62 protein-coding genes, 2 tRNA genes and 1 pseudogene (2 of these 65 cut by a window edge) are annotated in these 53,205 nt (G+C 62.7%); 18 read left to right on the top strand and 47 right to left on the bottom strand.

Annotated elements, in window-relative coordinates; translation table 11 throughout:
* The 4 genes from FJ434_RS15740 to FJ434_RS15725 form a co-directional block, all read right to left on the bottom strand.
* A protein-coding gene (locus FJ434_RS15740) for a glycosyltransferase family 4 protein (protein WP_140507444.1) crosses the window boundary here: on the bottom strand, positions 1–866 show its 5' portion. It extends 97 nt beyond the left edge of the window; 866 of the gene's 963 nt are visible here — the first part of the coding sequence; the start codon lies at positions 864–866; its stop codon lies beyond the left edge, outside the window.
* A 211-nt stretch (positions 867–1,077) separates the two neighbouring features.
* Positions 1,078–1,866, bottom strand: a complete 789-nt coding sequence (locus tag FJ434_RS15735) for a GGDEF domain-containing protein (protein ID WP_140507446.1) — start codon at positions 1,864–1,866, stop codon at positions 1,078–1,080.
* A 200-nt stretch (positions 1,867–2,066) separates the two neighbouring features.
* Positions 2,067–2,288: a hypothetical protein gene (locus FJ434_RS15730; protein ID WP_140507507.1), complete on the bottom strand. Its 222-nt coding sequence runs from the start codon at positions 2,286–2,288 to the stop codon at positions 2,067–2,069.
* 594 nt (positions 2,289–2,882) lie between these two features.
* The gene (locus tag FJ434_RS15725; protein ID WP_140507448.1) at positions 2,883–3,755 is read right to left on the bottom strand and encodes a ferritin-like domain-containing protein; all 873 of its coding nucleotides are present in this window, start codon (positions 3,753–3,755) and stop codon (positions 2,883–2,885) included.
* Between the two features lie 80 nt (positions 3,756–3,835).
* On the opposite strand from FJ434_RS15725, the gene FJ434_RS15720 reads away from it, so the two are divergent.
* Positions 3,836–4,144 (top strand): hypothetical protein, encoded by a 309-nt coding sequence (locus FJ434_RS15720; RefSeq protein ID WP_140749251.1) that lies wholly within the window; start codon positions 3,836–3,838, stop codon positions 4,142–4,144.
* Positions 4,145–4,154: 10 nt separating this feature from the next.
* Here FJ434_RS15720 and FJ434_RS15715 read toward each other — a convergent pair.
* Both FJ434_RS15715 and FJ434_RS15710 read right to left on the bottom strand, forming a co-directional pair.
* Positions 4,155–4,231, bottom strand: a tRNA-Arg gene (locus FJ434_RS15715).
* A 47-nt stretch (positions 4,232–4,278) separates the two neighbouring features.
* The gene (locus FJ434_RS15710; protein WP_015318428.1) at positions 4,279–4,584 is read right to left on the bottom strand and encodes an ETC complex I subunit; all 306 of its coding nucleotides are present in this window, start codon (positions 4,582–4,584) and stop codon (positions 4,279–4,281) included.
* Between the two features lie 124 nt (positions 4,585–4,708).
* On the opposite strand from FJ434_RS15710, the gene FJ434_RS15705 reads away from it, so the two are divergent.
* Positions 4,709–4,785 (top strand) — tRNA-Pro (locus FJ434_RS15705).
* Positions 4,786–4,906: 121 nt separating this feature from the next.
* Complete coding sequence (locus FJ434_RS15700) at positions 4,907–5,188, top strand: hypothetical protein (RefSeq protein WP_140507452.1); 282 nt, start codon at positions 4,907–4,909, stop codon at positions 5,186–5,188.
* Positions 5,189–5,218: 30 nt separating this feature from the next.
* On the opposite strand, the gene FJ434_RS15695 is transcribed toward FJ434_RS15700, so the two are convergent.
* From FJ434_RS15695 to FJ434_RS15675, 5 genes are all read right to left on the bottom strand, one after another.
* Complete coding sequence (locus FJ434_RS15695; protein WP_140749254.1) at positions 5,219–5,602, bottom strand: type II toxin-antitoxin system VapC family toxin; 384 nt, start codon at positions 5,600–5,602, stop codon at positions 5,219–5,221.
* The gene (locus FJ434_RS15690) at positions 5,599–5,856 is read right to left on the bottom strand and encodes a type II toxin-antitoxin system prevent-host-death family antitoxin (protein WP_140507456.1); all 258 of its coding nucleotides are present in this window, start codon (positions 5,854–5,856) and stop codon (positions 5,599–5,601) included. Before FJ434_RS15690 ends, FJ434_RS15695 begins: the two co-directional genes overlap by 4 nt.
* Positions 5,857–6,184: 328 nt before the next feature.
* Positions 6,185–6,889: a DnaA regulatory inactivator HdaA gene (gene hdaA / locus FJ434_RS15685; protein WP_140749429.1), complete on the bottom strand. Its 705-nt coding sequence runs from the start codon at positions 6,887–6,889 to the stop codon at positions 6,185–6,187.
* 1 nt (position 6,890) lies between these two features.
* Entirely contained in the window at positions 6,891–8,171 is a 1,281-nt protein-coding gene (locus tag FJ434_RS15680; protein WP_246672735.1) for an AI-2E family transporter, read from the bottom strand.
* Complete coding sequence (locus FJ434_RS15675) at positions 8,146–8,700, bottom strand: CDP-alcohol phosphatidyltransferase family protein (protein WP_140714092.1); 555 nt, start codon at positions 8,698–8,700, stop codon at positions 8,146–8,148. Before FJ434_RS15675 ends, FJ434_RS15680 begins: the two co-directional genes overlap by 26 nt.
* A 209-nt stretch (positions 8,701–8,909) precedes the next feature.
* Between FJ434_RS15675 and purM the strand changes: the two genes are divergently transcribed.
* From purM to FJ434_RS15660, 3 genes are read left to right on the top strand one after another with little or no spacing between them, the layout of a single operon-like run.
* Positions 8,910–10,019: a phosphoribosylformylglycinamidine cyclo-ligase gene (purM, locus tag FJ434_RS15670; RefSeq protein WP_140749257.1), complete on the top strand. Its 1,110-nt coding sequence runs from the start codon at positions 8,910–8,912 to the stop codon at positions 10,017–10,019.
* A complete protein-coding gene (purN, locus tag FJ434_RS15665) occupies positions 10,016–10,729 on the top strand; it encodes a phosphoribosylglycinamide formyltransferase (RefSeq protein ID WP_140749260.1) in 714 nt (237 codons plus the stop codon). The genes purM and purN overlap by 4 nt, the downstream gene beginning before the upstream one ends.
* 15 nt (positions 10,730–10,744) lie before the next feature.
* Positions 10,745–11,254 carry a histidine phosphatase family protein gene (locus FJ434_RS15660; protein WP_140714088.1) on the top strand — a complete coding sequence of 170 codons (510 nt, stop codon included), beginning with the start codon at positions 10,745–10,747 and terminating at the stop codon, positions 11,252–11,254.
* A gap of 37 nt (positions 11,255–11,291) precedes the next feature.
* Here the strand turns inward: FJ434_RS15660 and FJ434_RS15655 are convergent, their stop codons facing one another.
* Positions 11,292–11,534: a DUF680 domain-containing protein gene (locus FJ434_RS15655; protein WP_140714086.1), complete on the bottom strand. Its 243-nt coding sequence runs from the start codon at positions 11,532–11,534 to the stop codon at positions 11,292–11,294.
* Positions 11,535–11,755: 221 nt separating this feature from the next.
* On the bottom strand, positions 11,756–11,989 hold the full coding sequence (locus FJ434_RS15650) for a DUF680 domain-containing protein (protein ID WP_140749263.1): 234 nt from the start codon (positions 11,987–11,989) through the stop codon (positions 11,756–11,758).
* 622 nt (positions 11,990–12,611) lie between these two features.
* Between FJ434_RS15650 and FJ434_RS15645 the strand changes: the two genes are divergently transcribed.
* Positions 12,612–13,289: a response regulator gene (locus FJ434_RS15645; RefSeq protein ID WP_140749266.1), complete on the top strand. Its 678-nt coding sequence runs from the start codon at positions 12,612–12,614 to the stop codon at positions 13,287–13,289.
* 12 nt (positions 13,290–13,301) lie between these two features.
* Positions 13,302–14,654, top strand: a complete 1,353-nt coding sequence (locus FJ434_RS15640; protein WP_140507470.1) for a sensor histidine kinase — start codon at positions 13,302–13,304, stop codon at positions 14,652–14,654.
* Positions 14,655–14,699: 45 nt separating this feature from the next.
* Here the strand turns inward: FJ434_RS15640 and FJ434_RS15635 are convergent, their stop codons facing one another.
* The 6 genes from FJ434_RS15635 to FJ434_RS29800 all read right to left on the bottom strand — a co-directional run bounded on the left by FJ434_RS15635 (position 14,700) and on the right by FJ434_RS29800 (position 20,925).
* Positions 14,700–15,578 (bottom strand): ABC transporter permease, encoded by an 879-nt coding sequence (locus FJ434_RS15635; RefSeq protein WP_015318444.1) that lies wholly within the window; start codon positions 15,576–15,578, stop codon positions 14,700–14,702.
* A gap of 14 nt (positions 15,579–15,592) precedes the next feature.
* On the bottom strand, positions 15,593–16,447 hold the full coding sequence (locus FJ434_RS15630; RefSeq protein WP_140749269.1) for an ABC transporter ATP-binding protein: 855 nt from the start codon (positions 16,445–16,447) through the stop codon (positions 15,593–15,595).
* Between the two features lie 160 nt (positions 16,448–16,607).
* Positions 16,608–17,621, bottom strand: coding sequence for an ABC transporter substrate-binding protein (locus FJ434_RS15625; protein WP_140714077.1), 1,014 nt, complete (start codon positions 17,619–17,621; stop codon positions 16,608–16,610).
* 175 nt (positions 17,622–17,796) lie between these two features.
* Positions 17,797–18,576 (bottom strand): 4-hydroxy-tetrahydrodipicolinate reductase, encoded by a 780-nt coding sequence (gene dapB / locus FJ434_RS15620; protein WP_140749273.1) that lies wholly within the window; start codon positions 18,574–18,576, stop codon positions 17,797–17,799.
* A gap of 9 nt (positions 18,577–18,585) precedes the next feature.
* A complete protein-coding gene (locus FJ434_RS15615) occupies positions 18,586–20,679 on the bottom strand; it encodes an ATP-dependent helicase (protein WP_140749276.1) in 2,094 nt (697 codons plus the stop codon).
* 72 nt (positions 20,680–20,751) lie between these two features.
* Positions 20,752–20,925, bottom strand: a complete 174-nt coding sequence (locus FJ434_RS29800) for a hypothetical protein (RefSeq protein ID WP_015318449.1) — start codon at positions 20,923–20,925, stop codon at positions 20,752–20,754.
* A gap of 109 nt (positions 20,926–21,034) precedes the next feature.
* Here FJ434_RS29800 and FJ434_RS29795 point away from each other — a divergent pair, with 109 nt between their 5' ends.
* Entirely contained in the window at positions 21,035–21,175 is a 141-nt protein-coding gene (locus FJ434_RS29795) for a hypothetical protein (protein ID WP_181165965.1), read from the top strand.
* Between the two features lie 35 nt (positions 21,176–21,210).
* Here the strand turns inward: FJ434_RS29795 and FJ434_RS15610 are convergent, their stop codons facing one another.
* The 4 genes from FJ434_RS15610 to FJ434_RS15595 form a co-directional block, all read right to left on the bottom strand.
* Positions 21,211–21,411, bottom strand: coding sequence for a hypothetical protein (locus tag FJ434_RS15610; protein WP_246679067.1), 201 nt, complete (start codon positions 21,409–21,411; stop codon positions 21,211–21,213).
* A gap of 262 nt (positions 21,412–21,673) precedes the next feature.
* Entirely contained in the window at positions 21,674–22,834 is a 1,161-nt protein-coding gene (locus FJ434_RS15605; RefSeq protein ID WP_140749279.1) for a M20 aminoacylase family protein, read from the bottom strand.
* Positions 22,827–24,074: a Zn-dependent hydrolase gene (locus tag FJ434_RS15600; protein ID WP_140749432.1), complete on the bottom strand. Its 1,248-nt coding sequence runs from the start codon at positions 24,072–24,074 to the stop codon at positions 22,827–22,829. Before FJ434_RS15600 ends, FJ434_RS15605 begins: the two co-directional genes overlap by 8 nt.
* Before the next feature lie 14 nt (positions 24,075–24,088).
* Entirely contained in the window at positions 24,089–25,297 is a 1,209-nt protein-coding gene (locus tag FJ434_RS15595) for a diaminopropionate ammonia-lyase (RefSeq protein WP_140749282.1), read from the bottom strand.
* A 105-nt stretch (positions 25,298–25,402) separates the two neighbouring features.
* Here FJ434_RS15595 and FJ434_RS15590 point away from each other — a divergent pair, with 105 nt between their 5' ends.
* The gene (locus tag FJ434_RS15590) at positions 25,403–25,882 is read left to right on the top strand and encodes an Lrp/AsnC family transcriptional regulator (protein ID WP_140714067.1); all 480 of its coding nucleotides are present in this window, start codon (positions 25,403–25,405) and stop codon (positions 25,880–25,882) included.
* 62 nt (positions 25,883–25,944) lie between these two features.
* A complete protein-coding gene (locus FJ434_RS15585; protein ID WP_140749285.1) occupies positions 25,945–27,087 on the top strand; it encodes an NAD(P)/FAD-dependent oxidoreductase in 1,143 nt (380 codons plus the stop codon).
* Positions 27,088–27,102: 15 nt separating this feature from the next.
* Here the strand turns inward: FJ434_RS15585 and speB are convergent, their stop codons facing one another.
* The 7 genes from speB to FJ434_RS29790 form a co-directional block, all read right to left on the bottom strand.
* A complete protein-coding gene (gene speB / locus FJ434_RS15580) occupies positions 27,103–27,912 on the bottom strand; it encodes an agmatinase (protein ID WP_140749288.1) in 810 nt (269 codons plus the stop codon).
* Positions 27,913–28,023: 111 nt separating this feature from the next.
* Positions 28,024–30,144 carry a molybdopterin oxidoreductase family protein gene (locus FJ434_RS15575; protein ID WP_140749291.1) on the bottom strand — a complete coding sequence of 707 codons (2,121 nt, stop codon included), beginning with the start codon at positions 30,142–30,144 and terminating at the stop codon, positions 28,024–28,026.
* Positions 30,145–30,357: 213 nt separating this feature from the next.
* On the bottom strand, positions 30,358–32,235 hold the full coding sequence (locus tag FJ434_RS15570) for an ABC-F family ATP-binding cassette domain-containing protein (protein ID WP_140714061.1): 1,878 nt from the start codon (positions 32,233–32,235) through the stop codon (positions 30,358–30,360).
* Positions 32,236–32,371: 136 nt separating this feature from the next.
* Positions 32,372–32,824, bottom strand: a complete 453-nt coding sequence (locus tag FJ434_RS15565; RefSeq protein WP_140509900.1) for a MucR family transcriptional regulator — start codon at positions 32,822–32,824, stop codon at positions 32,372–32,374.
* Positions 32,825–32,984: 160 nt separating this feature from the next.
* Positions 32,985–33,188, bottom strand: a complete 204-nt coding sequence (locus tag FJ434_RS15560; protein WP_027144508.1) for a hypothetical protein — start codon at positions 33,186–33,188, stop codon at positions 32,985–32,987.
* The gene (locus FJ434_RS15555) at positions 33,181–34,104 is read right to left on the bottom strand and encodes a DMT family transporter (RefSeq protein WP_140749294.1); all 924 of its coding nucleotides are present in this window, start codon (positions 34,102–34,104) and stop codon (positions 33,181–33,183) included. Before FJ434_RS15555 ends, FJ434_RS15560 begins: the two co-directional genes overlap by 8 nt.
* A gap of 45 nt (positions 34,105–34,149) precedes the next feature.
* Positions 34,150–34,983, bottom strand: coding sequence for a hypothetical protein (locus tag FJ434_RS29790; protein WP_181165966.1), 834 nt, complete (start codon positions 34,981–34,983; stop codon positions 34,150–34,152).
* A 110-nt stretch (positions 34,984–35,093) separates the two neighbouring features.
* Here FJ434_RS29790 and FJ434_RS15540 point away from each other — a divergent pair, with 110 nt between their 5' ends.
* Both FJ434_RS15540 and FJ434_RS15535 read left to right on the top strand, forming a co-directional pair.
* A complete protein-coding gene (locus FJ434_RS15540) occupies positions 35,094–36,053 on the top strand; it encodes a LysR substrate-binding domain-containing protein (RefSeq protein WP_140714059.1) in 960 nt (319 codons plus the stop codon).
* A 63-nt stretch (positions 36,054–36,116) separates the two neighbouring features.
* The gene (locus FJ434_RS15535; protein ID WP_140749297.1) at positions 36,117–36,707 is read left to right on the top strand and encodes a GNAT family N-acetyltransferase; all 591 of its coding nucleotides are present in this window, start codon (positions 36,117–36,119) and stop codon (positions 36,705–36,707) included.
* A gap of 45 nt (positions 36,708–36,752) precedes the next feature.
* Here the strand turns inward: FJ434_RS15535 and FJ434_RS15530 are convergent, their stop codons facing one another.
* Positions 36,753–37,265, bottom strand: coding sequence for a DinB family protein (locus tag FJ434_RS15530; protein ID WP_140749300.1), 513 nt, complete (start codon positions 37,263–37,265; stop codon positions 36,753–36,755).
* Positions 37,266–37,331: 66 nt separating this feature from the next.
* Between FJ434_RS15530 and FJ434_RS15525 the strand changes: the two genes are divergently transcribed.
* Positions 37,332–38,024 carry a glutathione S-transferase family protein gene (locus FJ434_RS15525; RefSeq protein ID WP_140749303.1) on the top strand — a complete coding sequence of 231 codons (693 nt, stop codon included), beginning with the start codon at positions 37,332–37,334 and terminating at the stop codon, positions 38,022–38,024.
* An 81-nt stretch (positions 38,025–38,105) separates the two neighbouring features.
* Here FJ434_RS15525 and FJ434_RS15520 read toward each other — a convergent pair whose 3' ends face one another.
* A complete protein-coding gene (locus FJ434_RS15520) occupies positions 38,106–38,378 on the bottom strand; it encodes a DUF2934 domain-containing protein (RefSeq protein ID WP_140509890.1) in 273 nt (90 codons plus the stop codon).
* Between the two features lie 291 nt (positions 38,379–38,669).
* Here FJ434_RS15520 and ndk point away from each other — a divergent pair, with 291 nt between their 5' ends.
* Positions 38,670–39,092, top strand: coding sequence for a nucleoside-diphosphate kinase (gene ndk / locus FJ434_RS15515; RefSeq protein ID WP_027144516.1), 423 nt, complete (start codon positions 38,670–38,672; stop codon positions 39,090–39,092).
* Positions 39,093–39,155: 63 nt separating this feature from the next.
* Here ndk and FJ434_RS15510 read toward each other — a convergent pair whose 3' ends face one another.
* The 6 genes from FJ434_RS15510 to FJ434_RS15485 form a co-directional block, all read right to left on the bottom strand.
* A complete protein-coding gene (locus FJ434_RS15510) occupies positions 39,156–39,920 on the bottom strand; it encodes a YbaY family lipoprotein (protein WP_140749306.1) in 765 nt (254 codons plus the stop codon).
* 80 nt (positions 39,921–40,000) lie between these two features.
* The gene (locus FJ434_RS15505; RefSeq protein WP_140749309.1) at positions 40,001–40,483 is read right to left on the bottom strand and encodes a molybdenum cofactor biosynthesis protein MoaE; all 483 of its coding nucleotides are present in this window, start codon (positions 40,481–40,483) and stop codon (positions 40,001–40,003) included.
* Between the two features lie 5 nt (positions 40,484–40,488).
* Entirely contained in the window at positions 40,489–40,746 is a 258-nt protein-coding gene (gene moaD, locus FJ434_RS15500; RefSeq protein WP_027144520.1) for a molybdopterin converting factor subunit 1, read from the bottom strand.
* A 1-nt stretch (position 40,747) separates the two neighbouring features.
* Positions 40,748–41,344, bottom strand: a complete 597-nt coding sequence (gene pgsA / locus FJ434_RS15495; protein WP_010915213.1) for a CDP-diacylglycerol--glycerol-3-phosphate 3-phosphatidyltransferase — start codon at positions 41,342–41,344, stop codon at positions 40,748–40,750.
* Between the two features lie 99 nt (positions 41,345–41,443).
* Complete coding sequence (uvrC, locus tag FJ434_RS15490; RefSeq protein ID WP_140749312.1) at positions 41,444–43,510, bottom strand: excinuclease ABC subunit UvrC; 2,067 nt, start codon at positions 43,508–43,510, stop codon at positions 41,444–41,446.
* Positions 43,507–44,271 carry an SDR family oxidoreductase gene (locus FJ434_RS15485; protein WP_140714051.1) on the bottom strand — a complete coding sequence of 255 codons (765 nt, stop codon included), beginning with the start codon at positions 44,269–44,271 and terminating at the stop codon, positions 43,507–43,509. The genes uvrC and FJ434_RS15485 overlap by 4 nt, the downstream gene beginning before the upstream one ends.
* Positions 44,272–44,683: 412 nt before the next feature.
* Here FJ434_RS15485 and FJ434_RS15480 point away from each other — a divergent pair, with 412 nt between their 5' ends.
* Positions 44,684–45,340: an outer membrane protein gene (locus FJ434_RS15480; RefSeq protein ID WP_140749315.1), complete on the top strand. Its 657-nt coding sequence runs from the start codon at positions 44,684–44,686 to the stop codon at positions 45,338–45,340.
* Between the two features lie 163 nt (positions 45,341–45,503).
* On the opposite strand, the gene FJ434_RS15475 is transcribed toward FJ434_RS15480, so the two are convergent.
* The gene (locus tag FJ434_RS15475) at positions 45,504–46,100 is read right to left on the bottom strand and encodes a glutathione S-transferase family protein (protein WP_140509881.1); all 597 of its coding nucleotides are present in this window, start codon (positions 46,098–46,100) and stop codon (positions 45,504–45,506) included.
* A 438-nt stretch (positions 46,101–46,538) separates the two neighbouring features.
* A complete protein-coding gene (locus tag FJ434_RS15470; protein WP_140509880.1) occupies positions 46,539–47,009 on the bottom strand; it encodes a histone in 471 nt (156 codons plus the stop codon).
* Between the two features lie 552 nt (positions 47,010–47,561).
* Here FJ434_RS15470 and FJ434_RS15465 point away from each other — a divergent pair.
* The gene (locus FJ434_RS15465; protein WP_140714045.1) at positions 47,562–47,873 is read left to right on the top strand and encodes a transcriptional regulator; all 312 of its coding nucleotides are present in this window, start codon (positions 47,562–47,564) and stop codon (positions 47,871–47,873) included.
* A gap of 118 nt (positions 47,874–47,991) precedes the next feature.
* Here the strand turns inward: FJ434_RS15465 and FJ434_RS15460 are convergent.
* The 6 genes and pseudogenes from FJ434_RS15460 to FJ434_RS15435 form a co-directional block, all read right to left on the bottom strand.
* Positions 47,992–48,827, bottom strand: a pseudogene (locus tag FJ434_RS15460) (DMT family transporter).
* Positions 48,824–49,405: a TetR/AcrR family transcriptional regulator gene (locus tag FJ434_RS15455; protein ID WP_140509874.1), complete on the bottom strand. Its 582-nt coding sequence runs from the start codon at positions 49,403–49,405 to the stop codon at positions 48,824–48,826. The pseudogene FJ434_RS15460 and the gene FJ434_RS15455 overlap by 4 nt, the downstream one beginning before the upstream one ends.
* A 135-nt stretch (positions 49,406–49,540) precedes the next feature.
* Positions 49,541–49,993, bottom strand: coding sequence for a hypothetical protein (locus FJ434_RS15450; protein WP_140749318.1), 453 nt, complete (start codon positions 49,991–49,993; stop codon positions 49,541–49,543).
* 184 nt (positions 49,994–50,177) lie between these two features.
* A complete protein-coding gene (locus tag FJ434_RS15445; protein ID WP_140749321.1) occupies positions 50,178–51,044 on the bottom strand; it encodes a 23S rRNA (adenine(2030)-N(6))-methyltransferase RlmJ in 867 nt (288 codons plus the stop codon).
* Positions 51,041–51,652 carry a hypothetical protein gene (locus tag FJ434_RS15440; RefSeq protein ID WP_140749324.1) on the bottom strand — a complete coding sequence of 204 codons (612 nt, stop codon included), beginning with the start codon at positions 51,650–51,652 and terminating at the stop codon, positions 51,041–51,043. The genes FJ434_RS15445 and FJ434_RS15440 overlap by 4 nt, the downstream gene beginning before the upstream one ends.
* An 18-nt stretch (positions 51,653–51,670) precedes the next feature.
* Positions 51,671–52,312: a TetR/AcrR family transcriptional regulator gene (locus FJ434_RS15435; RefSeq protein WP_246672734.1), complete on the bottom strand. Its 642-nt coding sequence runs from the start codon at positions 52,310–52,312 to the stop codon at positions 51,671–51,673.
* 136 nt (positions 52,313–52,448) lie between these two features.
* On the opposite strand from FJ434_RS15435, the gene FJ434_RS15430 reads away from it, so the two are divergent.
* A complete protein-coding gene (locus tag FJ434_RS15430) occupies positions 52,449–52,919 on the top strand; it encodes a carboxymuconolactone decarboxylase family protein (RefSeq protein WP_140749327.1) in 471 nt (156 codons plus the stop codon).
* Between the two features lie 244 nt (positions 52,920–53,163).
* Here the strand turns inward: FJ434_RS15430 and FJ434_RS15425 are convergent, their stop codons facing one another.
* On the bottom strand, positions 53,164–53,205 hold the final stretch of the coding sequence (locus tag FJ434_RS15425) for a DNA polymerase III subunit chi (protein WP_140749330.1). 408 nt of this gene lie beyond the right edge of the window; only the last 42 of its 450 coding nucleotides appear in the window; its start codon lies beyond the right edge, outside the window — the gene reads right to left on this strand; it ends in the stop codon at positions 53,164–53,166.

Below are 53,205 nucleotides of genomic sequence, written 5' to 3'. Positions count from 1 at the left end.
CCCGGGTCGGCTTTGAGATCCGCCAGGATCCGCGCCGCCTGTTGCGTCGTTTCAAACAGGAAGCCGTTTTCGCCATGCCTGATGTGGTCGGCGTAGCCGCCATTCGCATGGCAAACCACGGGCAAACCGCAGGCCATCGCCTCGAACACCACACGGCCGAACGTCTCCACATGGGAGCCGGAGCGATAATAGAACACGTCGAGCGTCGGCAGGAACTGTTCTGCGACAAATTCACCCTGCGGCAGGAGTTCGAGTTGCGGATGCGGCGCAAGCCTGTCCTTGAGTGGCATGCCGCCCTGAATCCGCACCGCGATGCCATCGCCAAGCAACGCCTCATAGAGCGCCACATCGTCGGCGTGATGCTTGTCCGCCGTGTCGCGGCTCAGCCGCCCCACGGTGAACGGACCGTTTGGCTTTGCCGGCAGTGGCGAGAAGCGCTCGATCTCGATCGGCGAGGCATGGACGACGCCTTCGACCTCCAGCATGCGCCTCTGAAAGTCGGAGATCAGCACCAGTTCGGCAGCGGGCCAACCCAGCAGGCGCGGCCTGCGTGTCGTCAGAGCGATGATCTTGGGATGAAAGGTGTTGAAGACATAGATCAGCCGGTGCGGCCGCGGGACCAGATAAGGCCACATCTTGTTGCGCCAATGCGCGCCAAGAAAGACATAGGTGCCGCCATCCGGCACATTGCGTGTTGCCGGTGAGACGCGGCGTATCGGAAATTCCCGCATCAGGTCTTCGGATAGGCGCGACGAGGTTGCCCAGAGGCGCACCTGCGAGCCGGCGCTCAACAGCCGATACAACTCCAGGGTTTCGCGCTCACTGCCGCCAAACGGGTTCTGAAAGCCGTTGAATAAATGGATCATGATCGCGGTGCTTACTGGCTTCTATCCCGGCGCGTTTCGCCATTCATTGCCTGCACCCAAGGGTCGTGCCGTACCCGCGAACCGCACGATCGAGGGACTTAAGAGGCAGGACTATTTCCGGCGATACTTCCTACATTGCTTGCCCGGAGGAAGCACACAGACAAGCAAGCGTCAAGGAAGCGGCCGGTGCGAGCTCACTGCGAGGCCGCAGTCAGTGGACGGTAGCGATGCTGGGCAGAGACACCAGGGAGGCTTCCGCCGGATCGAAGCTGACCTGATCGCGCCCGTTCGACTTGGCGGCATAAAGCCGTCTGTCGGCGGCGGAGAATATTGCCTCGTAGGTGGTCGGCCCGCTGAAGCTGGTGCCGCCGATGCTGACCGAAAGCGGGCAGGAGCGGCCGCCCGGGGAAAAGTCCATTTCGCGTATCCGTCGGCGGATGCCTTCGGCAACCAGCCAGGATTGCGAGGGCTCGACACCGGGAAGGAATACGCCGAACTCCTCGCCGCCGATCCGGCCGACGATATCGCCGCCACGCAGCTGGCCCTTGATCGCCTGCGCGATCAGTTTGAGCGCCTGGTCGCCGCAATCATGGCCGAGGCGGTCGTTGATCGACTTGAAGTGGTCGGCATCGATGATCAGCAGCGCGCCGGAACGGGTCTCTTCCTGCTTCCTGGTCTGCTCGAGATAGGCCTCGACCAGCATCGAGAAGGCGCCGCGGTTCAGCACCGCCGTCAGACTGTCCGTCGCGGCGATGACGCTGAGGTCGCGCTGGGCTATCGCCAGCTGGCGGATCTTCCACATCAGGAAAAACAGAAACGAGCCACCCAGCACCAAGGGCAGCAGTAGGTCGGTCAGCTTCGCGCGCCAGACAGATTCGGGCGAAAGATAGGGGAAATTGAACGAATCGACGAAAAACGCCACGGCGATAAAGAATGCCGTGCCGGCGCCGGTGACGGCGATCACCCTGCCCCAGCTGGTCGGCGACAGGTCCAGCTTCATCCCTTCCACTCCGTTAGCCGTCCCTACTATGACGTGCCAACGCAAACAAAATGATAAGACTTTCCTTTCAATTGGACATCGGATGACGGGGAGACGAGATCAGATTCCGGGAGCGGGGCACGATCGCCCAATCGCGGCCGTGTCCCGGTCGTGGAAAGCAAATTTACTCTCCGCATTTCGGAGCGGGAGCAATTCCGAAGTCAGCGGGTGGACGCCGGCCCAACCGCCTCGGCGACGAAGGATGCCGCGATCAGGTCGTCGGCATCCAGTTGCAAGGAATCGCCGCCAGCTCCCATGATGGCCGCGACCTTGTGAAAGATTTTCATTTCATGGCCGGAAATTTCGGCATCCTGCATTCGGGCCCTGAGGTCGGCGATACGCCGCCCCAAGGCAGGGGACGTTCCAATCTCACGTTTCGACATAACCTGGTTTCTCCTCCCCCAACCCGTGCTTGTTTTGCCCACCCATTCGCTTGCCCGCACATTGCCCTTTATGAGGCTCCACGAATACAAGCCCCCGAACGCGCAGTTTTGGCCAAGGTTCCAACACGGCGAGATCACGAAATATTCCAGAGCCCTAAGGGCCCGAAACTCCTGTTCCAGCTTCCATCACACGGCGTGGCAGCACTGACAGGCAAGGGTGAAGGTCAAGTGGCGGCGTGAGGTCATGCGGCGTAAGCCATTGAAATAATGGTAATCCCGACAGAATTCGAACCGGTGACCATCGGCTTAGAAGGTCGAAAGAACATGAAGCTTTCTCAGCAGTGTTCCAACTTGCGACACTGTGCAGCATGTGGAGCAGAATAAGAAACTTGGAACTATATGACGAAGCTAGACGCCCTTGGCCTTCGCATAACCGTTCGGTATGGAATTGGCGATCAGGAGAATGACTGTGACGTTATGGCTGCAGTGTTCACATCGTCAGACGGCGGTTGAGCGGCGGCGCGCCATGAGGAAGGCGCGCCCCGAGTGCCGCTCCTGAGCTCGCCTGCGCGATCTGATCCCCTCGTGAACGGCTCAGGTGCTCTTCAGCGTACCGTTCATTCCTTCCGGATAGAAGCCGCCCTTGCTGACGCCGTCCTTGTCGGTGAGATACACAATCCGTAGCACTTCCTGCGGTGTTCTGGTGAACGCGATCGCGTCGGGAGTCGAGGGTACGATGTTGGCTCTGCCATTCACCTGGATGCCCTGGTCCTTGTCTTCCGGCCCGTCGATCTTGTCTCGTGCATCCGAGACAGCGTTGGCGGCCTTCCAGGCCTTCTCTCCCTTCCGGTATAAGGTGGAACGCGCCATTCCCATATGGTAAGCCTCGACCGCCAATATGCCAGCAGCGGCGGCGAGGAATTCCTTGTTCTTCAGAACCGTCGCCGCACCGGCATAGGCGGTGACGCCAACATCCTCGAACAACATGCCGCCGAGAACGAAGTTGGTTTCGTCGCCGAAGGGATCGAAGTCCGGTCCAAGGCCAGCTGCCTCCGCGACAGCCTTGAATCCTGCATCGAAATCGATGGCCGGTCTGTCGACGGCGTTCTTTCCCAGCGTCTTGCGGTAGAACCGAACGTGCGCGAGTTCGTTTTCAGCAACTTCCTGCATGAATTCGCCGATGGCTGGGGTGTCGAACGACACTTTCTTTCCGCCAACGACCTCGCCGGGTTTCGAACCGGCATCGGCGGCGTCAATGCCTTTTCCGGTGGTGCCGCGCAGGTAGTATTCGGCCTCCATGTATTCCAAGTTGAGCGCAAAACGGAAAATGTCTTCGTCCTGCATTTTCTCCTGGGCATAGGCGCGAGAAACTGGCGCCACGCCCGTCGTCGCGGCGAGGCTGGCTCCCAGCCCAAATTGCAATGCCCGCCGACGGGAAAGGTGGAGTGAGGGGATGGCACGTATCATAGCTTTCTCCCAAAAGCCCGCCGGCATCACCTGTTGGCACCCGATCGCGGGCCAACTGCCCCAACTCCGCAATAGGAGGAATGTTCCTGAAGAAGCTCGGACTTTGTAGGCATCGAGGATTGAACAGCCCGTTCGGTGCTATGACCGGCATTCTGAAGCGTGCGTGCGGGTTTCAAAATGGTCCGGCTCGATCCGAGACCAGTGCGCATCGGCCGGCGTGCCTCAAGCGATGGGAGCATGGCGCCCGACCCGGCCCGGCCGCCAGCGATCGAGACCGCATCATGGAAGGCGCGGCGCGCTGCGCCACCCTGACCGACACGCGCTGGACGTTCCATAACAGCGGCTACGCGTCCGAGTTGGAACTTTTCACCCACAGCGGCACTAAGTAACTGAAAACGTTGGCGATCCCGACAGGATTCGAACCTGTGACCATCGGCTTAGAAGGCCGGTGCTCTATCCAGCTGAGCTACGGGACCGTTGGCCGGCCAATGGGCCGGCTGAAATACTTGGCGCTGACCGCCGGTCAATGCGTCCAGGGCGTCCTGCGGTCATAGCGGAAATTCTCCGCATAGGAAATCTGGCGGCGCTTGGTCTCTTTCGGCTCCTCGACGCGGAAGGCAAGCCCTTCCTTTTCGGCGTAGGCGACCGCTTCTTCGCGCGTGTCGAAGGTGAGCCTGATCTGGCTTCTCATGTCTCCCGAGGTGGTGTAGCCCATCAGCGGGTCGATCTTCTTGCGCATCTCGGGATCGAATTCCAGCACCCAATGGCCGGTCTTGGCCTTGCCGGACTGCATCGCGGTTTTGGCTGGGCTGAAAATGCGCGCGGACATGGCCACCTCTTTGTTGTGCGAGGCAGCATCGCCGCCCGTAGGCCGTCATTACTGCGCATTGGCACCGGCGGCAAGGTTTTTGCACTTGCCATGTAACACCGAAATGAATAGGCAACAGACCGTTCGGAGTGTAGCGCAGCCTGGTAGCGCATCTGGTTTGGGACCAGAGGGTCGGGAGTTCGAATCTCTCCACTCCGACCATTTCTCTCTAAAATGCGATGCCGATGGCACCGAAGGGTTTTGCCCTTATTCGCGTTTCACCATTTCAGGCTCGCTTCCCCCGCCATTGCCGGCTTAAGCTGCGGCAAACGGGGGATTTGCGGTGCTTGGGATCGATGCTTGGGTGTCGCTGTTCGGGCCGGCCTATTTTGCCTATGCGGGCGTGACGGTTCCGTTCATGGTGACGTGGGCGATCGCCTGCGCGGCCTTGGCGATGTGGAACAATCGCGAGAGCCGCAGACAGGCCAGGCTGGCCCCGGGCATAGCCGCCTCCCATTCCTGGCCCGCCAGCATCGGGATGTTCGTGCTGGTCGCGGCCTGTTACATCGCCGCGCATTCCGCCGTCTATGTGGTGGTCCGGCATTTCGTCAGACTATGGCTGTGACCGCAAGCTCACCGGCTGACGGCGCCACGTTCAGAGCACACCCTCGATATCGGTTTTCGAAAAATCGGCCCCGACATACAACAGCCGGCAAGCGTGCTCCTTCGCCACTTCATAGGAGAAGCAATCGCCGAAATTGAGCGCGGCCGGATGGATGCCCTTCCCCCATTGCGCATAAGCCTCCGCGATTCGCCTGGCTGACGCCGGCGTCACCGCAACAATCTCGAAGCCAAGCCCATCAATCAGGCTGGATAGCTCGGCAGCGATGCCACGATGGGCGGCTACGATCAGCGCCTCGGCGACGGTGCCGGCGGAAATCAGGAGGTCATCTTCGGCTTCGATCGCGGCGATGCAAGCGGCGGCCCGAGGCTCATCAAGTACGATCGCCATAAGTGCAGAGGTATCGACCGCGATCACTCGGGCATGCCGTCTTCGCCATAAAGGAAATCCTGGCTACGGGCGGCGGATGGCCCCGCCTTCGCCTTGGCCGCCCCGGCAGTGCGCGCGGCTTCCAGAAGCGCCCGGCGAGCTCCCTTTTCGGGCATTGCCTTGATGGGAACCAGCCGCACGGCCGCATGACCGTGGCGGGTCAGAATAACCTCGTCGCCCGCCTCCGCGCGGCGCACCAGTTCGGTCAGCTGTCCCTTGGCGTCGGTGACGGATACCTGCATCGATCACTCCGCACGGACCATTCTGTGGTCCAAATCTTTCAACGGAAAAATAGACCATCGAATGGTCCATTTCAAGAGTTTCGACGATGCGACTGGTCAGTGTCGTTGGGTAAATGTCCGCTGCGGCGGCACCCGCTCGATACATTCTTAAAGGCAAGCTCGCCGGGCGAGAACCCCAACCGCCTCATCCCGGCGAGCCTACAACCTGATTTGGAACGCAATCAGGACCGGGGTTAGCCGGCAACCTCGCGCTGCAAGACCGGTGCCAATCTTGTGTGCCAAAACGGGACCGAGGTGGAGACGGAGAATCGCTGGAGCCCTGAAGCCATCAAATCTCGAACTCACCCTGCCCCTCGTCCATGGCGCTCACGGTCTCGGCGGCCAGTGCCCTTGTGATCGGCATCTTGCGCTCCAGCGCGGTGCGATCCAGGCGCTCCACCACACGCATCGCGGTTGCCAGCGAACGCTCGATGCGCCGCACCAGATACTGCACGACATGCGGCTCGACCTCGACCTGCCGGTCGGCGAACAGCTTGGTGATGACGCCGGCGAGCAAGAGATCGTCAGGCTCGTGGATCTCGACGGTCGCCGCCGCCTTCAGCCGCGAGGCAAGATCGGGCAGCTTGACGCCCCAGGCCGACGGAAAGCGCCGCGCCGTCAGAAGCAGTGTCGAGCCAGCACCGCGCACGGTATTGATCAAATGGAACAGGCCTTGCTCATCGACCGCGCCGCTATCGACATCGTCGATCAGCGCCGGCCGCGCACCGAGATTGGCGATGCTGTCACCCATGCGCCTGGCGTCGACGGCCACCGCGTTGGCGCGAGCACGCCAGATCGAGGCCAGATGCGTTTTGCCCGAACCAGCGGGGCCTGCCAGCACCACCACTGGTGCTTGCCAATTCGGCCAGCGGTCGACCAGTGCGGCCGCCTGATTGTTGGTGCCGGAGACGACCAGCTCGTCGCGCGAGTAACCGGTGCCGTGGCCGAGATTGAGCGGCAGTTGGCGCGGCGGATCGGTTCGCTGGGCAGTCACGTCAACGACGCGGTTGTGTGCGATGGCCGCCACCGCGATCGGCCGGCAACGTCGGCGCGGGTGCCGTCGCGTGGCCCTTGTAGAGCGGCGATTCCAGATAGCGGGCGATGGCAAACCGCACCAGAACGGCAACCGCCGCGGATGCAGGAACAGCAATCAACAGGCCGACAAAACCGAACAGCGCGCCGAAGGCGAACAGCGCGAACATGAGCCACACCGGATGCAAGCCGACACTTTTGCCAACCAGCCTGGGCTGCAGGATGTTGCCTTCGACGAACTGGCCGATAAAGAAGACCACGGCAACGGCGACAATCATCGTCCAGTCCGGCCAGAACTGGACGAAGGCAACGCCGACGGCCAGCACCAGCCCGGTCAATGAGCCGACATAGGGGATGAAGGAGATCAGCCCGGCGAACAGGCCGATGAGGATGGCGAAGTTCAGCCCCGTCAGCGTCAGGCCGGTGGCATACATGGCGGCCAGCACCAGGCAGAGCGTGCCCTGGCCACGCACGAAGCCAGCGGTGGCGGTGTTGATGTCGCGTGCGATGGCGCGGACCGTCGCCACGTTGTCGCGCGGCACCCAGCTGTCGATGACCGCCACCATGCGATCCCAGTCGAGCAGCATGTAGAAGGCAACCACGGGCGTCACCACGAACAGGCTGACCACCGAGACCAGCGCCACGCCCGAACTCCAGATCGAAGTGAAAACCGTGGTGAGCAGGCCGAAACCGGAGGTCAGCAGCGAGTTCAACCCGTCGCGCAGGCCATTGGCGTTGACGCCGAATTTCTGTTCCAGCCACTTCGGATCAAAGGAGGTGATCAAGCTCTGCAGCCGCGTCAGGTACTCCGGCAGCTTGCCGGCGAAATCGGCCATCTGCGTCGCCAGCACCGGAATCAGGATAACGAAGGCCAGCACCAGCACGATGAGGAAGGTGATGAGGATGACCACGGTCGCCATGAAGCGGCTGAGGCCGAGCCGTTGCAGCCGGTCGGCGACCGGATCAAGGAAATAGGCAAGCACCATGCCGGCGACGAAGGGCAGCAGGATGGCGCTGAAGACATAAAGAAAAAGCGCCAGGATCGCGGCACCCGCCAGCCAGAAGAAGATCTGGCGGCGGAACGTGGCCGACGCCTCGGCCTCAGCCGCCGTCTCGCCGGCCGGCACTACGACGACCGTCTGGTCGTCCACGGCTTTGCCCCGCGCCACCGCTTTGGGGGCGGCCGGCTTGCGGGCAGCCTTGCCGTCGATGGGCTTGTCAGCCTGATTTACCGCCTTCGCCATAGCCGTTCATATGCCTCAGCCAAGCCACGAGATAGGCCGCGGCCGAAGCCACGGTCAAGACCCAGGACAGCAATATGAGGGTGGGCCGCAGAGGGTCGAGGTGCCCGGCAAAGGCGAGTTCGCCCAGCACAACCGCCGCCAGCGCGATCTGTATGGCGGTATTGGCCTTCGACACCAGAAACGGCTTTATCTCGACGGGATGCCCGATCACCGTGGACAACAGGACAGCGCACACGATCAGCGCGTCGCGCGACACCATGGTGACGACCAGCCACAGCGGCAATTGCCCGATGAAGCCCATGACGACGAACACCGAAACCAAAAGCAGCTTGTCGGCGATCGGATCGAGATAGGCGCCGAACCTGGACTGCTGGTTGAAGCGGCGCGCGATGAAACCGTCGACACCGTCGGAAAGGCCGGCAACGACGAAGCCGGCAAAAGCCCATTCCCAACGTGCCTGCAACATGGCCAGCACCACGGCAGGCACCAGCACAAAGCGCAGGATGGTGATCAGGTTGGGGATGGTCAACGCATTGTCCCGCCGTATTATGCCTCGAGATAGATGAGGGAGATGGAGGGCCGAGGCAAGGGAGAAGCAGGACGGGCCAGCGGCAGACGCAGTGCGCGATGCCCCGGCTATCCACGCTTTTGTCAACCAAACGGCGCCCGGTTCGGCCGTTATCCTTGCGGACCGAAACCGTTCATGCGAAGAGCCCGCAAACGAGCAGGAACATTGCGATGAGCAAGCGCGAAACCGGCCAGCATAAAACGGGCCAGAACAAAACGGCCAAGCGCAGAAACGGGCTCACCTATGCCGAGGCCGGCGTCGACATCGACGCCGGCAATCTCATGGTGGAGAAGATCAAGCCGCTGGTGCGCGCAACGCGCCGGCCAGGCGCGGATGGCGAGATCGGCGGCTTCGGCGGCCTGTTCGATCTCAAGGCCGCCGGTTTCACCGATCCGGTGCTGGTCGCCGCCAATGACGGCGTCGGCACCAAGCTCAAGATCGCCATCGATGCCGGCAAGCACGACACGATCGGCATCGACCTCGTCGCCATGTGCGTCAACGACATCGTCGTGCAGGGCGCGGAGCCGCTGTTCTTCCTCGACTATTTCGCCACCGGCAAACTCGATCCCGAACAGGGTGCCGCGATCGTCGGCGGCATCGCGCAGGGTTGCCGCCAGGCCGGCTGCGCGCTGATCGGCGGCGAGACCGCCGAAATGCCCGGCATGTATCACGGCAAGGACTATGACCTTGCCGGCTTTGCGGTGGGCGCGGCCGAACGCGGGCAGCTTTTGCCCACGGACGACATCGTCGAAGGCGACGTGCTGCTCGGCCTTGCCTCCTCCGGCCTCCATTCCAACGGGTTTTCCCTGGTGCGCCGCATCGTTGCCGCAAGCGGCCTGGCGTGGAGCGATCCGGCGCCGTTCAACGACGAGGCGACGCTGGCCGAGGCGCTGCTCGAGCCGACCCGCATCTACGTGAAATCGCTCCTCAAGGCGATCCGCAACACGCACGGCATCAAGGCGCTGGCGCACATCACCGGCGGTGGCTTCCCGGAAAACATCCCGCGCGTGCTGCCCAAGGATTTCTCGGCCGAGCTCGACCTCGAAGCCATCGACGTGCCGCCGGTGTTCTCCTGGCTGGCCAAGACCGGCGGCGTGGCGCCGGAAGAGATGATGCGCACCTTCAACTGCGGCATCGGCATGATTTTGGCTGTCGCTTCGGGTCAGGCGGCGCAGGTTGCGGCCGTCCTGCAGGAAGCCGGCGAGACCGTGACGCCGATCGGCCGCATCGTGCCGCGCCGCGACGCCGGCGTCATCTATCGGGGCTTGATCGGCCTATGAGCGCGCGGAGGAAACGCACAGTCGTGCTGATTTCGGGGCGCGGCTCCAACATGACCGCGCTGATCGCGGCGGCCAGCGACTCGTCCTTCCCTGCCGAGATCGCAGGCGTCATCTCCGATAAGGCTGACGCCGCCGGCCTCGTCATCGCCAGGGCACGCGGCATCGCCACACAGGTCATTTCGCGCGCCGACCACGGCAGCAAGCAAGCGCATGACGCGGCGATCGACGCGGCACTCGCGGCCTTCAATGCCGACATCGTGGCGCTGGCGGGCTATATGCGCATCCTGACCCCCGGCTTTGTCCAGAAATGGCAGGGCCGCATGATCAACATCCACCCTGCCCTGCTGCCGGCCTTCAAAGGGCTCGATACCCATGCCCGCGCGCTGGCCGCCGGTATCCGCATCCATGGCTGCACGGTGCATTTCGTGACATCCGAGATGGATGACGGCCCCATTATCGCCCAGGCTGCGGTGCCCGTGATGGTCGGCGACAATACCGATACGCTGGCTGCCCGGGTACTGAAGGCCGAACATCGGCTCTATCCGCTGGCGCTTGGACTGGTGGCCGAAGGCAAGGCGCGCATGGAGGAGGGCCGCGCCGTGCTCGCCCACTTTGCCGACGATGCCGACAACGGCACCTCGGTGGTGATGGCACCCGACCCGCTGCGCGAGGAGGCCGATCTCGAGCAGCTGGCGCGGATCACGCCTTAAGCCGAGGACACGGCGATGAAACAGCTGCTCCTCCTACGCCATGCCAAATCGAGCTGGGATGATCCTGATCTCGATGATTTCGACCGGCCGCTCGCGGAACGTGGGTTGAAGGCAGCCCGATTGATCGGTCGCGAGCTTGCCGCGCGCGACTGGCTGCCGGACCTTGCATTGGTGTCACCGGCGCTGCGCACCCGCGATACGTGGCGGCTGGTGGCGGCGGAACTGCCGGCGCAGCCTCGGGTCGCGTTTGCCCAGGCGCTTTACGATGCTCCAGCGGCGGATATTCTGAGCCAGGTACGCAAAGCAGACCCGTCGAGCGGCTGCCTGCTGGTTCTCGGCCACAATCCAGGCCTGGAGGATCTGGCAAAACAGCTTGCCGGATCGGGATCGGAGGCGAAAGCGCGCAAGAGGCTCGAGCAAAAGTTTCCGACAGCAGCCCTCGCGCGCTTCGTCTTTGAACACGATTGGTCTGCCCTGTCGGCCGCCCGGCTGACGCACTGTCTGCGGCCGAAGGATCTGAGCTAGACGGGTGCGGCAGATCAGACCTGCCGCACCCCTGACATCAGTTGCCCCATATGCCCTGGCCGGGCTCCGGCCAGTCGATGCCGGGCTTGATCTTGGTGTCGGCAGCCTTGTGCCTGGTCATATTCGTGTTGTCGTCGACGGCGCCGGTGGCGGCGTGGTCCACGCCGGCGACCGGGGCGACCGGCTGGCTGGCATTGTCCGAGCCATAATGGTCGCTGCCGGCGAGTGCACCTCCGGTTGCGACGAGCATAGCGGCGGCAGCGAGAGCAAGTCTGTTCATTTCAATCTCCAGGTTCATTCGTTGGGCGGCGTCTTGGGAGGACGGTTCCGCTGAGGACAAGACCGGAAGCAGCCTGGTTTTATTCCTGACCGTGGAATGTTTTTTGCCGACTGCGAAGATCGGCTGATACGGCCAATGCCCAGGGCTCATCCAAAAAAACAAGAGCGGCGGGCCAGGCCCACCGCTCTTTGACGTCGAGTTAGTCGAGGCCCAGCGCGGGATCAGCGGCCCCAGTTGCCCTGGCCGGGATCCGGCTGATTAGAGTCGGGCGTCAGTTTGAAACCGCGGTGTTCGACCGGCTTGCGGATCGAAGCCGTATAGCTGTGGTCGATCCTATCCGCAGGCACGGTGACAGCCGGCTGATTGACGTTGTCCGAGCCATAGTGGTCGCTCCCGGCGAAGGCGCTGCCCATGGCAACGAGAATGGCGGCGGCGGTAAGTGCGATCCTGTTCATTTTCTTTACTCCAATAGTTCTGGTCTGTCCGTCAAGTGGCGTGCCTTGGGAGGACTTCGCGTCGCTCGGGCCACCCGGAAGTGGGTTTTTCGTTCGCCGGCTTCCAATCACGAAGATGTTCCTTCACGGCCAGATTCCGGACCTCAAAGGTCAACAACGAATTTGAAAATAAGACGATTTTCATCAGCAATAACAGATTTTTACTGAAGATCTCACGGGGCATTGCATTGTATTCGCCGAGCTCCGATTCGCGCTGCGCTCACGGCTCGTCAACATTAATTGAACCGACTGGTTCGATCCGTGATCAGCACGCGGGCTGCACCCGCTCGATGGTTGTCCGGCATGGCCGGCCCGGTTGGCTCAACCGGCCGCTCTGCCAAAAAACAAGAGCGGCGGGCCAGGCCCACCGCTCTTTGTCGTCACGCGATGCTTGAAGGGATCAGCGGCCCCAGATGCCTTGGCCCGACAAAAATCGGATCCCGACCGCGGCCAAGCCGCATTTGCCTTGCGTTGCGATCGAGACTATCGATCATTTCGGGTCCGATTGCCGAATGGGCCCGCCAATCGAGCCCGAGGCGGCCGTTGAGACCGAAAGTGGGCGGATGCTGGAACGGCAATAGACATGCGATTGCTGCTTGTGGAGGACAATCGCGAACTGGCGGACTGGCTAGGCAAGACCTTGCGCCAGGCGAATTATGTCGTTGACATCGTCCATGACGGCGAGGATGTCGAGCATGCGCTCGCCGCCGGCAACCACGCGCTTGTCATTCTCGATCTTGCGCTGCCTCGCATGGGTGGACTGGAAGTACTGCGTATGCTGCGAACACGCGGCAACCGGGTGCCGGTGATCGTACTGACTGCCAATGCCAGCCTCGATGGCCGAGTCAAAGGCCTCAACGAAGGCGCCGACGACTATCTGCCGAAGCCCTTTCAGATCGAGGAACTCGAAGCACGCATCCGCGTCCAACTGCGCCGCGCCAATGACCGGACGGCACCGGTCGTTGCCTGCGGCGACCTCGTCTTCGACACCAACACCAGGCTGTTTTCGCTCGGCGGCGAGACGCTGGCATTGACGCCGCGCGAACATGCCGTGCTCGAGCAGTTGATGATCAAGGCAGGACGCACCGTGAGCAAGGCCGCCTTGTCCGCGGCGATCTATGACTTCGAGACCGACGCCGATCCAAGCGCCATCGAGATCTATGTGCACCGTGTGCGCAAGAAGCTTGAAGGCTCGCGGGTCCAGATCACCACTTTGCGCGGCCTCGGCTATCTCTTGCGCCACGATGATCTGGCGCCATGATGATTTGGCGCTATGAAGACTAACAGCCTGCGCCTGCAATTGCTGGCCTGGGTCGTGCTCCCCCTGGCCGGGCTTGCGACCATCAATCTGTGGACCAGCCAGCGCAACGCTCTGGCGACCGCCGATCTGGTCACCGACCGCATGCTGGTCGGCTCGGCCCGCGCCATCGCCGAGCAGGTCGCCATGGCCGATGGCGTACTCGATGCCACCATCCCGCCGGCGGCGATCGAGATGTTCGATACCGGCGATCGCGACAGCGTCTACTATCGCGTCGAGACCGCCGGAGGACGGTTGCTGACCGGTTACCCCGATTTGCCGCAAGCGCCGCGGCATGCGAGCGTCGAGGCGAGCTATCGCGACCATATGTTGCGGCTCTTGACGCTCAGCCACGCGGTGATCGGCGCCGGCGGCGATTCCCCCATAACGGTCACCGTGGGCATAACGCTCTCCGGGCATGATGCGATGGTGAGGCGGCTGTGGCTCAGCGCCTTCGTCCAGCAACTGGCGCTCGTGGCGATCGCCGGCGTGTTCGTGCTGCTTGGCCTGCGCCGCGGCCTGGCGCCATTGATGAGCCTGCGCGACGCGGTGCGTTCGCCAAGCCGAAGCGACCTCGATCCGGTTGACGTGCCGGGCGCGCAGAGCGAAATCCGGCCTCTGATAGAGGCGCTCAACGCCTACATGGAACGGGTGCGCGCGCAGATGGGAGCGCAGCGCCGTTTCATCGCCAATGCCGCGCATCAATTGCGCACGCCGCTGGCGCTGCTATCGACGCAGGCAAGCTATGCGCTACGCGAAACCGCCACCGATGCGCGCCAGGAAGCGCTGGTGGCGCTGCAGGCCAGCTCCGGCAAGCTGGCGCGGCTGGCCGAACAATTGCTCACCCTGTCGCGTGCCGAGCCTGGCAGCCGGCGGCCACGCGCCGATCGCATCGACCTGACAGAAGCCGCCCGCCATGTACTGGAAACGCAGGCGCCCGCGGCGATCGCCCGCAAGATCGATCTCGGGCTGGAGGAAACAGGGCCGGTTGCAGTCATTGGCGACGGCACCATGCTGCGCGAGATGATCGTCAATCTTGTCGACAACGCGCTGCGTTACTCGACGGCAGGCGCCAGCGTGACGGTGAAGCTGGCGGCCATCGATAGCGAAGCCGTGTTGACGGTAGCCGATGACGGGCCCGGCATCCCTGCCGAAGAGCGGGATCACGTGTTCGAGCGCTTTTATCGCATCGCCGGTTCGACCGAGGAAGGCAGCGGCCTGGGCCTCGCCATCGTGCGCGAGGTTGTCGAGAATGCCGGCGGCCGCGTCACCCTCGGGGATGGCGCGGCCGGCGGTCTGGTGGTCGAGGTCAGGTTGCCCCTGGCCTGAACCGACCCGCGCCCAGCGCGGGCTCGGACTGTCCTCGGAACAAAATCAGGTGCCCTGCTCGTTGAACGGCGCCGGCCGCCACTTGACGACATAGTTCTCGAAGCGGGTGATGATGAATTCCACCACCAGCGCCATAACGGCCAGGATGATCATGGCGGCAAAGACGCCATTGGCGTTGAAGGCGCCCTGCGCGGTCGAGATCAGCAGGCCCATGCCTTGCTTGGCGCCGAGGAATTCGCCGACCACGGCGCCGACCAAGGCAAAGCCGAAGCTGACATGCAGGCTGGCCAGGATCCAGCTCATCGCCGACGGGATAATGACGGTGCGGGTGATCTGGAACGGCGAGGCACCGAGGATCTGGGCGTTGGCGATCATCGCCCTGTCGGCCTCACGAACCCCCTGGAAGGCGTTGGCGAAAACGACGAAGAACACCATCACCACGGCGAGCGCCACTTTCGAGGCCATGCCTAGGCCGAGCGCGATGATGAAGACAGAGCCGAGCACGACGCGCGGCACGGAATTGGCGATCTTGATGTAGATCGAAAAGACATCGGCCAGCAGCCGGTTGCGGCCGAGAATGATGCCGGCGGCGATGCCGCCCAGTGCGCCGATGGCGAAGCCGAGGAAGGTTTCCTCCAGCGTCACATAGATCTGCAGCCAGAGCGGTCCCTGCGAGGTGCCCTCGGTGATCCAGGACCAGATCTGTTCCCAGATGCCCGAGGGGCTGGCGAAGAAGAACGGGTCGATGATGTTATAGTCGGCGCCGAGTTCCCACAGGCCAAGGAACGCAACGAGGATAGCCAGGCGCAGGCCGATGACCAAAGCATGGCGGCGGCGTAGCCGGGCCCTCGCCCGGGCCTCGGCAACGGCAATGGAGGCATCGCGGACGGCGGCATGGGAAGCGGTGGGAGAGATAGCGGTCATGTTGGTGTCTCCTCTCAATGGCCGCTCTGCAAGGTGCGGCTCTGGCCGAGCTGCACTTCTTCGCGCAGGTCGTTCCAGATCACCTTGGCGATCTCGACGAATTTCGGGTCGTAGCGGATGTCGGCCATGACACGCGGACGCGGCAGGTCGATGCGGTAGACGCTCTTGACCGTTCCCGGCCCGGCGGTGAGCACATAGACCTTGTCGGCCAGCGCCACCGCCTCCTCCAGATCGTGGGTGACGAAGACGACGGAGGATTTCTGTTCCGACCACAGGCCGAGCAATTCGTCCTGCATGGCCGTGCGCGTCTGCATGTCAAGTGCACTGAACGGCTCGTCCATAAGCAGAATCTTCGGCTGGTTGATGAAGGTCTGGGCAAGGGCGACGCGCTTGCGCATGCCGCCCGAAAGCTGGTGCGGATAATGTTTTTCGAAGCGGCCGAGGCCGACGCGGGCGATCCAGTCGCGGGCCCGATCATAGGCCTGCGCCTTGGGGATCCCGCGATAAAGCGGACCGGCGGCGACATTGTCGATGACGCTTCGCCAGGGAAAAAGCGCATCGGCCTGGAAGACGAAACCGATGTCGCGGCTGATATCGGTGACCGGTTTGCCCATGACGCGGACATGACCTGTGGTCGGCCGCAGCAGGCTGGTGACGAGGTTGAGCGTCGTCGACTTGCCGCAGCCGGTCGGCCCGACGACGCAGGCGAATTCGCCACGCGCCACCGTCATGGTGAAATCGCGGATCGCCGTCATCATATGGCCGTCGGGCGTGACGAAGCGTAGCGTCACATCATCGATGGCGATCGCGGCATCGGCCGGCGGCGCGGCCTGAGACAACTTCTCAGCCGCCATCGTTTGCACTTGCATGGCATACTCCTGTGGCGATGATGCGAGAATGCCTGCGGCCAAAACTTGTGGTCGCCATCTCTCGACATCGGTAGGCGCGCCGCTGCCAAATCGATTCAGGCCAGCGGCGCAACTTGTTGTTCCTCAAGAGCGAACCGGGTAACCCGCCTCGCCTGCCTGCCTACTTGGCGGCGTCGACGAATTCCGTCGTGAAGGTTTTCGACAGGTCGATCTGCTTGCCCTGCAGGCTCTTGGAGAAGGTCGACAGAACTTTCAGCACCGTCTCCGGGCCATCGGCCGGCATGCGTCCGTCGGGCGTGAACATCGCCTTGCCGCCGGCGAGCCCCTGGATATAGAGATCCTTGTTGCCGGCGTAATAGTCCTTCGGCATCTTGTCGGCGATCTCCTCGGCCGAATGGCCGGCGATGAACTTCATCGTCTTGACGAAGGCATTGGCGAGCTTCTGTGCTTCGTCCTTGTGGCCTTCGACCCAGGAAGACTGGACGTAGAAGGATGCCGCAGGATAGTCGCCGCCCAGCGCTTCCTTGGTCTTTTCGGGCGTGCGCATGTCGACCAGGACTTTGGCCTCGCCGGTCTTGAGCAATTTCGCGATGGTCGGCTCCGTGGTCATGCCGGCCTGAATTTGGTCCTGCTTGACGGCTGCGATGAAGGTATTGCCGGCGCCGACCGGCAGCAGCGTGTAATCACCCGGCTTCAGGCCGCTGCGGACGGCAAGATATTGGGTCAGGAAATCGGTCGACGACCCAAGTCCGGTGACGCCCAGCGTGGCGCCCTTGAAGTCGGCCGGCGACTTGATCTCCGGGTGCTTGGCGGAGACCAGTTCGACCTCGCCAGGGGCCTGGCTGAACTGGACGATCGACTGGATGTATTTGCCCTTTGACTGTAGGTCGACAGTGTGGTCGTAAAAGCCGACAACGCCCTGCACGGCGCCGGCCAGCAATTCATTCTCGGCCTCGACGCCGGCTCGCGAGTTGATCAGTTCGACGTCGAGCCCCTCATCCTTGAAGTAGCCGAGCTGCTGGGTGAGCACGGCCGGCAGGTAAATCTGCTTTTCCATGCCTCCGACGATGATGGTGATCTTGTCCGCGGCGGACGCCGCGGTCGCGCCCGTGCCGACAATGGCGAGCGTCAGCGCCGCCGAACGCAAGATGCACTTCGAGATCAAACCGGTCATGTAACTTCCTCCACCTGGGCGGTGCGCCATCCAGGCTGCGCCGCATTCCTCCTGCCGGCCACTCCCGCACCGGTCACGCGGCGAACGCCGCAATGAATCAATTGCATGCCCAAGCTTTCAGCCGGCTTTCAGCCACTTTAGCAACCGGGGAATGAAAATAGCCAGGATTTGCCGGTTACGATGCGCCAAAACCCAATACGTCGCGCATGTCGTACTCGCCGGGAGCGCGGCCCGCCACCCAGAGTGCCGCGGCGATGGCGCCACGCGCGAACATGATGCGGTCGCCAGCCGCATGCGACACGGTGACGGTTTCGCCCTCGGCGCAGAAGCTGACGCTGTGCTCGCCGATGATGCCGCCGCCGCGCGCCACCGCGAAGCCGATCTCGCCCGCCGGCCGCGTGCCGGTGACGCCATCGCGGACGCGCCTGGCAACCGCGTCCAGTTCGACGCCGCGTCCGCCGGCAACGGCTTGCCCCAGCATCAGCGCCGTGCCCGATGGCGCGTCGACCTTATGGCGATGATGCGCCTCGAAAATCTCGGCATCCCAGTCTTGCGGGCCAAGTGCCCGCGCGGCCTGCCCGACCAATCCGACCAGCATGTTGAGCCCGAGCGAGAAGCTTCCGGACCGCACAATTGCGACGGTTTTCGCGGCGGCGGCGATGGTGGCCATCTCGGCGGCATCGAAACCCGTCGAGCCAATCACCAAGGCTGGCCCGCCACGTTGCGCACAGAAACTGGCCAGATCGGCGGAGGCGGCCGGCGCGGTGAAGTCGATGACCACGTCGGCCATGGCAAGTGCCTCGTCGCGGCTCACCAGCCCATCACCGACACTGCCTGGGCGGTGAAAGCGGGCGGCAAGCGCCAGGCGCGCATCGGCCCGCACCGCATCCGCCATCTGGCGTCCCATGCGGCCGAGCGCGCCTGATATGGCGATCCTGATCGGCGGCTGCGCCATCGGCTCCCGCTATTTCCACATGCCGCGCATGCGGGCGCCGATGTCGACGCGCACCTCCGGCCGGGGTGCCCTGCCCTGCGCCGCTTGCGCGGCCGGCCACGAAAGCTGCTGGAAGGCGGCAAGAATGGAGGCCGGGATGAAACGGGTGCGCGAGGCATAGAGATGGCGGTCGCCGCGCGCCGCCTGGCCATGCGGAAAGAAGCGCTGCGGCAGGACCAGGTTAAGGCTGTCCTTGGCTCGTGTCATCGCCACGTAGAGCAGCCGGCGCTCTTCCTCGATGTCCTCCTTGGTGCCGACGCCGAGATCGGCCGGAATGCAGCCATCGACCGTGTTGAGCACGAAGACGTTCTTCCACTCCTGGCCCTTGGCCGAGTGGATGGTGGACAGGATCAGATAGTCCTCGTCGCGATGCGGCGGCCCGGCCTGATCGCTGGTCGCGTCCGGCGGATCGAGCGTCAGCTCGGTCAGGAAGCGTTCGCGCGAGGCATAGCCCGAGCCGATCTGCTCGAGCTGCAGCAGGTCGGCGCGGCGCGTGATCGCATCCTCGTGGATGCGTTCCAGATGCGGTTCGTACCACAGCCTGATCTGTTCGAGGTCGGCTGGCCATTTGGCGCCAGCTCGCAAGCCGGAATAAAGCGAGACAAAACCCGGCCAATCGTCGGCGGCGCGCTGCGACGGACGCCAGCCGGCCAGGCCCATCGCCTCGTCCAACGCCGACGTCATCGCTTCGACGATTTGCGCGGCGGCGGAAGGGCCTATCCCCGGCAAAAGCTGCAGCACGCGAAAACCGGCGACACGGTCGCGCGGGTTTTCGGCGAAGCGCAGCACCGCCAGCACGTCCTTGACGTGGGCTGCATCGAGGAATTTCAGGCCACCGAACTTGACGAAGGGAATGTTGCGCCGCGTAAGTTCGATCTCCAGCGGTCCGCTGTGGTGCGAGGCACGAAACAGCACCGCCTGCGACTTTAGCGCGGTGCCAGCCTCGCGCTCCGCCAGGATGGTGTCGCAGACGAAATTGGCCTGCTCGACCTCGTCACGCACGGTCACAAGTCTTGGCTTGTCGGCGGATTTGCGTTCCGACCACAGGTTCTTGGTGAAGCGCTCCGAAGCTTCGCCGATGACCGCATTGGCGGCCGCCAGAATGGTCTCGGTCGAGCGGTAATTGCGCTCCAGCATCACCACATCGGCGGTCTGGGCGAACTGCCTGGGGAAGTCGAGGATGTTGCGCACTTCGGCAGCGCGGAACGAATAGATCGACTGCGCGTCGTCACCGACCACCGTCAGCCCGGCGCCGTCGGGTTTCAGCGCAAGCAGAATCGACGCCTGCAGCCGATTGGTATCCTGGTATTCGTCGACCAACACATGGTCGAAACGCCCGCCGAGATGCGTGGCGATCTCAGGCTCGGCGGTCATCTGCGCCCAGTAGAGCAGCAGATCGTCGTAATCGAGCACGTTCTGCGCCTGCTTGGCCTCGACATAGCCGGCAAACAGCTGCTTGAGCTGCTCGGCCCAGCCGGCGCACCAGGGGAAAGCAGATCCCAGCACCTCACCGAGCGGCACCTGCGCGTTGACGGCGCGCGAATAGATGGCAAGGCAGGTGCCTTTGGTCGGAAAGCGCGCTTCCGTCCGGGAGAAGCCGAGTTCGTGGCGTACGAGATTCATCAGATCGGCGGAATCCTCGCGATCATGGATGGTGAAGGCCGGATCGAGGCCGATCTCCAGTGCATAATCGCGCAGCAGCCGCGCACCGATGCCATGAAAAGTGCCGGCCCAGGTCAGCGCATCCGTGATCACGGCAGCATCGCGGCCTAGCACCTCGCCGGCGATGCGCTCGACGCGCCTGGCCATTTCGGATGCGGCGCGCCGCGAAAACGTCATCAGCAGGATGCGGCGCGGGTCGGCTCCCTTGACGATCAGATGAGCGACGCGGTGCGCCAAGGTGTTGGTCTTGCCGGAGCCGGCACCGGCGATGACCAGCAGCGGGCCTGCAATCTTGCCGTCGCCATGTTCGACGGCCTGGCGTTGGGCGTCGTTTAGCCGGGCGAGATAAGCCGGCTGGACGGTCGAGTCCAAAAAGGTCGAATCATGGGCGGCGAGGTTCATCGCCCATCAAGCATCGTTTCCGCTTTGTTCGCAACAGAGAAGCAGCTCCGCCAATTCGGCGGAACAAGAAGGTCAGCGTTTCGGGTCAACGCCCATCGACGCCGATTGCCGGCGCAACGCCTCGCGGTCGTTTGCGGGCGCCGGCAGCAAGAGAGGATCGACACTGTCGGGTACCTCATCGATCATCTTGCGGGCGAGACGGTAAGTAACAAAGGCCAACGTGCCAACCAGGAGCAAACGGATCATGCGGCGGTCCTCCTTCGCTGGGTCAACCTGAGGCAGGGGATTTTGTTCCCTCGGTGCAATAGAGCAACCAAACCGACACCGCGTCGTTTTGGGGGTGGAGGAAGTAGCGATGAAAAAGCCAGTACTGATCTTCGCGCTGGTGGCCTTGGCTCTCTCGGCTTGCGACAACAAACTGCCGCCGACAAAGGCGCCTGGAGCGGACCAAGACCTCGCAATTCCTGTCGTGAACAATGGCATTGCTGACCAGTGAATGGTGCCCTGCGCCAGACGATTACGGCATCGCCCTCAACGCATTGCCTCGAGGCGATCGAGGCGGAACTTGGAATTGCGCAGTTCGTGGCCTGCGTCCTGGCGCAGCTGTTGTATCTGGGCCGAGGCAGCGGTCAAGTTTCGTTCGAGTTCAGCGATAACCGCGCGCACCCGCCGCGCTTCGTCCTGACGCACGCCTTTATCCAGTTCGGCCCGCGCATCTATGAACCACAGCAAACTAAAAGCCCGCCGCGGTCATGGCAGCAAAACTCTAACTTCCGCCAAGCGCGAGCATTCTAAATTTAACGAAAGCTAATTTAGCGCAGGGAAGAAGGCCGGCGCCGCTTGGGAGGTAATCTGATAGCGCCGGCCAGGCGGATATCAGGTCCGCCGCGCCAGGGAGGCTAGCTGAGTCTTGCCGTTGCGTCATGCGAGATCAGGGATTTCAACCGTTCCCGGGCGTTTTCCCCCCGTAAAATGCCGCGAAGCCCATGAGGGTTCAAGTCCCAAGCCGCTGCCTGGCGACGGCGACATGGAAATTGACACCGAACAACAGCCCGTCATCGTTGAAGTCGTAGCTGGAATTGTGAAGCGGTGCCGAGACCTCGCCATTGCCGAGGAAGACGAAGCAGCCCGGCACATGATCGAGGAAGCGGGCGAAATCCTCCGATGCCGTCATCGGCTCGCGGGCGACCGCGATATTGCCGGGCTCGAACACGTGTCCGGCGGCGGCGAAGGCCGCATCGACCAGTTCGGCATCGTTGCGCAAAGGCACGAATTCCCTAGTATAGTTGACCTCGGCGGTGACATTGTAGGCGGCAGCGATACCTTCGGCGACAATGCGCATCTGGCGTTCGATCGCGGCGCTGACCTCGGGGCGGAAACTGCGCGCGTCGCCAAGGATGCGGGCAAGGCCCGGCAGCGCGTTGCGGGTGCCGTCGGTGATCAATTCGGTCACTGAAACCACGGAAATGTCGGCCGGGCTCAGCCGTCGCGAGACGATGGTCTGCAGGTTGGTGACCAGCGCACAGGCGGCAACCAGCGTTTCCTGACCCGAATGCGGCCGAGCAGCGTGGCCGCCCAACCCCGTGAGGACGATCTCGAAAATATCTTCGGCCGACATGACCGGGCCGGCGCGGGTTTCGAAATGCCCGACGGGCAGGCCCGGCATGTTGTGCAGGCCGAATATCTCGTCGAAGGGAAAGCGCTGCATCAGGCCATCATCGAGCATCGCCAACGCGCCTTTTCCCCATTCCTCCGCCGGCTGGAAGATGAAGCGCACCGTGCCGTCGAAACCACCCTCCCCAGCCAGAAGCTTGGCCGCACCCAGCAGCATCGCCGTGTGGCCGTCATGACCGCAGGCATGCATGAGACCGGGATTGCCGGAGCGGTGGGGCGCGGTCGATTGCTCCGATATGCGCAGCGCATCCATGTCGGCCCGCAGCGCGATGGCACGGTTGCCGCTGCCACGCTTCAAAGTGCCGACGACGCCGGTGCCGCCGACACCCTCGGCGACATCGTCCAGGCCGAATTCGCGCAGCTTGGCCGCGACGAAGGCCGCCGTGCGCTTTTCCTCGAAGCCGAATTCGGGATGCGCGTGCAGATCGCGCCGCCATCCGGTCATCTCCAGCTTCAGCGCATCGCGATCGATTTCAGCCATTGTCTGATATCTCCTGATCCGCAAGGCGGGTGACGACATCAAGCAGGATGTTGGCGCCGGCGACAAGCTCGGCATCGGCGGTATGTTCGCGCGGATTGTGGCTGATGCCGCCGGCGCTCGGCACGAAAATCATCGCCGCGGGCGCAAGGCGCGCCATCATCTGCGCGTCGTGGCCGGCGCCTGAGGTCATGCGCTTCGATGCATACCCGCGCTTCTTCGCGGCGGCTTCGATCAATTCGACAATGCTGATATCGAAGATCACAGGCTCGAAGCGGGCCAGCCGCTCGACCGAGATCGCGACGCCATCGCCGGCCGCGAGGTCCTCAAGAAACGCGGCGAGCGCGGCTTCCTCGGCTTGCAGGCGATGCTCGAAAGGGTCGCGCAGGTCGACGGTGAAGACGGCGCGCGAGGGGATGACATTGATGGCGTTTGGCTCGAAACGCATCGTGCCGACCGTCGCAACGGTCGGCGTGTTCGAAGCCTTGGCGCGGTCGTGCAGGAACGTGACGACACGCGCAGCCGCATGCCCGGCGTCATTGCGCATCGACATCGGCGTGGTGCCGGCGTGGTTGGCGATGCCGTCTATGGTGATGCGCTGCCAGGAGATGCCTTGGAGGTTTTCCACAGCACCGATCGGTACGCCTTCGCGTTCCAGGACCGGGCCCTGCTCGATATGCAATTCGAGATAGACATGCGGTTGGAGGAAGCCCGGCTCCTCGTCGCCGGCATAGCCGATGCGGGCCAGTTCCTCTCCCAGCACGCTGCCATCGGTGCCGACGGCCGCCAGCGCCTCGTCGATACCGACGCCGCCGGCATGGACCAGTGAACCCATCATGTCAGGGGAATAGCGAACCCCTTCCTCATTGGTGAAGGCGGCGACCGCGAGCGGGCGCGACGGGACAAGAGCCGACGCCTTCAGCGTTTCGATCACCTCCAGCCCGGCGAGCACGCCGTAGCAGCCGTCATAGATGCCGGCATCGATGACAGTGTCGATATGCGAGCCGATGAGGATCGGCGCATGGCCAGCATTCTCCGGCACCCGCCAGACTCCGAAGATATTTCCCATGCGATCGATGGCGATTTCGAGACCGGCCTCGCGCAGCCAGCGGACGAAGCGGTCGCGACCCAGCCTGTCGGCGTCGGAGGCGGCCAGCCGCACCAATCTGCCCTCGCCATCACGACCGATGCCGCCGAGCTCGCGGATGCGGCCAAGCAGCCTTTGTGCGTCGATCGAGGTCATTGCGTCGATCAAGGTCATGGCGTCACTCCAGAAAGCACCTTGCCGGCAAGCACATCCGCCGGACTCATGCCGACGAGTTCGGCATAGCGGCGGGGATCTGTCGCGCCTTCGGTGTTGACGACCAGCACGCGCGAAGTGGCGTCGAGGCCAAGCTCGGCCTTGTGATCGGCCATCGCCCGGATCAGCCCGGCAAGGCCGACCCCGCCGCTTTCACCGGCGACGATGGCCGGATCATTGCCGGCCGGGCGTGCCAGCCGCCGCATCACGGCGATGGCTTCGTCCTCGTCGACGGTCATGAACGCATCGGCGACGCGTGCTAGCACGCGCCAGGCGACCGGCGAGGCCTCGTAGCATTCGAGCATCGCCATGACTGTCGCCTCGCCATGCGCGATCTTGACCGGATGCCCGGCCTTGGCGGCGCCGAAAACGCAGGCGGCACGGGCGGGTTCCACCACCGTGAAAACCGGTCTGGTTTCGCCGAGCACGATGGCGAGATGGCCGGCGATCGCGGCCGCGATGCCGCCGACGCCGGCCTGCACGAAGACATGGGTCGGCGGTTCGGAGAGCTGGCGCAGCGCCTCGCGCACGATCGCCGTGTAACCCTGCATGACAAGGCCTGGAATGCGTTCGTAGCCCGGCCATGAGGTATCGGAAACCACCGTCCAGCCTTTCTCCGCGGCGACACGCGCCGCCTGCCTGACCGAATCGTCGTAATTGCCGCCGACGCGGATCATCTCCGCGCCGTAGCGGGCGATGGCCGCGACGCGCTCGTCGCTGACGCCGGCATGGACAAAGATCGCTGCCTTTGCGCCGACAAGCTCGGCGCCTTGCGCGACGGAGCGGCCATGATTGCCGTCGGTAGCGCAAGCAACCGTCATGGTGGCCGCGACCGACCGGACTTCGGGCCGTTCGAGATCGCCGACATCGACGGAGCGGCCGAGCCGCTTGCTGGCCTCCTCCAGGACCAGACGGAAGACCGCATAGGCGCCGCCCAGCGCCTTGAAGCTGCCTAGGCCGAGGCGAAAGCCCTCATCTTTGACATGCAAGGTGCCGAGGCCGAGTTCTCCAGCCAACGCCGGCAGGGCGTGCAGCGGCGTCGTCAGGTGATTGTCACGGCAGGCAAGGAAACGCTCGACAGTGTCCGCCCCGGCGGTGCCGAGGGTTTCGGCATCGGCCGCGTCCAGCGGCTGGCGGTACAAGGCATGGCGATTGGGTAGGAACATTGGCGGGCTCTCCTTGGCGTCGTCCAAGAAAAGATATTGCAAACCATGCGCAAAAAGCGCCGTAATTTGGCTCTCGAAATGCAAGTTTGTTTCGTCGGGACAGCAATGCCTCATTCGCCAGCCTCACTCGACAGCTTCGATCTCGCCATCCTTGCCATCCTGCAGCGGGACAACACGACGCCGCAACGGTTGATCGGCGAGGCGGTGAACCTGTCGGCGCCGGCCGTGCAGCGCCGCATCAAGCGCATGGAGCAGACCGGCGTCATTGCCGGCAATGTCGCCATCGTCGAGCCTGCGGCCGTCGGCCAGCCGATCACCCTCTTCGTCGAGGTGGAGCTCGAGAGCGAACGCACCGAATTGATCGACGAGGCCAAGAGGCAATTCTCGGCGGAGCCGCAAGTACAGCAATGCTATTATGTCACCGGCGAGGCCGACTTCATCCTCGTTATCACCGTGGCCGACATGGGCGCTTACGAGGCGCTGACGCGAAAACTGTTCTTCGGCAGCAACAATGTGCGGAAGTTCCGCACCTTCGTCGCCATGGACCGCATCAAGGTCGGTTTGACGGTGCCCCTGCCTGGATGAGCCGGTGGTACGCTTGCCACGCTTCTGACATTCTGGATCGCGAATTGGAGGGGGAGGCGCGCATGGACGAAGCCACGAAAGTCGCGATCATCGGTGCCGGACCGGCGGGCCTGGCGGTTGCTGCGTGCCTGCTGCAAGCCGGGCTGGATTTCGTCATGCTCGAAAAGGAGCAGCAGACAGCGCCAGCCTGGCGGCGTCACTACGACCGCGTGCACCTGCATACGACCAAGCGTTACTCCTCGCTGCCCTTCGTCCCCTTCCCCAAGGACTATCCGCGCTATGTGCCGCGCCATCTCGTGGTCGAGTATCTCGAAGCCTATGCAAAGCGTTTCGACCTGGAGCCCCGCTTCGGAGAGACGGTGCGGGCGATCGCCCGGAAGGGCCGCGGTTGGCGGGTGGAATCGACGTCCGGCGCCTTACGCGCTTCGCATGTGGTGATCGCGTCCGGCTACAATGCCGAGCCCTTGCTGCCCAAATTTGCCGGCATCGACACCTTCAAGGGCAAGACGCTGCACAGCGCCGACTATCGCAACGCCACGCCTTTTGCCGGCCAATCGGTGCTGGTCGTCGGCATGGGCAACACCGGTGCGGAGATTGCGCTCGATCTGGCGGAAGCCGGCGCCCGACCGACTATCTCGGTGCGTGGCGGCGTTCACATCGTGCCGCGCGAACTGTTCGGCGTGCCGATCCAGATGGTCGGCATGGCGACGCGGCTCGGGCCGCAGCGCATCAACGACGCCCTGTTCCCCGTCATCCTCAATCTGGTACTGGGCAGGCTGGAGAAGTTTGGGCTCAGACGGCCGAAGCAGGGACTGCTGCAGCAGATCGCGCTTGCATCGCGCATTCCGGTGATCGATGTCGGCACCATCGGCAAGATCCGCGAGGGCGCGATCAAGGTGGCGCCCGACATCGCTGAAATCTCGGAACGCGGTGCCTGTTTTGCGGACGGCAGGAACAGCGAATTCGACGCCATCCTCTTCGCCACCGGCTATCGGCCGGGCTATGCCAGGTTCCTCGAACCCGGCATCGAGCCGGGGCCTAGCGGCGTCAATGCCCGCGCTTCGGATCTCGGCCTCTATCTGGTCGGCTTTCACAACGCGGTCACCGGGCTGCTGCGCGAAATCGGTATCGAAGCCCAGGCGGTCGCCGACGACATCCGCCAGCGGCAAAACAGGAAAAAGGCGACTGAGACCCTGCCGGTGTGAAATTCGGCCGCGCTGTCAATCCGCCGCAGATGATGCCCTGAGCATCATGCCGGCGATCTCCTTCGTCAGTTTGGCGGCGACAAGCGCCGTCACATTGGAGAGGTCCTGGCTCGGATTGTATTCAACAATATCAGCAGCAACGATCGGCTGGTTGATGCCTCGAATCAGGTTGATGACTTGCCGTGTCGACAGCCCGCCAGGCTCACGATGGGAGACGCCGGGCGCAAAAGCAGGATCGAGCCCGTCGAGATCCATCGAGATATAGACGGGCGTCTTGAGATCAAGGGACAGGCTTTCGCTGAAATGCGCAGCCTCCACGACCTCTACGCCAAAGCGCTTGAACTGATCGCGGTGATGGTCGTTCACGGTGCGCAAGCCGATCTGGATCAGGCGGTCGGCAAGCCGCTCCTCCATGATCCGTGCGAAAGGCGATGTGTGCGAACGCGGATTGTCACCGTAGGCATGATAGATGTCGGGGTGGGCATCGATGTGAACGATCGTCAGGCTTGGATGGCGACGGCGCACCGCGCGCAGCACCGGCCAGGAGATCGCGTGGTCGCCGCCAAGGCTGATCAGGGGATGGCCTGCGTCCAGCGCGCGGTCGACTTCGCTCTCGATCCGCTGCCAGGGATCGCCCGGTTGGGCGAAGTCGATGTCGCCATGATCGACGAAACGGCCGGTCAGGTCGAAGCCGGTCTCGCTCCATGAGGAGTAAGCATCGCTGATGAGTTCGCGCCTGATGAGCGGTGGCGCCTTAGCAGCCCCCTGAACATAGGACGAATTCTCGTCATGCGGTATTCCCAGAAGCGAAATCGCGCCGGCCATCGGCACTCTCCCATTTGCGACGGACGACTGCCTCTATAGAGACGGGAGTTGGCGTTCGCGACCGCTGGTGTTTGGGCCAGAGGTGGAATCGGGAACGGGAAATCAGCAGCGCTAGGCGCCCAGGTCTTCCGCCTTGCGCAGCCACACCTTGTTGTCGTGGAAGGCAGCGCCGCCGTAAGGGGCGGGCGCATCGGCTCCCGTCAGCACGTTGATGCCTTCGCCGCGCTCATGCGCGCTGTTCGGCCAGATGCCTTCGGCGATCACGACACCGCGCTTAATACCGTCGAACAATTTGGCGTGCAGCACCACCTCGCCGCGCATGTTGCCGATCTCGACACGATCGCCGTCGGCAAGATCGAGAGCCGCCGCATCGTCAGGATGCAGCAGGAGCTCCGGGCGGCCCTCCTTGGCCTTAGACACCGGTGTCTCGGAAAAGGTCGAGTTGAGGAAGTTGCGCGCCGGCGAGGTCGCCAGCCGGAACGGATGCACTTCGTCGGCCACTTCGATCAGATCGACATGATCGGGAAATTCGGGCAATAGCGCCACCGGGCCGAACAACCCCATGCTCTTCGGCGGCCGGTTGGGAGCCGCCTGACCGGTCCAGTCGGCGCGGAAGCGGAATTTTCCGTCTGCGTGACCAAAGCCCCGGATGAAATGCGCCGTGTCGAAATCCGGCTGCAGGTCGATCCACTTCTCGTCCTTCAAGGAGTCGAAACTGCCCAGCCCGCGCTTGCCAAGAATGACGTCGATATGCTGCTGTTCGGTGAGGCCGAAGCCCGGCCTGTCGGCGACACCGAGGCGCTCGGCCAGTTGCTCGATGACGAAATGGTTAGTGCGCGGCCCTTCCGGTGGCTCGATCAGCTTGGGGCCGAGCGTGATGTGCTGGTTGCCGCCGCCCTTGTAGATGTCGTCGTGCTCGACGAACATCGTCGCCGGCAGCACCACATCGGCCAGCTTGGCAGTGTCGGTCATGAACTGCTCGTGCACGCAGGTGAACAAATCGTCGCGCAGGAAACCCTGCTTCACCAGCCGCTGCTCGGGCGCGACATTCACCGGATTGGTGTTCTGGATCAGCATCGCCGTCACCGGCGGTCCGCCATAAAGCGCGTCGCTGGCGCCGGTCAGCACCGGGCCGATACGCGAATGGTCGAGATAGCGGATCGAAGGATCACGCATCCTCGTGCCTTCGAGCACATCCTGGTTGAGTTTGAAGATGCCGGAATTGGAATGGAAGGCGCCGCCGCCCTCATACTGCCAGGCGCCGGTGACGGCGGCGATGCAGGACGCCGCATGCATGTTGACGGCGCCGTTGCGCTGGCGCGCAAAGCCGTAGCCGAGGCGGAAATATGTTTTCCTGGTCGTGCCGACCAATCGCGCGAAGGCCTCGATCTCGGCGACCGTCAAACCAGTGATAGCAGCCGCCCATTCCGGCGTGCGGGTAACGAGATGCGTCTCCAGGCCCTTCGGATCGTCCGTGTATTTCCGCAGATAGGCGCGGTCGGCCAGGCCCTCGCGAAACAGGACATGCATGACAGCACAAGCGAGCGCGCCGTCGGTGCCGGGCTTCAAGACCAGACCGATGTCGGCCTGCTTCATCGTCGCATTCTCATAGACGTCGATGACCACGATCTTCGCGCCGCGTTCCTTGCGTGCCTTGATGGCGTGGGTCATCACATTGACCTGCGTGACCACGGCGTTGGTGCCCCAGATCACGACGCAGTCGGATTTCGCCATCTCGCGCGGATCCGGTCCGCGCAGCGCGCCTGCCCCCATCATCCAGCCGGTCCATGCGAGATTGGTGCAGATCGAGCCGAAGAAGCCCGAGTACTTTTTCGCGTGGCGCAACCGCTCGATGCCGTCGCGCTGCACCAGCCCCATCGTGCCGGCATAGTAATAGGGCCAGACCGTCTCCGAGCCGTGCTTCGCTTCGGCCGCGTTGAATTTCTCGGCGACGAGGTCGAGAGCGGCCTCCCAGCTCGCTTCCTGCCAGACGCCCTCGCCCTTGGCGCCCTTGCGCACCAGCGGCTTCAGCAGACGATCGGGATGATGGACGCGGTCGGCATAGCGGGCGACCTTGGCGCAGACGACGCCCGATGTGTAGCTGTTGGCCTTGGCGCCATGGACCCGGCCGATGCGGTTGCCGTCGAGCAGTTCGACCTCAAGAGCACAGGTCGACGGGCAATCATGCGGACAGGCCGAATGGCCGATGCGGAGGTTAGCGTGCTGGTTCATGGGGGCAAACTACCCGTTTATGACGGTCAGGTGTAGGGCCAGATGGCACCTTCCCTTCTCCCCTTGCGGACAAGGTGGATCGGCGTGATAGCGCCGAGACGTTGAGGGGTGTTCCAGCGGAGTGAGACGCTGGCGTTCCCTGGCATACCCTTCATCCGGCCTCGCTTCGCCAGGCCACCTTCTCCCGCGAGGGGAGAAGGAGAAGCGCTCATCCTACTCCGCCGTGCCTTCCTCGTATTCGGCCGACATGGTCAGCCATTTTTCCTCGTGGCCCGCAAGCGTCTGCGCAAGCTGCGAGCGTTCCTTGGCGAGCCTTGTCGCCGTCGACGGATCCTTTTCGTAGACCGCCGGGTTGGCGAGTTCGTCCTCGATGCCGTCGATGCGCTTGCGGATGCGGTCCATCAGCGCCTCGGTGGCGCGGATTTCCTTGGCCAACGGTTCGAAGGCGGCGCGGCGCGCGGCCGCATCGCGGCGGCGGTCGGCTTTTGACGCCTTGTCGGCCTCCCGCTTGCCGCGACGGTCGCCGGAGATGCCGGTGACCAGCGTCTTGTAGTCCTCCAGGTCGCCGTCATACGGATTGACCGCGCCGTCCTTCACCAGCCAGAGCCGGTCGGCGGTCGCCTCGAGCAGATGGCGGTCGTGCGAGATCAGGATGACGGCGCCGGGAAATTCGTTGAGCGCATGGATCAGCGATTCGCGGCTGTCGATGTCGAGATGGTTGGTCGGCTCGTCGAGGATGAACAGGTTCGGCCCCTCGAAGGCGGACAGCCCCATCAACAGCCGCGCCTTCTCGCCACCGGACAGGTCCTTGGCGGGCGTGTTCATCTTCTCGGTCGTGAGGCCGAATTGGGCGACACGGCCGCGCACTTTCGATTCCGGCGCCTCCGGCATCATCCGGCGGACATGCTCATAGGCGTTTTCCTCAGGGCGCAGATCGTCAAGCTGATGCTGGGCAAAGATCGCCACCTTCAGCCCGGGTGCCACCGTCATGGTGCCGGTCTCCTGCTTCAGACGGCCCGACAGCAGCTTGGCGAACGTCGACTTGCCATTGCCATTGGCGCCAAGCAGCGCGATGCGGTCGTCGGCGTCGATGCGCAGCGTCATCTTCTTCAGGATCGGCTGCCCTTCGGTATAGCCGACATTGACGTTGTTCAGCGCAACGATCGGCGAGGCCACCGTCTTCACAGGTTCGGGGAAAGAGAACGGCCGCACCGTGTCGTTGACGATGGCCGAGATCGGCTTCATCTTTTCCAGCGCCTTGATGCGCGACTGTGCCTGTCTTGCCTTGGAGGCCTTTGCGCGAAAACGCTCGACGAAGGATTCCATGTGCTTGCGGGCGGCTTCCTGCTTGACCCGGCCCTTTTCCTGCAATTCCTTCTGCTCGGTGTACTGGCGCTCGAACTGGTCGTAGCCGCCGCGCCAGAACGTCAGCTTCTTCTGGTCGAGGTGAACGATCGAATTGACCGCACGGTTGAGCAGATCGCGGTCGTGCGAAATCAGAAGCACGGTGTGCGGATACTTTGAAACGTAGTTCTCAAGCCACAGCGTGCCTTCGAGGTCGAGATAGTTGGTCGGCTCGTCGAGCAGCAGGAGATCCGGCTCGGAAAACAGCACGGCGGCCAACGCCACGCGCATACGCCAGCCTCCGGAGAAGGACGAGGCCGGACGGCGCTGCGCGGCGTCGTCGAAGCCGAGGCCGGCGAGGATGGTGGCCGCGCGCGACTCGGCCGAATGGGCGTCGATATCGGCAAGCCGCATATGGATGTCGGCGATACGGTGTGGATCGGTGGCGATCTTTTCTTCTTCGAGCAACGCCGTGCGCTCAAGGTCGGCCTTGAGCACGATCTCTATCAGCGGGTCCTCGGTGCCAGGTGCTTCCTGCGCCACCTGGCCGATGCGCGTATTCTTCGGCAGGCTGATCGAGCCGGTCTCGGAGGGAAAATCGCCTGTTATAGCCTTGAACAGCGTCGTCTTGCCGGTGCCGTTGCGGCCGACAAGACCGGCCTTGGTGCCGGCCGGCAAGGTGAGCGAGGCGTGGTCGAGAAGCAAGCGCCCCGCCATGCGGAGCGAGAGGTCATTGATGATAAGCATGGTCGCGCTTTTGCACTGGACATCAACGCTTCGCAAGACCTTGCGGGCCAGTTGGCCGCACAAGGCCTGGAAACGGCGCACATAATGCGCCGCCAGAGCAGCCGATCAGTGATCTGCCATACCGGCCAGCAAGGCCTCAGGCAGTGGCCTTGCCACGCTTTGTCGCCTTGGCCACCACTGCTGGCGCAGCGGCCGGCTTGCGGCCAAGTCCCGTCGATTTCGCCAGCGCCGACCGGGTCGCCGAGTAATTCGGGGCGACCATCGGATAATCCGGCGGCAAACCCCATTTGGCCCGATAGTCGTCCGGGCTCAAACCATGGTCTGTCCTGAGGTGTCGCTTGAGTGACTTGAACTTCTTGCCGTCCTCCAGGCAGATGATGTAGTCGGGAAACACCGACTTTTTCGGATTTACAGCCGGAACCAGGCTCGGGCTTTCCACGACGGCCGCGCCAGCCAGCTTTCGGACCGAGGCGCTAACGCTGGCAATCAGGTCAGGCAGGCCAGAAGCCGGAAGCGGATTGTTGCCTACATAGGCCGAGACAATATCGGCGGTTAGCTCGATAACGGTCTTATCCTCGATATTTGACAATTCTTTCACCTTATTTGTGACAAAGTCATCTACCCCAGTGAAGACTTTTGTCGATGTATCTCTTTAACCGCGTCCCCCGACGGACCGCCAAGTCCCAAACGAATCAAGACTTGGCATCAACTACCTTTATGGGAAATCGACGTCGCGCAAATTAGAAAATCTAATACTTCGAAGCGACAGACTTGGTTGTCCGGCCATCCGCCAATATCTCAAGAATACGCTTCCAGCGGGCACAACGCCCGAAATCCTTCTGCTCAATCGCCTTTTCAGCCTTCATCGCGGCATAAAGTGGTGCCTCCGCGCCGAATTCCTTGATGAGCCAGTGCGCTTCCTGCCTGGCGAGACGTTCATTGTCGTCAAACATAGTCTTGCGCCTCCGTACGCTCCAGGCCGACGGCGACACAACTGCCGATCACGAGGACGGCTCCGGCAATGGCGGTCGTCGTCAGCCGTTCACCGGACAAGGTCAGCAGCAGCGTCGAGGCAATCGGCGTGAGATAGGCGACGACAGCGACCTTGCCGCTGCCTCCGAGCTTCAAGGCGTGCGACCAGAAGTAATAACCCAGCCCCATCGGCCCGGCGCCGAGATAGAGCCCGAGGGCCAGATCCATCCCGGTGGGCCAGGCGACGCCTTCGCGAGCGGACCATATGAGTGTCAACGCGACGCCAACCAGCGACGAGGGCAACAACAAGCGGTCCGGCGAATTGGCGAGCCGTCCCACCATCACCGAATAGAAAGCCATGCACAGCGCAGATCCGAATGCGGCCAGATAGCCGGCGAGATCACCCTGGAACCAGGTGCGGTCACGACCTCCCGAAATCACCAACGCGACGCCGACGAACCCAAGGGCCGCGGCAAGGCCCAGCAAAGCCGGACGCCGGGGATTGTCGAAGGCGATCACCGCCGCGGCAACCATCAAGGGCCAGGTGTAGGCCACGAGATTGGCTTCTATCACCGGCATCAAGGCAAAGGAGATATATTGCAGTACCATGGTGCCGACCAGACCGATAAAACCAACCGCGAGCGGCGCCAGCGCGGTGCTCGCCGTGACTGCCGCGGCTTTCTCGCGGCTCATCAACCGGATGACCGCGAACACCAGTGCGGCCCCTACAAATTGCAGGAATTGCACTTGCGACACGGGGTGACTGGCCAGCAGGGATTTGCCGATCAGTGCATTTGTCGACCACAACGCCACCGCGCCGGTGGCGAAGACCAGCACGGATACCGAGCCCGATCGATGCCGAAAGAACCGGCAAGGGCTATCCCTGTGGTCGACCATGATCCTGTCCGAAAACCGGTTTCCACTTTTCGGGGTCATGGGTCGTTACCATAATTCCCTGGCTCCGCCCGGAACCGGCGCTTCGGCAGGGGCCGGCGTCGGATGTTCCGCTTCGAACCGGCGATAGGCCGGCAGTTGGTTGGTCCACACGTCGTCGGCCAGTTCGTTGACCCACTCGCGGTCGTGATCGTTGTCGGCGGCAAGATAGAACATCCTGTTATCGTCGACATAGGGCTTGGCCACAGAGCGCTGGTTGAGCACCAGGGTGACGCGCTCGCCGAACTGGATCGGCGCAGTGCGATGCAGGACACCGAGGAACTGCCCGAGTGTGGCGTAGTTCATCTTGTGATCGATGCGCATGATGCGGTTGCGCGGAATCCCGCGGCCGGATTCGAGAATGGCGCGGCCGGTCTCGGAATCGTCGCAATAGATTTCGAGCTGGCCGCCGACCAGCGGATCGCTGATCGACAGCGGAATGAGTTCGGTGACCGGAACGCCGTCGCAATGCCATTCGACGGCGCCATCCCTGGGGTTCATGAAGGTGACGGTCGAACCGACGATCGACAGCGGATAGGGCTCCAGCTTCGTGCCCATCATGTCGGAGAGCCGCTCCAGGCGCAACTTGTCGTTCAGCAACTCCTTGATTTCGGGGATGAAACGGTCGGCGCCGGTGATGAAGGTCAGGTCGAGGTGCTTGTGCACGGCATGACTGGTCTTGAGCTTCAGGGCGGCTTCCTCGATCGCGGCAAGCAGTGCCGGATCATAGCCATGCAGATACTGCGCAACGCCGAAGCTCGACACTTTCCAGGCGGTTTCGTGACCGATAATGGCCTCGCGGCTCATCGCATAGCGCAATTCGGGTATCGTATGTGCGTTCATTGTACTTCTCCAAGTGGGGGCAAACACTTGGTTAACAGTCGATTAAATTAGCTCCCCCTGTAAAATTAGGAATGCTAGTGCTACCATAAGCCCAGCTTAAGGTCGAAACCGTGCGTCTGCTCAGTCAGGTCAACCTCAATTCGCTGAAAATCGTCGAGAGTGCTGCGAGGCATGGCAATTTCACGCGTGCCGGCGAAGAACAGTTCATCACCGCTTCGGCGGTCAGCCAGCGCGTCAAAAGCCTGGAGGACCAGCTGCGCTTCAAGATTTTCCAGCGCGGCGGCAATGCAGTGTCGCTGACACCCGAGGGCGAGACCTATGTCTCGCGCGTTCGCGAGGCGCTGGAGCGGATCGTCGCCGCCAGCATGGAAGCGACCGGGCAATCACAGGAACATGTGCTGAAGATATCCGTACTGCCGACATTTGCCGCACGCTGGCTGTTTCCGCGCCTGCCACTTTTTCAGCAGCAACATCCCGATATCGTGATGCGAGTTTCGACCTCGTACGCGACGCATGAGTTCACGACTTCCGAATTCGACCTCGAAATCCGCTATGGCGACGGCCACTTCAACGGACTGCCATCGGACCTGTTGTTTCGGGAAGACCTGACGCCGGTGTGCAGCCGTAAGCTGTTCCATGAAGTTCTCGGCCAGAAGCCGCTGTCAAAGGTCACACCGGACGACCTCAAGCACTTCACGTTGCTGCATTCCGACACCTGCACCCAGAACTGGCAATCCTGGCTTGGTTTTGCTGGTGCCAGTTTTGTGCTCAGCGAGACCAAAAGCATCTATTTCGATTCGTGCATGATGTCCTACGAGGCGGCCAACTCAGGAATGGGTTTTGCCGTTGCCAACCGTGCCTATATGGTCAGCGATATCCGCGCCGAAAAGCTGATCGCTCCGTTTGCCGTTCATCATCCGAACACGGCCGGTTGGTACTTTGTCTCGCCCCACAAGAGCCCTGCCGCACGCAAGGTGCTGCTGTTCAAACAATGGGTGATGGCGGAAGCGGCCATGACGCAACGCCAGTTGGACAGCGAAGTCATCGACTTGGCTTCAGAGGCTGTCTGAATTCGAATAGGTCTCACTTGCCGCTCGGTGACCGCAGACAAGAGAAATAGGGATCATCGATTGATGGGCGCCCAATCCAGGCAACCCGCCTTGGTCGGGGATCTCGTTGAGCTCAGCCCTCTTCAGCCAGAGCATTCCGTAGCGCTTTTGAGTGCCGCCGCGGATGGCGAGCTATGGAACCTGAAGGCCACCGTGGTTCCTGGGCCAGGCGCGATCGATGATTATATTGCCAATGCCCTGGCTGGACGACAGGCCGGGACCGTCATGCCATACGTAATCATCCTGCGCGCCACGGGCTTGATTTGCGGTAGTACGCGGTTCTGGAAAATTGATCGTGCGAATAGAAAATTGGAGATTGGGCACACGTGGCTCGGCAGTTCGGTCCAGCGATCGGGCGTCAATACCGAGGCTAAATATCTTCTCCTGGTTCAGGCATTTGAAGTCATGAGCTGTGTTCGCGTGCAATTCACCACCGACGAACTCAATGATGCGTCGAGAGCGGCCATTTTGAGCATAGGAGCAAAACAGGAAGGAATCGTTCGCAATGAACGGATCATGCCGGACGGCCGGAAACGCAATTCCGTCCGGTTCAGCATTATCGATTCCGAGTGGCCTGATCTAAAAGCGAGGCTACGGCAAAAAATGCGACGGTAGCCCGCGCGAACCGCTCGCCCCGAATTTAAAACAAAACCATGTGGATCAGGCGAAGGCCCTTCCTTCCTCGGTGCGCTGGAAATGCGCCAGATCGAGCGGTACGGAAGGGCGGCCCAGAACCGTCAGGATCATATGCGCCTGGCCGCGGTGATGGGTCTGGTGGTTGAAGACATGAGCCAGCGCGGGCGCCAGGCGCTGCGAGACGGTGCGCATGTCCGATACGGTCATATAGGTGAAACGACCCGACAGCGCCTTGTCGTTCAAGCCGCCGAGCCAGTCGATAATCCGCCGGTCCTCGGCCTCGCGCGCTGTCCTCAGGACAGGCAAGGCCCGATACAATATGGCGTCCAATGTCGTCGGCGCGGCGCCTTCGCCGGTGAAGCGTTTCATCCAGATGCGATCGGCGGCGAGCAGGTGGTTGAGCGTGCCCACCAGCGAGCCGAAGAAGGCGCCGACGTCGCGATTGAATTCCTCATCGTTGAGATCGTCGGCGGCATCGTAGATGCGGCCATTGGCCCATTGATTGTATGCCGCAAACATCATGAAGTGCTGTTTCATCTTTTTCCCGCCGCGCCTGTTTCGGGTGTCGGGAGCGATACCTAGACCGCAAAGGAACCGGCGCCAATGACCATTCTGCTTTATGATCTCGTCGGGCGTGACGAGGGCCGTCCGTTCAGCCCACATTGCTGGAAGGCAACGATGGCGCTGGCCCATAAGGGACTTGATGCCTCGACCGCGCCGACGCGTTTTCTCGAAGTGCCGGCCATTGAAGGCGGTGTCTCGAAAACCGTTCCGGTTATCCGCGATGGCGACAAGGTCGTCACCGATTCCTTCACCATCGCGCTCTATCTCGATGAGGCCTATCCGGATCGCCCGACGCTGTTTGGCGGCGAAGGCGGCAAGGCGATGGCGCGCTTCACCGAGCGCTGGTCGCAATTGACCATCCACCCTTATGTCACCACCGCGGCGGTCGTTGACCTTTATGCCATGCAAGACGAGGAGAACGCCTCGTATTTCCGACAGAGCCGGGAGCAGCGCCTCGGCAAGCGGCTGGAGGACGTCGTCGCCGCACGCGACGCCGGCCTGGCAACCTTCCGGGCAGCGCTGGAGCCGCTGCGCTCCATGTTGAGCTACCAGCCGTTCATCGGCGGCGCCTCGCCGCTGTTTGCCGACTATATCGTCTTCGGCGCGCTGCAATGGGCGCGTATCGCATCACCTTACAAGTTGCTCGAAGGCAGCGACGCGGTAGCGCAGTGGTTCACCCGCTGCCTCGACCTGCATGGCGGGCTGGGACGAAAGGTTTCCGCCGCAGCGTGACGGACGCAAAGGCCTGCCTGCCCGCAAGGCAGCTCGAGCGCCGTCTACCTGTTGCGAAGATCAGCGGCGGAACAGCTGGCCTTATTTGGCCGCCTTCTTTGGCTTGCTGGCCTTCGGCTTGCTGGCTTTCGCGGCGGCCTTTTCTTCCTTGGGGGCTGCTTTTGTCTTGCCGGCGCCGGATGCCTTCTTGGCTGGCTTCTTGTCCGCCGACGGCTTCCCCGCGTCCTCCCGATCGACGTCGGCCGCCGCCTGGTGCCAATGGCGTTCGTGATGGCCGGCCGGTCGCCCTTCTTCCTGCCAGATCTGATGTGCACGGTTGCGAATGCGCTCCTGACGATCGTCTGTCATGGTCATGTTGTCTCCCTTCGGGCCGACTTCAGCGCGGCGCCGACCGAGCGACTATAGCAAGCAAACCGTTGCTTTACAGCCATCTGATCCCGCCTGCCTGCGGCGACCAGCCATGGAAGCGCAGACCGGTCCGGCGCTCGCTGTCGCTGGGCGTTCGTCGCTCGGAAAGGAAAAGCAATTGGCTTTCCACCCGCTACGCGGACCGCTCCTCACCCCGCTCCTCACCCCCTTGGCAATAGGCCGGGCGGCTTGTATAGAGCCCGCCACTCTCAATTCAAATTCAGACAAGGACGACCCATGGCGCTCGAACGCACTTTTTCCATGATCAAGCCGGACGCAACGCGGCGCAATCTCACCGGCGCCATCACCAGGATGCTGGAGGAAGCCGGCCTGCGCGTCATCGCCTCGCGCCGGGTGTGGATGAGCCGCCGCGAGGCGGAAGGCTTCTACGCCGTCCACAAGGAGCGGCCGTTTTTCGGCGAGCTGGTGGAATCCATGTCCTCGGGCCCGACCATCGTGCAGGTCCTGGAAGGCGAGAGCGCCATTACCAAGAACCGCGATGTGATGGGCGCCACCAATCCGGCCAATGCCGCCGAAGGCACCATCCGCAAGGTGCATGCGCTGTCGATCGGCGAGAACTCGGTGCACGGCTCGGACGCGCCGGAAACGGCCGCACAGGAGATCAAGTACTGGTTCTCGGATACCGAGATCGTCGGCTGAGCCGACGGCATCAAATCCGATCTGGAAGGCCGGCGTTCAGCCGGCCTTTTTTCTGGAGTGCAATCAGCTTGCGGCGCTGAAGCGCAGGATTTCGCGGCCGTCCTTGTCCGATATGGCGAGCTTGCCGGCATCGACAGTGTATGACGCCGCGTTGGCCAACGCATCGAACAGGGCTTTTTCCTCGGCCATCACATGGGGCGCGCAGGCTTTGTAGGTCGAACCGATATCGCCGATCGCGATTGCCTGACCCTCGACCTTCGCCGTGGCAAAATAGGTGTTGCAGGGACCGTTGCCACCGGCCTTGCCGGCCTCGCTGATCCTGAAGGTCGCCTGCGGCGCGGTGACGGCGCCAATGCCGTCGACATAGTCGACCACCCAGAGCTGATCAAAGACGGAAGTCATTGGCTCCTTGCTGGGTGCGACCATCTTCAGCATGATGGTCTGTGGCGCGTCGGTCAGCGGATCGAGCTGATGGCGCACATCGGAAATGAACATCAGCCTTCCGTCCACGGTGATCCGGGCCCGCAGTGCATAGGTCATCTGCGGTCGGATGACAGAGGGGTCGAATTTGATCTCGAAGCTGATCGGCACCTGACCGGCGGGCCTGATCTTCTGTTGCCCGATGATTTTGGCGGGCGCGTCCGCCAACGAGACGTCGGCAAGCTCGACGGAAAGCACGGCGCTGGGTGGCAATGCGATGCGCTCGCGATAGATAACCTCGCCCCTCACCGCCTTTTCCGCGGCAAGGGAAAGCTCCGGCACCGCCAGGATGCCGACGACCAGCGGCACCAAGCCGAAGACGAAGAACTCGGCGATCCTGTCCAGCATGACCGTCTCCCTTGCCCAAATCAGTCACGTGATCAGTTGGCAGAAGGATTGCGGTCGTTCCGTGACGCCTGCACGGTAAACTATTCGGACGGCGGCTGCTTCCAGCGCCGAGCTGCCTCGGCGTCAGTTTCCTTGGCATCGACCCAGCCGCCCTCGGAGCCGTCGGCGCGATGCTCCTTCTTCCAGAAGGGCGCACGCGACTTGAGATAGTCCATGAGGAAGTTCGCCGCCTCGAATGCCGCCTGGCGGTGCGCCGAAGCGGCCACCACCAGCACGATGTTCGCCCCCGGCGCGATCTTGCCATGGCGATGTATGACGGTGAGGCCTTGCAGCGGCCAGCGCTCGGTGGCTTCGGTTGCGATGCGGCCGATCTCGGCTTCAGCCATGCCCGGATAGTGCTCGAGCTCGAGTGCCCAGAGAGCGCCCTGCTCGTCGCGGCACAGGCCGGAGAAGGTGACCACCGCGCCAATGTCGGCACGGCCCTGCGTCAGCCCGGCGATCTCGGCGGCGACGTCGAAATCCTGGCGCTGAATGCGCACGGTCGGCACCAGGACGGCCGGCATGAGTGTCAGCCCCCGGTCATCGGCGGGAACAGTGCGATCTCGCGTGCGCCCGATATCTTCTCGCGGTGATCGACATGTTCCTGGTTGATGGCGACGCGGATGACATCGGGATATTGCAGCGCGTGTTGGTACCCTTCGCCGCGCGATTGCAGCCAGCGCAAGAGGTCGGCGACCGTCTCGATGCCGGCGGGCAATTCGACATCTTCCTGCGATGTGCCGATCCGTTCGCGAACCCAGGCGAAATAGATGAGACGGGTCGTCATCTCACTCGTCCATGATGTGCTTGAGACCGGCGCGGAAATAGTCGTAGCCGGTGTAGAGCGTCACGAGGGCCGCGATCCACAACAGCACGAGGCCGGTCTGCGTGGTCAGCGGAAAGATCTTGTCACCGGCCGGTCCCGCCAGCAGGAAGGCGATGGCGACCATCTGGATGGTGGTCTTCCACTTGGCAAGTTGCGTCACCGGCACCGAAACCTTGAGCGCCGCCAGATATTCGCGCAGGCCCGAAACCAGGATTTCGCGGCACAGGATGATGATCGCCGCCCACAGCGACCAGCCGGCGATACCGGCATGACGGTCGGTGTCGGCCGCCAGCAGCAAGAGGCAGGTGGCGACCAGCAGCTTGTCGGCGATCGGATCGAGCATCTTGCCGATGTTGGAGGTCTGCTGCCAGGCGCGCGCAAAATAGCCGTCGAAATAATCGGTGACGGACGCCAGCAGGAAAATGACCAGCGCCGACCAGCGGGCGAAGTCGCTCGATTTCAGATGGCCCTCGAGAAAAAAGCACAGCACGACCAGCGGTACCGCGATGATGCGGGCGTAGGTCAGCATGTTGGGCAGGTTAAATGCGCGCTGGGCCATGTCTTCAGAGACTCTTTCTGCCTGCGTACTCAAATCAGAAGCGGATGTAGGGGGTCAACAGGCCAGATTCGACTGGCCAGCTGAAAGTGACGATTTTCTTCAGCTCTCGTGGAAGTGATTGTAGACCAGTTTCGCCACCTGTTCGGAAATGCCGTCGACCTTCCTCAGATCCTCGACTGCGGCACGGCTGACCGCCTTGGCGGTGCCGAAATGCAAGAGAAGCGCGCGCTTGCGGCCGGGCCCGATGCCGGCGATTTCGTCGAGCGGGCTCTTGACCATTTCTTTCTTGCGGCGGGCCCGGTGCGACCCGATGGCGAAGCGGTGGACCTCGTCGCGCAGCCGCTGGACGAAATAGAGGACGGGGTCGCGCACGGGGAGCGAAAACGAGTCCCTGCCCTTGACGAAGAAGCGCTCGCGGCCTGCATCACGGTCCTGTCCCTTGGCGATGCCGATGGCGACGACCCGGTCCTCGATGCCGAGATCCGACAGGATCTTGCGCACCGCCGTCATCTGGCCCTGGCCACCGTCGATCAGGATGACATCGGGCCAGGCAGGGAAGCTTCCGGAGATATCGTCTTCGATATTGTCGCCTGAATCCGCCGAGGCAGTCTCGTCGGGAGCAACGTCGCCATGCTCCTTGAGCAGCCGTGAAAAGCGCCGCTCCATCACCTCGCGCATCATGCCGAAATCGTCGCCCGGCGTGATCTCGGTCGAGCGGATGTTGAATTTTCTGTACTGGTTCTTCACAAAGCCTTCCGGCCCCGCGACGACCATGGCACCGACGGCGTTGGTGCCCATAATGTGCGAGTTGTCGTAAATCTCGATGCGCACGGGCGGCTTGGTCAGGCCGAAGGTCTCGGCGAAACCAGCAAGCAGCCGCGCTTGCGTCGAGGTTTCGGCCAGCCGGCGGCCAAGCGCCTCACGCGCATTCTGCAAAGCGTTGTCGGTCAGATCCTTTTTCTCGCCGCGCTGCGGCACGGAGATCGCCACCTTGCGGCCGGCGCGCGTCGAGAGCGCCTCGGCCAGCAATTCCTGGTCCTCGACGGTCTGCGACAGGAGAATGGCACGCGGTGTCGGCTTGTCATCGTAGAATTGCGCCAGGAACGAGCCCAGCACTTCCGATCCCTCCAGCGCCGGATCGGCCTTGGGGAAATAGGCACGGTTGCCCCAATTCTGGCCGGTGCGGAAGAAAAACACCTGGATGCAGACCTGGCCGCCCTCCTGGTGGATAGCGAAGACATCGGCCTCGTCGACGGTCGCCGGGTTGATGCCCTGATGGCTCTGCACGTGCGACAGGGCCGCCAGCCGGTCGCGATAGATCGCGGCGCGCTCGAAATCGAGGTCTTGCGAAGCCTGCTGCATGGCAGCCGAAATCTCGGTTTTCACCTTCTGGCTGCGGCCGGACAAAAAGTCCTTCGCTTCGGCGACCAACTCGGCATAACCCTCATGCGAGATCTCGCCGGTGCACGGCCCGGCGCAGCGCTTGATCTGGTAGAGCAGGCATGGCCGCGTGCGGTTCTCGTAGAAGGAATTGGTGCAGCTTCTGAGCAGGAAGGCGCGCTGCAGCGAATTGATGGTGCGGCCGACGGCGCCCGCCGAAGCAAAGGGGCCGAAATAGTCCCCCTTGCGCGAGCGTGCCCCGCGATGCTTGTAAATGCCTGGTGAGACATGGTCGCCGGTCAAAAGGATATACGGAAACGACTTGTCGTCCCGCATCAGCACATTGAACCGCGGCCGCAGACGCTTGATAAGATTGGCTTCGAGCAGCAGCGCCTCGATCTCGGTGCGGGTGACGACGAACTCCATCGTCGACGTCTCGCGCACCATGCGGCCGATGCGGTTGGTGTGGAATCTGCCTTGCGCGTAATTGGTGACACGCTTCTTCAGGCTGCGCGCCTTGCCGACATAGAGCACGTCGCCGGCGGCGTTCATCATCCGATAAACGCCGGGCGCATTGGGCAGCCGCTTCACCAGCGTCTGGATTACCTCGGCGCCGATCATGCCTTCGGCGTCGCCGGCATGCGGCGCCCAGTCGATGGCCGTGAAGGCGACATCCGGGCCAACCGGTTCGACGATCTCCTCCAGCGCCTCGTCCTCGAGGTCGATTTCGGGAGGAAGATCATCAGCGCCGCCGCGCGCCTTGTTCTTGTGATCCAAAGGACTCATTCCGCCATGCCTGTCACATCGGGCGTCTGCCATGCAAGATGCTGGCCGCCATCGAGCGCGATCATCTGGCCGGTGACCGAGCGCGTCTCCCAGAGATAGCGGATGGTGGCGCCGAATTCCGGCAATTCCGGGCCGCGCCTCAGAATGAGGCCAGCGACCTGCGCGTCAAAATCCGAATCGTCCTGGCGCACGTTCTTCAGCGTCGGGCCCGGCCCTATCGCATTGACGCGGATGCCGGGTCCGAGTGCCTGGGCCAGCATCTGCGTCTGGGTCCACAATGCCGATTTCGACAGCGCATAGGAAAAATAGCGCGGTGTCGGCCTCCAGACGCGCTGGTCGATGACGTTGACGATCAGCCCCTCCTGCCCTTCCGGCAGGGAACGGGCGAAATTCTGCGCCAACAGCGCCGGGGTTTTCACGTGAATGGCAAAATGGCGGTCCCAGGCGTGCCAGTCGAAATCTTGCACGGAATCATCGACGAAGAGCGAAGCATTGTTGACCAGCAGCGAAATTGGGCCCAGCGCTGCTTCCGCTTGGCCGACGAGGTCGCTGACGGCATCCATGTCGGTTAGATCAGCCGCAACCACGGCGGCGCGGCCGCCCGACCGGTTAATCCCCGCGGCCAACGCATCCGCCTCATCGTGCGAGCGATTGGAATGGATGGCGACCGCAAAACCATGGCTGGCGAGGTCCTCGACGATCGCCTTGCCGATCCGTTTCGCCCCACCGGTCACCAGCGCCACGGCAGTGGCTTTGCTCATCTGCTGTCAATCCTCAATTTCGGCCCGAAACGCGATGCCGACGAAATGTGGCCCGGCATGCGTTAAACGGCGTTCGCACCTGGGGCAACATTGTGGCGAAGTGCCCGGTTCGGTATGCCGAGCCCTCCTGGACTCGGAACCATTGGATCGCAATATAGGTCGCTGGACTCCTTGCACCAAGCGGTGTGCAGCGCAGCGTGAACTTGCTGCTGACATTTCGCTGTTGCGAAGATGCAACGTCAAGGTTCTGCCTCATTCGTGCCGGGGAATGACCCAAGTTCAGGTTCGGTTCAGCCGTATTTTGACACGACATTTGGAACCGACGAACGCCAGATCCGTTTCACCCCCCGGACGGGTCGATGGCGATCGTGAGAAACAAGCCTGTGTCCTGTGGCTTAAGGAGTAAAGAACAATGCAAGCCAATTTTAAATTCGCACGGCCGCTGGCTGTTGCGCTCGGGCTCTTCGCCCTCGGCGGTACCGCTTATGCCGCGGACGTCGTTTCGGAAGAGCCGCCGGCACCCGCTCCGGTTGCCGAACTTCCGGTCGCCTCGTGGGCCGGCCCCTATGCCGGTATCAACCTGGGCTACGGCTTCAGCGGCAAGACCAAGGAAAAGGATTTCGGCGTTTCGACCGATACCAAAGGTTTTGTCGGCAGTGTCTTCGGCGGCTATCAGTGGCAGCAGGAGAACTTCGTTTACGGCGGTGAAGCCGAACTCGGCTACAACGGCGTGAAGGGTGACGACAACGGCATCAACTCCAAGGGCGGCTTCGAAGGCTCGCTGCGTGCCCGTCTCGGCTACGCCGTGACCCCGGAAATCCTGCTTTATGGCACGGGCGGCCTCGCCGGCAGAAGCCTGAAGGTGGAAGACACCGTTCTCGGCGCCAGCGACACCGCCACCATGCTCGGCTGGACCGCCGGCGTCGGCACCGACATCAAGCTGACCGACAACGTGTTCGGCCGCGTCGAATATCGCTACACCGACTTCGGCAGCAAGAGCTTCGATGGTATTGGCAAGGTCAAGGCGACGGACAACCGCGTCAACTTCGGCCTCGGCATGAAGTTCTAAGTCGTTCAAGCCACGACACGAAAAGCCGGGCCTCGCGCCCGGCTTTTTTATATCCGGTCGCTTACAGCATGTCGCGGCGAATAGGATTCGCCCGACCTGCTGTAAGCTTTTGATTTTATGCATGTCGTTTCCCGGAACCGAGGACACTTCCGAGCGACATGCATTAGGCCGGAACCACGGACTTCAGCTCCGGGAATTTTTCATCGAAGCGCGCCGCCCAGCGGATCAACCGGCTGCGCCCTTTCTCCCACTGGCCGCCAAAGCGCAGCGAGAGGTAGCCGAGGCAGGCACGCAACGCCAACTGACCGGCCGTGATCTTCTTCGGCAGTTTTGGCGGATTGGCATTGAGCAGGTCGAGTGCTGCCGTGATCTTCGCCCACTGGCGGTCGAGCCAGGGCTGATAGACCATCTCTTTGGGGCGGGTGCGGCGCTCATAGACCATCGACAGCGCGCAATCGCAGATACCGTCGGCCAGCGCCTCCAGTACTTCCGCTTCCAGACGCTTGTCGGGATTGCGTGGAAACAATGCGTTCTTCGAAATCCGGTTGAGGTGCTGCGTGATGGCGCGGCTGTCGTGAATCGAACGGCCATCGTCGAGCACCAGCACCGGGATCTTGCCGAGCGGATTGGCGCCGATCAGTTCGGCCGGCCTGTCCTCGGTTCTGACCGGCACCTCCTCGAGAGCGATCCCGGCATAGGCCGCGGCCATCCTTACCTTGGAGCTATAGGGAGAGGCGGACGCGTAGAGCAGCTTCGGCATGATCGGTTTCCTGTTTGCGACCGTCCAGTGTTGACCGGACAAACTCTTGCGATCAATCGCCAGAGTGCAAAAAACCAGCGACCAGAAACCTGCCGCGGTTTCCGTCTTGGCATCACGACAAACTAAACCGGCACACTAGGAAGTATCAGCAGGCCACGACAGCAAGCCGCCGGGTTTAAACCCCGCGTTCACACGTCACAGGAGCCCATACTTCACAGGCGCCAAAGCGTCGTGCCGAGAACCTTCGCCGACCACCGCAAGGGGCGAAAGAGAGTCGGGCGAGCGAGGCAGCCAACCGGCGCCTCGCTTTGCTTGCCCCTCGGCCCCTTCCCGATGCTCAGTCCCGAGGGCTGAACCCGTTGCCGAATATGCTCCGATCCAGAGCGTCAGAGCGCCCTTGCCGCATCCCGAAGGACACGCGACGCCCCAACGATCCGTCTACTTCTTGCCCGGAGCCTTCGCCTTCGCGGGCGCCGCCTTTGCCTTCGGCGCCGCGGCTTTCTTCACCGCCGGCTTGGTCGCGGCGGCGGCTGCTTTCGCAGCCGGCTTGGCCACCGGCTTCTTGGCTGGTGCCGCTTTCGCTGCCGGCTTTGCCGCGGCCTTGGCGGGAGCCGCCTTCTTCGCTGCGGGTTTGGCTGCAGGCTTGGCCGCAGGCTTCTTGGCCGGTGCCGCTTTCGCTGCCGGCTTCGCCGCGGCTTTCGCGGGCGCCGCCTTCTTCATTGCCGGCTTCGCGACGGCTTTTGCCGCTGCCGCAGGTTTCTTCGCCGGTGCCTTGGCCGCGGCGGCCTTCGGCTTGGCGGCAGGCGCTGCTTTCTTCACTGCCGTTGCGGCCTTCGCCGCGACTGCTTTTGCGGGTGCTTTCTTTGCCGGTGCCTTGGATGCCGGCGCTTTAGATGACTGCTTAGCCATGTCATGCCCCTTCACGTTATGCCGATGGCCGTGAATGACCCCGGCGCGCAATGCATATCTGACTCGCGTCTCGCTAGCCAGCGAAGCAATGGTATGATTTTCTCAACTTAAATTTTGGTTGCGATCGACACACAATCACACTCATCACCGGAAAAATCCGCCGCTGATCTTCCGGCGTCGCCAGCAATTTGACACCGGCATTCCCGATGCGAGTTCGCCATGAAGCTCCAAAGATCAGCGAGCAACTTCACGCATGATTTTCGGTCGTGAATATCATCACTTGCCGTCTCATCGAGGCGATTATCTTTTGCAAGCGAGCGGTCCATGCGGATCACGAGCGCGATGCGACACCCGATCTGAAGATCACCTTGTCAAGCATGTTCCCCGCATCTGTTTTCTGATTGACAGAATACTCTGCATAACAGAGTATTCTGTCAGGGGATGTTATCGCGCCTTTGGTTTCGACCATGCAAAGGCAAGTGACACACCGCTGGCAGAGATTGCCGGGTCACGCGGCGACAGCCCGAGGCTTTGCCGCATTGGAGCTTATTGATGAGCGCCGACGACATTATCCACCAGAGTACGCGGCTCAGGATCATGGCCGTCCTGAACACGCTGGAAAGGCGCGAGGCGCTTGAATTCACCCGGTTGAAGGCCATGATCGAGACCACCGACGGCAATCTCGGGGCACATCTCGATACGCTGGCCAGAGCTGGCTATGCGGACATTGAAAAGCTCTTTGTCGGACGGCGGCCGCAGACACGGATCAGAGCCACGACGGCCGGACGGCGGGCCTTTCGCGGTCACATTGCCTTTCTTCGCAAGATCATCGATCAGGCAGAGGCAACGCAGCGCAGAAAATAGCTCTGCGCCGAGCGAACGTCTTCGAGCGGTTCACCGTCTCATGATACGGCGAGCCGCTCGTCCGACAATTGTCTATGGTGGCGGAATCGCCGCGTGCCGGCAGGCGTGTGGGTCTTCATCACGGCTGATAGCCGAGACAAATGGCGCCGAGCGCGACGACGGCGCAGGCGCCGACTCGCCGGGGCGTCAGCGTCTCGCCGAGAAACAACCGGCCGATGAAGGCCGCGAAGACGACGCTGGTCTCACGTATCGCGGTGATCGGACCGGCAGGCCCGAGCGCGAAGGCCGCCACCACCACGCCATAGGCCAGAAGCGCGAACAGGCCGCCGCCCAGCGCCTTCCAGGTTTCCGGTGCCCGCGCATCGACAGCGAGCCTGCCGCGAGAGGCGACGAAGGTCGCCGGCAGCAGTGCGCCATAGGCCAGCAGGACCCAGGCGGTGTAGCCGCCGACATTGCCCGCCGCACGAACGCCGATCGCGTCGACCATCGCATAGGCGGCGATGATTGCCCCCGTTGCCAGCGCATAGAGGATCGATGTCGTGGTGGCTCTTCCTCGCCCAAGCGAAAGAGCCATGATGCCGCCGCCGACCAGGCAACGCCCACGGTCTCCAGAGCGGTGAGCTGCTGGCCGGCGAGCAGGAACCCGCCGAGCGTGACGAGCAGCGGCACGCTGCCGCGAACAATCGGGTAGACCTGTCCCAGTTCGCCATATCTGTAGGCGGCCACCAGAAATACGCTGTAGCCGACCTGCAGGCAGGCCGAGAGCCCGACACAGGGCCAGGCGGGCGTCGCCGGAAAACCATTGAAGATTGCAAGGGGAATGGCAAGCGCCGTGCTGGAGAAGCTCATGACGGTGACGGTCCACAATCTGTCGGCACCCGTTCGCAGGAAGGCGTTCCAGCTTGCGTGCAGAATCGCTGCGAACAGCGCGAGCCCGATGACCAGCGGGCTCATTGCGGCCTGCGCGAGGCGGCGATGATGTCCAAGGCAGCCTTGCGGGCGTCGCGGATGGCGGTGTCTCCCTGCCCCATCTGCGCCATCAGGGTCGCACCTTCGATCAGCATCAACAGGGTCGTCGCCGCACTCTCGGCCCGCCCGCGCGGCATCACCTGCTCGAGGATCGACTGCAGGCGCTGCCTGAGGCTATTCTTCTGCCTGGCGACAGCCTTGAACACCGGATGCTGGGGATCGCCGAACTCGGCCAAGGCATGGGCAAACAGGCAACCATGAAAATCCGGTCTGCGGAACCAGCGGCCATGCCAGTCGAAGATCTTCGCGATTTTCTGCTCCGGCGTGGTGCTCTCCCCGGCGAGCCGGTCGAGCTGATCGTCAAAACGCCTGGCGCGATAGTCGAGCACCTCGACGATCAGCTCGTCCTTGCTGGGGAAATGGCGATACATAGTCATCTTGGCGACGTCCGCCTCGGCGATGATCCGGTCGATGCCGGTGGCATGGAAACCGGCGCGCTTGAACAGCGCATAGGCCGTTTCGACGACATGCTGGCGTTTGTCGGAAGCAGGTGACGGTGTCATGCGCTAACCAAGTGATGAGACAGGTCTGTCTCATCACCTGGCACCGGAACGCGTCACCTGTCAACGCAGGACATCAAAGCGCCCGCGACCCCTTCAGGCCGCAGGCGGGAAAAGACCGGAAAGGAAGAGACGCGTTCAGCGCAGGACGCGACAGCGGCCGTTATAGACCATCCAGCGATCGAAGCCCGAGACGCAGAACTCGACATTGTCGCCGATCGAGGCAAAGCCCTGGCCTTCCTCGATCAGATAGAAGATCGACCGGTCCCGGCCATCCGATAGGCTGACGGTTGCCCGGCAATAGTGACGGCCAATCGGCCATTCCTCGCGCGCCTGCTCATAGCGGTGTTGGCGAATGTCGCGAAAATCGGTGATGGCGACCTCGGGCAGATGCGGCACGTGATGCACCTGGTAGGAGAACCGATGCGTGATCTTGCTCAGCACCCATGTCTCCCCACAGACGCTGCCATCGTCCTCGGAATAGACGGCAAGGTCAGCCGCATGGACCGCCTGGGTGATACCGAGAGGCGCGGCAAGGGGTGTGCAGAGCGAAATCAGGGCAGCAAGTGCGGATTTGGCGAAGCGAGTCATGGCAGCCTCTCAAGGTCGATTGCGCGCACTGTGCGGATTCGCTCGACGGCGGTCAAGCGGTTGCCGAAACAATGGTTTCCAGAAACCGGCGCGGGCAGTTGCTGTAAGCAGCAACCCGCGGGTAACGGCGAAGTTCCCTGCGGGCGGATCATGCGGTCGCACGGGGCGCGGCGATCAAATCCAGCTATACCGGCGGCGGGGCCTGCTCGCCGGCCAGCCATTCCATCGACCAATGCGCCGGCTTTTCCATGGCGAGCAATTTGTGCAATGCCGGCAATATGGTTCGCAGTTCGCCTTCCAGCATGAAGGGCGGATTGACCACCACCATGCCGGTGCCATCGAGGCTGGGTTCCGAAGAGGCCGGCCTGATCTCGAATTCTATGTCGAGGATTTTCGGGATGCCGGATTGCTTCAGCGCTTTCCTGAAGGCGATGATCGCCTTGCGGTTCTTGATCGGATACCACAGGGCGTAGATGCCGTTGGGCCAGCGCCTGTGCGCCTTCACCAGCCCCTCGACGAGGCGGCCGAACTCGCCCTCTTCCTCGAAGGGTGGATCGATGAGCACCAAGCCGCGCTTTTCCTTCGGCGGCAGGTGCGCCCCGAGCGCAAGCCAGCCGTCAAGTTCCATCACCTTTGTCTGGAAATCGCCGGCGAATTCCGTCTTCAGCTTCGCGGCGTCTTTCGGATGCAGTTCGATCGCCGACAACCGGTCCTGCTTGCGCAGGAGATTGCGCGCGAGCAGCGGCGAGCCCGGATATTTCTTCACGCCGCCCTCGGGATTGAGCGAGCGCACCGCCGCCAGATAGGGCGCCAGCAGCGCCGCCGCCTTCGCGTCGAACGAGGCATCGATCAGCCTGCCGATGCCGCCCTGCCACTCACCGGTCTTTTGCGCTTCGAGTGACGACAGGTCGTAGCGGCCAATGCCGGCATGGGTGTCCACGACACGAAACGCCTTGTCCTTCTGCTTCAGATAGTCGACCAGGCGCGTCAGCACGACATGCTTGACGACATCGGAAAAATTGCCGGCGTGGTAGGCGTGGCGGTAGTTCATGTGGGACCCCTGCCCCAGCGTGGCGGCGGCGGTTGCGAGTTCGGATTTTCCGGTCGCCCGCCTCCAGGACGCAGGGATAGCAGGAAGCCGATCAAGCCGACCGCCATCAGCGAAAAGCCTATCGGCCGCGCGCGGGCGACGATCTCGCCGACGCCGGAACGCAAGACAAGGTCGACCGCTCGCATCGGTATGTCCTCGGCATCGCCAGGGCCAACTGTGAAGAGGTAAGCGCCAGGGCTGACGGTGGCAATCAGGCCGGCCTCGTCGCGAAAGATCTTGTCGGGCAATTGCGGGCTGGCCTGCCGCGGATTGTCCACATGGTTGAACTGCAGCGTCGAGGCAAGCACAGTGCGGCCATTGGTGGCCGCGGTCAGCGTCAATACCGTGCGCTGCTGCGAAACAATGCGCTCGGCCCTGGCGGTCAGGTCGACCAGCACCCGCACCGGGGCATCGCGATCTTTGAGCGATACTGTCAACGGCCTGAACCGGCCCTGCTCATAGACTCGCCAGGTGCCGATTTCGCGACCGGAAAAATTGCTCACCGCCCAGGGGTAGATGAAACCGATGCCGGTGCCGGAGAGCAGGATCAGGACAAACAGAAAGCGCATCGAAAACCTTGGCTATTTCTACTTCTGCTCGCTATGGCTGCCGCCTTGCGCGGACCTGTCCAGGGTAGCAGTGCGGATCCGCTCCATCTCGTCCAGAAGCATCTCCAGGCCAAGATCGAAGGTCTTGTCGAATTCAGCGGTGCCAAAGTAGCGTCCCGCGGTGGCGATGTTGGGGAAATCGCGCTCAAGCTGCTCACGGCCGACCGTTGTGACCGCCGACGGGCCCTTTGAGTAACCGGCGGTCTCGTCGAGCACCGCCCCCGACAGATAGTACCCCACCGCACGGAACAGCCTTGCGGCCATTTCCTGATCGAAGCCGCCGTCATTGAACAAGCCTACGATGTTGTCGATATAGGCAAGGCAAATGGGCGAATTCATCCGGTAGCTGAGAAAATAGCTCGCGAAGGCCGGATGCTCGCGACCGATACGCCGATAATCCAATACCACCATTCGCATCCTCTGGCGCCATGGCAGATCCGGATCCGGCATCTTCAACGGACCAATCAGCCTGTCGACCAGCGCCTCAAAGAGATGCGCCTGTGAGGGGAAGTGATGATAAATGCTCATTGCCTCGCAACCAAGTGCGGCCGCCAGCTTGCGCATCGAAAAGCCGGCAAGCCCTTCCCTCTCGATCACCTCGAAGGCCGCGTTCTCGATCATCTCGCGCGACAGACGTCCGCGCGCTCTCTTTTTCTTGATTGATTGATCCATCGCGCCGCTTGACAACTTACAGTGTAAGGTTCATTTTCACCGTTACCTTACATCGTAAGGCTAACAAAGACCAGAGGATAAAACCATGTCGTACCATCGCGTCGTCAAATCCGTGCAATCTTCGTCCCAGCATGTGTTCCTGTTCGCCGCCGCAGCCTGCGTGCTGTCGCTCGGCACCGCGCCGGCCCACGCCGACGACTATGATGCAACCCTCAAGGACATACAGTCGACCATGGGCGGTGTGCCGAGCTTTGTGAAGCAGTTTCCCAAAACCGGTCTGCCTGGTGCCTGGGCCGAGGTCAAGGCCATCGAACTCAGCGACAAGACGGCGCTGCCGCCCAAGGTCAAGTCGCTGATCTCCCTGGCCGTGGCGGCACAGATTCCTTGCACCTACTGCATTTGGTCGGACACGCAGGACGCCAAGCGCGCCGGCGCAACCGACGAGGAGATCCAGGAAGCCGTGGCGATGGCGGCGCTGACACGCCACTGGAGCACCATCTTCAACGGCATGCAGGTCGATTTCGATACATTCAAGAAGGAAATGGGCGGGCAGTAAGCCCGCCGGCAAGAAGGAAATGGGCCGGCAGTAAGCCCGCCGGCAAGAAGGAAATGGGCGGCCAGTAAGCCCGCCGGCAAGAAGGAAATGGGCGGGCAGTAAGCCCGCCGGCAAGAAGGAAATGGGCGGACAGTAAGCCCGCCGGCAAGAAGGAAATGGGCGAGCAGTGAGCCTCAATGGCACTACAGAGATGCCTCGGTGCGCGGGTCGTCTCTGGTCCGCGTTTCGGCTTTAGGCGCTGCTCTCACGCCTTGCGCTCCCAGCGGCGGTCCGCGGTCTGCTGCCA

Origin of the sequence: Mesorhizobium sp. B2-5-13 (genome assembly GCF_006440535.1) — a bacterium.
Taxonomy (GTDB): domain Bacteria; phylum Pseudomonadota; class Alphaproteobacteria; order Rhizobiales; family Rhizobiaceae; genus Mesorhizobium; species Mesorhizobium salmacidum.
This window is presented reverse-complemented; position numbering and strand designations above follow the sequence as displayed.

Excerpts from the sequence above, each read along its gene's own strand:
- FJ434_RS15735 (WP_140507446.1), bottom strand. The coding sequence starts at position 1,866 with ATGAAGCTGGACCTGTCGCCGACCAGCTGGGGCAGGGTGATCGCCGTC.
- FJ434_RS15730 (WP_140507507.1), bottom strand. The coding sequence starts at position 2,288 with ATGTCGAAACGTGAGATTGGAACGTCCCCTGCCTTGGGGCGGCGTATC.
- FJ434_RS15725 (WP_140507448.1), bottom strand. The coding sequence starts at position 3,755 with ATGATACGTGCCATCCCCTCACTCCACCTTTCCCGTCGGCGGGCATTG.
- FJ434_RS15720 (WP_140749251.1), top strand. The coding sequence starts at position 3,836 with ATGTTCCTGAAGAAGCTCGGACTTTGTAGGCATCGAGGATTGAACAGC.
- FJ434_RS15710 (WP_015318428.1), bottom strand. The coding sequence starts at position 4,584 with ATGTCCGCGCGCATTTTCAGCCCAGCCAAAACCGCGATGCAGTCCGGC.
- FJ434_RS15690 (WP_140507456.1), bottom strand. The coding sequence starts at position 5,856 with ATGCAGGTATCCGTCACCGACGCCAAGGGACAGCTGACCGAACTGGTG.
- FJ434_RS15680 (WP_246672735.1), bottom strand. The coding sequence starts at position 8,171 with ATGGCGAAGGCGGTAAATCAGGCTGACAAGCCCATCGACGGCAAGGCT.
- purM (WP_140749257.1), top strand. The coding sequence starts at position 8,910 with ATGAGCAAGCGCGAAACCGGCCAGCATAAAACGGGCCAGAACAAAACG.
- purN (WP_140749260.1), top strand. The coding sequence starts at position 10,016 with ATGAGCGCGCGGAGGAAACGCACAGTCGTGCTGATTTCGGGGCGCGGC.
- FJ434_RS15660 (WP_140714088.1), top strand. The coding sequence starts at position 10,745 with ATGAAACAGCTGCTCCTCCTACGCCATGCCAAATCGAGCTGGGATGAT.
- FJ434_RS15655 (WP_140714086.1), bottom strand. The coding sequence starts at position 11,534 with ATGAACAGACTTGCTCTCGCTGCCGCCGCTATGCTCGTCGCAACCGGA.
- FJ434_RS15650 (WP_140749263.1), bottom strand. The coding sequence starts at position 11,989 with ATGAACAGGATCGCACTTACCGCCGCCGCCATTCTCGTTGCCATGGGC.
- FJ434_RS15645 (WP_140749266.1), top strand. The coding sequence starts at position 12,612 with ATGCGATTGCTGCTTGTGGAGGACAATCGCGAACTGGCGGACTGGCTA.
- FJ434_RS15640 (WP_140507470.1), top strand. The coding sequence starts at position 13,302 with ATGAAGACTAACAGCCTGCGCCTGCAATTGCTGGCCTGGGTCGTGCTC.
- FJ434_RS15635 (WP_015318444.1), bottom strand. The coding sequence starts at position 15,578 with ATGACCGCTATCTCTCCCACCGCTTCCCATGCCGCCGTCCGCGATGCC.
- FJ434_RS15630 (WP_140749269.1), bottom strand. The coding sequence starts at position 16,447 with ATGCAAGTGCAAACGATGGCGGCTGAGAAGTTGTCTCAGGCCGCGCCG.
- FJ434_RS15625 (WP_140714077.1), bottom strand. The coding sequence starts at position 17,621 with ATGACCGGTTTGATCTCGAAGTGCATCTTGCGTTCGGCGGCGCTGACG.
- dapB (WP_140749273.1), bottom strand. The coding sequence starts at position 18,576 with ATGGCGCAGCCGCCGATCAGGATCGCCATATCAGGCGCGCTCGGCCGC.
- FJ434_RS15615 (WP_140749276.1), bottom strand. The coding sequence starts at position 20,679 with ATGAACCTCGCCGCCCATGATTCGACCTTTTTGGACTCGACCGTCCAG.
- FJ434_RS29800 (WP_015318449.1), bottom strand. The coding sequence starts at position 20,925 with ATGATCCGTTTGCTCCTGGTTGGCACGTTGGCCTTTGTTACTTACCGT.
- FJ434_RS29795 (WP_181165965.1), top strand. The coding sequence starts at position 21,035 with ATGAAAAAGCCAGTACTGATCTTCGCGCTGGTGGCCTTGGCTCTCTCG.
- FJ434_RS15605 (WP_140749279.1), bottom strand. The coding sequence starts at position 22,834 with ATGGCTGAAATCGATCGCGATGCGCTGAAGCTGGAGATGACCGGATGG.
- FJ434_RS15600 (WP_140749432.1), bottom strand. The coding sequence starts at position 24,074 with ATGACCTCGATCGACGCACAAAGGCTGCTTGGCCGCATCCGCGAGCTC.
- FJ434_RS15595 (WP_140749282.1), bottom strand. The coding sequence starts at position 25,297 with ATGTTCCTACCCAATCGCCATGCCTTGTACCGCCAGCCGCTGGACGCG.
- FJ434_RS15590 (WP_140714067.1), top strand. The coding sequence starts at position 25,403 with ATGCCTCATTCGCCAGCCTCACTCGACAGCTTCGATCTCGCCATCCTT.
- FJ434_RS15585 (WP_140749285.1), top strand. The coding sequence starts at position 25,945 with ATGGACGAAGCCACGAAAGTCGCGATCATCGGTGCCGGACCGGCGGGC.
- speB (WP_140749288.1), bottom strand. The coding sequence starts at position 27,912 with ATGGCCGGCGCGATTTCGCTTCTGGGAATACCGCATGACGAGAATTCG.
- FJ434_RS15575 (WP_140749291.1), bottom strand. The coding sequence starts at position 30,144 with ATGAACCAGCACGCTAACCTCCGCATCGGCCATTCGGCCTGTCCGCAT.
- FJ434_RS15570 (WP_140714061.1), bottom strand. The coding sequence starts at position 32,235 with ATGCTTATCATCAATGACCTCTCGCTCCGCATGGCGGGGCGCTTGCTT.
- FJ434_RS15560 (WP_027144508.1), bottom strand. The coding sequence starts at position 33,188 with ATGTTTGACGACAATGAACGTCTCGCCAGGCAGGAAGCGCACTGGCTC.
- FJ434_RS15555 (WP_140749294.1), bottom strand. The coding sequence starts at position 34,104 with ATGGTCGACCACAGGGATAGCCCTTGCCGGTTCTTTCGGCATCGATCG.
- FJ434_RS29790 (WP_181165966.1), bottom strand. The coding sequence starts at position 34,983 with ATGAACGCACATACGATACCCGAATTGCGCTATGCGATGAGCCGCGAG.
- FJ434_RS15535 (WP_140749297.1), top strand. The coding sequence starts at position 36,117 with ATGGGCGCCCAATCCAGGCAACCCGCCTTGGTCGGGGATCTCGTTGAG.
- FJ434_RS15530 (WP_140749300.1), bottom strand. The coding sequence starts at position 37,265 with ATGAAACAGCACTTCATGATGTTTGCGGCATACAATCAATGGGCCAAT.
- FJ434_RS15525 (WP_140749303.1), top strand. The coding sequence starts at position 37,332 with ATGACCATTCTGCTTTATGATCTCGTCGGGCGTGACGAGGGCCGTCCG.
- FJ434_RS15520 (WP_140509890.1), bottom strand. The coding sequence starts at position 38,378 with ATGACCATGACAGACGATCGTCAGGAGCGCATTCGCAACCGTGCACAT.
- ndk (WP_027144516.1), top strand. The coding sequence starts at position 38,670 with ATGGCGCTCGAACGCACTTTTTCCATGATCAAGCCGGACGCAACGCGG.
- FJ434_RS15510 (WP_140749306.1), bottom strand. The coding sequence starts at position 39,920 with ATGCTGGACAGGATCGCCGAGTTCTTCGTCTTCGGCTTGGTGCCGCTG.
- FJ434_RS15505 (WP_140749309.1), bottom strand. The coding sequence starts at position 40,483 with ATGCCGGCCGTCCTGGTGCCGACCGTGCGCATTCAGCGCCAGGATTTC.
- moaD (WP_027144520.1), bottom strand. The coding sequence starts at position 40,746 with ATGACGACCCGTCTCATCTATTTCGCCTGGGTTCGCGAACGGATCGGC.
- pgsA (WP_010915213.1), bottom strand. The coding sequence starts at position 41,344 with ATGGCCCAGCGCGCATTTAACCTGCCCAACATGCTGACCTACGCCCGC.
- uvrC (WP_140749312.1), bottom strand. The coding sequence starts at position 43,510 with ATGAGTCCTTTGGATCACAAGAACAAGGCGCGCGGCGGCGCTGATGAT.
- FJ434_RS15485 (WP_140714051.1), bottom strand. The coding sequence starts at position 44,271 with ATGAGCAAAGCCACTGCCGTGGCGCTGGTGACCGGTGGGGCGAAACGG.
- FJ434_RS15480 (WP_140749315.1), top strand. The coding sequence starts at position 44,684 with ATGCAAGCCAATTTTAAATTCGCACGGCCGCTGGCTGTTGCGCTCGGG.
- FJ434_RS15475 (WP_140509881.1), bottom strand. The coding sequence starts at position 46,100 with ATGCCGAAGCTGCTCTACGCGTCCGCCTCTCCCTATAGCTCCAAGGTA.
- FJ434_RS15470 (WP_140509880.1), bottom strand. The coding sequence starts at position 47,009 with ATGGCTAAGCAGTCATCTAAAGCGCCGGCATCCAAGGCACCGGCAAAG.
- FJ434_RS15465 (WP_140714045.1), top strand. The coding sequence starts at position 47,562 with ATGAGCGCCGACGACATTATCCACCAGAGTACGCGGCTCAGGATCATG.
- FJ434_RS15455 (WP_140509874.1), bottom strand. The coding sequence starts at position 49,405 with ATGACACCGTCACCTGCTTCCGACAAACGCCAGCATGTCGTCGAAACG.
- FJ434_RS15450 (WP_140749318.1), bottom strand. The coding sequence starts at position 49,993 with ATGACTCGCTTCGCCAAATCCGCACTTGCTGCCCTGATTTCGCTCTGC.
- FJ434_RS15445 (WP_140749321.1), bottom strand. The coding sequence starts at position 51,044 with ATGAACTACCGCCACGCCTACCACGCCGGCAATTTTTCCGATGTCGTC.
- FJ434_RS15440 (WP_140749324.1), bottom strand. The coding sequence starts at position 51,652 with ATGCGCTTTCTGTTTGTCCTGATCCTGCTCTCCGGCACCGGCATCGGT.
- FJ434_RS15435 (WP_246672734.1), bottom strand. The coding sequence starts at position 52,312 with ATGATCGAGAACGCGGCCTTCGAGGTGATCGAGAGGGAAGGGCTTGCC.
- FJ434_RS15430 (WP_140749327.1), top strand. The coding sequence starts at position 52,449 with ATGTCGTACCATCGCGTCGTCAAATCCGTGCAATCTTCGTCCCAGCAT.